At 60.9% G+C, this 51,912-nt stretch carries 49 protein-coding genes, 1 tRNA gene and 4 pseudogenes; 20 read left to right on the top strand and 34 right to left on the bottom strand.

Features of this window, described 5'->3' with window-relative positions; translation table 11 throughout:
* The 3 genes from GCT13_RS35360 to GCT13_RS35350 all read right to left on the bottom strand — a co-directional run.
* A partial coding sequence (locus GCT13_RS35360) for an acyl-CoA dehydrogenase N-terminal domain-containing protein (RefSeq protein ID WP_152766308.1) occupies positions 1-223 on the bottom strand: 223 nt, incomplete at its 3' end.
* 34 nt (positions 224-257) lie between these two features.
* Entirely contained in the window at positions 258-1,271 is a 1,014-nt protein-coding gene (locus tag GCT13_RS35355) for an AraC family transcriptional regulator (protein WP_152766306.1), read from the bottom strand.
* Between the two features lie 107 nt (positions 1,272-1,378).
* Positions 1,379-2,800, bottom strand: a complete 1,422-nt coding sequence (locus tag GCT13_RS35350; RefSeq protein ID WP_152766304.1) for an acyltransferase family protein — start codon at positions 2,798-2,800, stop codon at positions 1,379-1,381.
* Positions 2,801-3,127: 327 nt separating this feature from the next.
* Between GCT13_RS35350 and GCT13_RS35345 the strand changes: the two genes are divergently transcribed.
* Positions 3,128-3,622: a hypothetical protein gene (locus tag GCT13_RS35345; RefSeq protein WP_152766302.1), complete on the top strand. Its 495-nt coding sequence runs from the start codon at positions 3,128-3,130 to the stop codon at positions 3,620-3,622.
* Between the two features lie 283 nt (positions 3,623-3,905).
* Positions 3,906-5,060, top strand: coding sequence for a patatin-like phospholipase family protein (locus tag GCT13_RS35340; RefSeq protein WP_152766300.1), 1,155 nt, complete (start codon positions 3,906-3,908; stop codon positions 5,058-5,060).
* A gap of 225 nt (positions 5,061-5,285) precedes the next feature.
* Here GCT13_RS35340 and GCT13_RS35335 read toward each other — a convergent pair whose 3' ends face one another.
* On the bottom strand, positions 5,286-6,833 hold the full coding sequence (locus tag GCT13_RS35335; protein ID WP_152766298.1) for a hypothetical protein: 1,548 nt from the start codon (positions 6,831-6,833) through the stop codon (positions 5,286-5,288).
* A gap of 671 nt (positions 6,834-7,504) precedes the next feature.
* Here GCT13_RS35335 and GCT13_RS51000 point away from each other — a divergent pair.
* Positions 7,505-7,885: pseudogene (locus GCT13_RS51000) on the top strand (glycine betaine ABC transporter substrate-binding protein); the annotation flags it as partial.
* Positions 7,886-8,434: 549 nt separating this feature from the next.
* Here the strand turns inward: GCT13_RS51000 and GCT13_RS35325 are convergent.
* The 3 genes from GCT13_RS35325 to GCT13_RS35315 form a co-directional block, all read right to left on the bottom strand.
* Positions 8,435-9,061, bottom strand: a complete 627-nt coding sequence (locus GCT13_RS35325) for a class I SAM-dependent methyltransferase (RefSeq protein ID WP_321574831.1) — start codon at positions 9,059-9,061, stop codon at positions 8,435-8,437.
* A gap of 116 nt (positions 9,062-9,177) precedes the next feature.
* Positions 9,178-10,290 (bottom strand): hypothetical protein, encoded by a 1,113-nt coding sequence (locus GCT13_RS35320; protein ID WP_193727838.1) that lies wholly within the window; start codon positions 10,288-10,290, stop codon positions 9,178-9,180.
* Positions 10,291-10,812: 522 nt separating this feature from the next.
* Positions 10,813-11,526 (bottom strand): GntR family transcriptional regulator, encoded by a 714-nt coding sequence (locus tag GCT13_RS35315; RefSeq protein ID WP_152766311.1) that lies wholly within the window; start codon positions 11,524-11,526, stop codon positions 10,813-10,815.
* A gap of 208 nt (positions 11,527-11,734) precedes the next feature.
* On the opposite strand from GCT13_RS35315, the gene GCT13_RS35310 reads away from it, so the two are divergent.
* The 4 genes from GCT13_RS35310 (at position 11,735) to GCT13_RS35295 (ending at position 16,521) form a co-directional block, all read left to right on the top strand.
* Positions 11,735-13,033, top strand: a complete 1,299-nt coding sequence (locus GCT13_RS35310) for an MFS transporter (RefSeq protein ID WP_152766296.1) — start codon at positions 11,735-11,737, stop codon at positions 13,031-13,033.
* 90 nt (positions 13,034-13,123) lie between these two features.
* Entirely contained in the window at positions 13,124-13,852 is a 729-nt protein-coding gene (locus GCT13_RS35305) for a maleate cis-trans isomerase family protein (RefSeq protein WP_152766294.1), read from the top strand.
* A gap of 10 nt (positions 13,853-13,862) precedes the next feature.
* Positions 13,863-15,269, top strand: a complete 1,407-nt coding sequence (gene hydA, locus GCT13_RS35300; protein ID WP_152766292.1) for a dihydropyrimidinase — start codon at positions 13,863-13,865, stop codon at positions 15,267-15,269.
* Positions 15,270-15,324: 55 nt separating this feature from the next.
* Positions 15,325-16,521 carry a serine hydrolase domain-containing protein gene (locus GCT13_RS35295; protein WP_152766290.1) on the top strand — a complete coding sequence of 399 codons (1,197 nt, stop codon included), beginning with the start codon at positions 15,325-15,327 and terminating at the stop codon, positions 16,519-16,521.
* Between the two features lie 285 nt (positions 16,522-16,806).
* Here GCT13_RS35295 and GCT13_RS35290 read toward each other — a convergent pair whose 3' ends face one another.
* Positions 16,807-18,306, bottom strand: a complete 1,500-nt coding sequence (locus tag GCT13_RS35290) for an outer membrane protein assembly factor BamB family protein (RefSeq protein ID WP_152766288.1) — start codon at positions 18,304-18,306, stop codon at positions 16,807-16,809.
* A 416-nt stretch (positions 18,307-18,722) separates the two neighbouring features.
* On the opposite strand from GCT13_RS35290, the gene GCT13_RS35285 reads away from it, so the two are divergent.
* Complete coding sequence (locus GCT13_RS35285; RefSeq protein WP_152766286.1) at positions 18,723-20,648, top strand: potassium transporter Kup; 1,926 nt, start codon at positions 18,723-18,725, stop codon at positions 20,646-20,648.
* Positions 20,649-20,741: 93 nt separating this feature from the next.
* Here GCT13_RS35285 and GCT13_RS35280 read toward each other — a convergent pair whose 3' ends face one another.
* From GCT13_RS35280 to GCT13_RS35260, 5 genes and pseudogenes are all read right to left on the bottom strand, one after another.
* On the bottom strand, positions 20,742-21,284 hold the full coding sequence (locus GCT13_RS35280) for a DUF488 domain-containing protein (RefSeq protein ID WP_152766285.1): 543 nt from the start codon (positions 21,282-21,284) through the stop codon (positions 20,742-20,744).
* A gap of 167 nt (positions 21,285-21,451) precedes the next feature.
* Positions 21,452-22,033: a hemerythrin domain-containing protein gene (locus GCT13_RS35275; protein WP_152766283.1), complete on the bottom strand. Its 582-nt coding sequence runs from the start codon at positions 22,031-22,033 to the stop codon at positions 21,452-21,454.
* Positions 22,034-22,504: 471 nt separating this feature from the next.
* Positions 22,505-22,606, bottom strand: a pseudogene (locus GCT13_RS49815) (transporter substrate-binding domain-containing protein); the annotation flags it as partial.
* Positions 22,607-22,710: 104 nt separating this feature from the next.
* Positions 22,711-23,172 (bottom strand): FMN-dependent NADH-azoreductase, encoded by a 462-nt coding sequence (locus GCT13_RS35265; protein ID WP_407670909.1) that lies wholly within the window; start codon positions 23,170-23,172, stop codon positions 22,711-22,713.
* Between the two features lie 174 nt (positions 23,173-23,346).
* On the bottom strand, positions 23,347-23,784 hold the full coding sequence (locus tag GCT13_RS35260; RefSeq protein WP_152766281.1) for a GNAT family N-acetyltransferase: 438 nt from the start codon (positions 23,782-23,784) through the stop codon (positions 23,347-23,349).
* A 90-nt stretch (positions 23,785-23,874) separates the two neighbouring features.
* Here GCT13_RS35260 and pdxR (GCT13_RS35255) point away from each other — a divergent pair, with 90 nt between their 5' ends.
* Positions 23,875-25,308 carry a MocR-like pyridoxine biosynthesis transcription factor PdxR gene (pdxR, locus tag GCT13_RS35255; RefSeq protein ID WP_152766279.1) on the top strand — a complete coding sequence of 478 codons (1,434 nt, stop codon included), beginning with the start codon at positions 23,875-23,877 and terminating at the stop codon, positions 25,306-25,308.
* Positions 25,309-25,446: 138 nt separating this feature from the next.
* On the opposite strand, the gene GCT13_RS35250 is transcribed toward pdxR (GCT13_RS35255), so the two are convergent.
* The 8 genes and pseudogenes from GCT13_RS35250 to GCT13_RS35215 all read right to left on the bottom strand — a co-directional run bounded on the left by GCT13_RS35250 (position 25,447) and on the right by GCT13_RS35215 (position 30,749).
* Entirely contained in the window at positions 25,447-25,908 is a 462-nt protein-coding gene (locus GCT13_RS35250; RefSeq protein ID WP_152766277.1) for a DUF3331 domain-containing protein, read from the bottom strand.
* Between the two features lie 320 nt (positions 25,909-26,228).
* Positions 26,229-26,924: a glutathione S-transferase N-terminal domain-containing protein gene (locus GCT13_RS35245; RefSeq protein ID WP_321574828.1), complete on the bottom strand. Its 696-nt coding sequence runs from the start codon at positions 26,922-26,924 to the stop codon at positions 26,229-26,231.
* A 39-nt stretch (positions 26,925-26,963) separates the two neighbouring features.
* A complete protein-coding gene (locus GCT13_RS35240) occupies positions 26,964-27,674 on the bottom strand; it encodes an SDR family NAD(P)-dependent oxidoreductase (protein WP_152766274.1) in 711 nt (236 codons plus the stop codon).
* 111 nt (positions 27,675-27,785) lie between these two features.
* Positions 27,786-27,899, bottom strand: a pseudogene (locus GCT13_RS35235) (NmrA family transcriptional regulator); the annotation flags it as partial.
* Positions 27,900-28,077: 178 nt separating this feature from the next.
* Positions 28,078-28,623 (bottom strand): carboxymuconolactone decarboxylase family protein, encoded by a 546-nt coding sequence (locus GCT13_RS35230; protein ID WP_152766272.1) that lies wholly within the window; start codon positions 28,621-28,623, stop codon positions 28,078-28,080.
* Between the two features lie 188 nt (positions 28,624-28,811).
* Positions 28,812-29,447 (bottom strand): nitroreductase family protein, encoded by a 636-nt coding sequence (locus tag GCT13_RS35225; RefSeq protein ID WP_152766270.1) that lies wholly within the window; start codon positions 29,445-29,447, stop codon positions 28,812-28,814.
* A 371-nt stretch (positions 29,448-29,818) separates the two neighbouring features.
* Positions 29,819-30,205 (bottom strand): annotated as a pseudogene (locus GCT13_RS35220) (carboxymuconolactone decarboxylase family protein); the annotation flags it as partial.
* A gap of 238 nt (positions 30,206-30,443) precedes the next feature.
* The gene (locus tag GCT13_RS35215; RefSeq protein WP_152766268.1) at positions 30,444-30,749 is read right to left on the bottom strand and encodes a carboxymuconolactone decarboxylase family protein; all 306 of its coding nucleotides are present in this window, start codon (positions 30,747-30,749) and stop codon (positions 30,444-30,446) included.
* Between the two features lie 85 nt (positions 30,750-30,834).
* Here GCT13_RS35215 and GCT13_RS35210 point away from each other — a divergent pair, with 85 nt between their 5' ends.
* Positions 30,835-31,782 (top strand): helix-turn-helix domain-containing protein, encoded by a 948-nt coding sequence (locus GCT13_RS35210; protein WP_152766266.1) that lies wholly within the window; start codon positions 30,835-30,837, stop codon positions 31,780-31,782.
* Positions 31,783-31,852: 70 nt separating this feature from the next.
* On the opposite strand, the gene GCT13_RS35205 is transcribed toward GCT13_RS35210, so the two are convergent.
* Both GCT13_RS35205 and GCT13_RS35200 read right to left on the bottom strand, forming a co-directional pair.
* A complete protein-coding gene (locus GCT13_RS35205; protein WP_227747177.1) occupies positions 31,853-32,242 on the bottom strand; it encodes a carboxymuconolactone decarboxylase family protein in 390 nt (129 codons plus the stop codon).
* A gap of 175 nt (positions 32,243-32,417) precedes the next feature.
* Entirely contained in the window at positions 32,418-32,834 is a 417-nt protein-coding gene (locus GCT13_RS35200) for a cupin domain-containing protein (protein WP_152766264.1), read from the bottom strand.
* Positions 32,835-32,927: 93 nt separating this feature from the next.
* On the opposite strand from GCT13_RS35200, the gene pdxR (GCT13_RS35195) reads away from it, so the two are divergent.
* A complete protein-coding gene (gene pdxR, locus GCT13_RS35195; protein ID WP_152766262.1) occupies positions 32,928-34,334 on the top strand; it encodes a MocR-like pyridoxine biosynthesis transcription factor PdxR in 1,407 nt (468 codons plus the stop codon).
* A gap of 218 nt (positions 34,335-34,552) precedes the next feature.
* On the opposite strand, the gene GCT13_RS49810 is transcribed toward pdxR (GCT13_RS35195), so the two are convergent.
* Both GCT13_RS49810 and cax read right to left on the bottom strand, forming a co-directional pair.
* Positions 34,553-34,816: a hypothetical protein gene (locus GCT13_RS49810; protein WP_265335321.1), complete on the bottom strand. Its 264-nt coding sequence runs from the start codon at positions 34,814-34,816 to the stop codon at positions 34,553-34,555.
* An 8-nt stretch (positions 34,817-34,824) separates the two neighbouring features.
* Complete coding sequence (gene cax / locus GCT13_RS35190) at positions 34,825-35,625, bottom strand: calcium/proton exchanger (RefSeq protein WP_227747176.1); 801 nt, start codon at positions 35,623-35,625, stop codon at positions 34,825-34,827.
* A gap of 529 nt (positions 35,626-36,154) precedes the next feature.
* On the opposite strand from cax, the gene GCT13_RS35185 reads away from it, so the two are divergent.
* The gene (locus GCT13_RS35185) at positions 36,155-36,799 is read left to right on the top strand and encodes a VIT1/CCC1 transporter family protein (protein WP_152766260.1); all 645 of its coding nucleotides are present in this window, start codon (positions 36,155-36,157) and stop codon (positions 36,797-36,799) included.
* Positions 36,800-36,843: 44 nt separating this feature from the next.
* Here the strand turns inward: GCT13_RS35185 and GCT13_RS35180 are convergent, their stop codons facing one another.
* Entirely contained in the window at positions 36,844-37,086 is a 243-nt protein-coding gene (locus GCT13_RS35180) for a hypothetical protein (RefSeq protein WP_193727837.1), read from the bottom strand.
* A 127-nt stretch (positions 37,087-37,213) separates the two neighbouring features.
* Here GCT13_RS35180 and GCT13_RS48685 point away from each other — a divergent pair, with 127 nt between their 5' ends.
* Positions 37,214-37,420, top strand: coding sequence for a hypothetical protein (locus GCT13_RS48685; protein ID WP_321574826.1), 207 nt, complete (start codon positions 37,214-37,216; stop codon positions 37,418-37,420).
* A 423-nt stretch (positions 37,421-37,843) separates the two neighbouring features.
* On the opposite strand, the gene GCT13_RS35175 is transcribed toward GCT13_RS48685, so the two are convergent.
* Positions 37,844-38,362 (bottom strand): AraC-like ligand-binding domain-containing protein, encoded by a 519-nt coding sequence (locus GCT13_RS35175; protein WP_227747175.1) that lies wholly within the window; start codon positions 38,360-38,362, stop codon positions 37,844-37,846.
* Positions 38,363-38,708: 346 nt separating this feature from the next.
* Here GCT13_RS35175 and GCT13_RS35170 point away from each other — a divergent pair, with 346 nt between their 5' ends.
* Positions 38,709-39,629, top strand: a complete 921-nt coding sequence (locus GCT13_RS35170) for a lysozyme inhibitor LprI family protein (RefSeq protein ID WP_152766258.1) — start codon at positions 38,709-38,711, stop codon at positions 39,627-39,629.
* A gap of 230 nt (positions 39,630-39,859) precedes the next feature.
* Positions 39,860-40,501 (top strand): hypothetical protein, encoded by a 642-nt coding sequence (locus GCT13_RS35165; protein ID WP_152766255.1) that lies wholly within the window; start codon positions 39,860-39,862, stop codon positions 40,499-40,501.
* 320 nt (positions 40,502-40,821) lie between these two features.
* Here the strand turns inward: GCT13_RS35165 and GCT13_RS35160 are convergent, their stop codons facing one another.
* A complete protein-coding gene (locus tag GCT13_RS35160; protein ID WP_152766253.1) occupies positions 40,822-41,667 on the bottom strand; it encodes an urea carboxylase-associated family protein in 846 nt (281 codons plus the stop codon).
* Between the two features lie 328 nt (positions 41,668-41,995).
* Here GCT13_RS35160 and GCT13_RS35155 point away from each other — a divergent pair, with 328 nt between their 5' ends.
* The gene (locus tag GCT13_RS35155) at positions 41,996-42,448 is read left to right on the top strand and encodes a hypothetical protein (RefSeq protein ID WP_152766251.1); all 453 of its coding nucleotides are present in this window, start codon (positions 41,996-41,998) and stop codon (positions 42,446-42,448) included.
* A 69-nt stretch (positions 42,449-42,517) separates the two neighbouring features.
* Here GCT13_RS35155 and GCT13_RS35150 read toward each other — a convergent pair whose 3' ends face one another.
* The 4 genes from GCT13_RS35150 to GCT13_RS35135 are packed head-to-tail and all read right to left on the bottom strand — an operon-like array spanning position 42,518 to position 47,173.
* On the bottom strand, positions 42,518-43,249 hold the full coding sequence (locus tag GCT13_RS35150) for an ABC transporter ATP-binding protein (protein WP_321574825.1): 732 nt from the start codon (positions 43,247-43,249) through the stop codon (positions 42,518-42,520).
* Positions 43,237-45,051 (bottom strand): branched-chain amino acid ABC transporter ATP-binding protein/permease, encoded by a 1,815-nt coding sequence (locus GCT13_RS35145; protein WP_152766249.1) that lies wholly within the window; start codon positions 45,049-45,051, stop codon positions 43,237-43,239. Before GCT13_RS35145 ends, GCT13_RS35150 begins: the two co-directional genes overlap by 13 nt.
* 3 nt (positions 45,052-45,054) lie before the next feature.
* Entirely contained in the window at positions 45,055-45,954 is a 900-nt protein-coding gene (locus GCT13_RS35140) for a branched-chain amino acid ABC transporter permease (RefSeq protein WP_152766247.1), read from the bottom strand.
* A 25-nt stretch (positions 45,955-45,979) separates the two neighbouring features.
* Positions 45,980-47,173, bottom strand: a complete 1,194-nt coding sequence (locus GCT13_RS35135) for a branched-chain amino acid ABC transporter substrate-binding protein (RefSeq protein ID WP_152766245.1) — start codon at positions 47,171-47,173, stop codon at positions 45,980-45,982.
* A 259-nt stretch (positions 47,174-47,432) separates the two neighbouring features.
* Here GCT13_RS35135 and GCT13_RS35130 point away from each other — a divergent pair, with 259 nt between their 5' ends.
* From GCT13_RS35130 to GCT13_RS35110, 4 genes are all read left to right on the top strand, one after another.
* On the top strand, positions 47,433-48,677 hold the full coding sequence (locus GCT13_RS35130) for a D-amino acid dehydrogenase (RefSeq protein WP_152766243.1): 1,245 nt from the start codon (positions 47,433-47,435) through the stop codon (positions 48,675-48,677).
* The gene (locus tag GCT13_RS35125) at positions 48,674-49,450 is read left to right on the top strand and encodes a maleate cis-trans isomerase family protein (RefSeq protein WP_152766240.1); all 777 of its coding nucleotides are present in this window, start codon (positions 48,674-48,676) and stop codon (positions 49,448-49,450) included. Before GCT13_RS35130 ends, GCT13_RS35125 begins: the two co-directional genes overlap by 4 nt.
* Positions 49,451-50,330: 880 nt before the next feature.
* Positions 50,331-50,486: a hypothetical protein gene (locus GCT13_RS48680; protein WP_193727835.1), complete on the top strand. Its 156-nt coding sequence runs from the start codon at positions 50,331-50,333 to the stop codon at positions 50,484-50,486.
* The gene (locus GCT13_RS35110; protein ID WP_152766236.1) at positions 50,483-50,794 is read left to right on the top strand and encodes a DUF4148 domain-containing protein; all 312 of its coding nucleotides are present in this window, start codon (positions 50,483-50,485) and stop codon (positions 50,792-50,794) included. The genes GCT13_RS48680 and GCT13_RS35110 overlap by 4 nt, the downstream gene beginning before the upstream one ends.
* A 390-nt stretch (positions 50,795-51,184) precedes the next feature.
* Here GCT13_RS35110 and GCT13_RS35105 read toward each other — a convergent pair.
* Together GCT13_RS35105 and GCT13_RS35100 are read right to left on the bottom strand one after the other, a co-directional pair.
* A tRNA-Sec gene (locus GCT13_RS35105) sits at positions 51,185-51,280 on the bottom strand.
* A 121-nt stretch (positions 51,281-51,401) separates the two neighbouring features.
* The coding region (locus tag GCT13_RS35100) for a SelB domain-containing protein (RefSeq protein WP_193727834.1) at positions 51,402-51,912 on the bottom strand (511 nt) is incomplete at its 5' end.

Genomic DNA, 51,912 nt, shown 5'->3' with positions numbered 1-51,912 from the left:
ACTTTGCAATGTCTGCGATGCCGCTCAGCTCGCTGAGCACGAAAAGCATGTCTTTGACGGGGGCGGTGTAGCTCATGGTGATTCGTCCAATCAAGCGGTCGATGGATAACTGCCACGACGCCCGAAAAGGAAATGGCCAGGCGGTGACGATGCAGCCGATCGTACCGGCATCTGCCGTGCACAAGCTGTCCAAAGCTGCCCACGTACTGACAAATCCGGCCATCGCGAGCGGGCGCGCCCGTGCCGGCCCAGGGTTTTCACCCAGCCTCGATGGGCCTTCGGTAGGTGCCGGGCGTGCTGCCCGTCCAGTGACGAAACGCGCGATGAAAAGCGCTTGGATCGTCGAAGCCGATGTCGCCGGCAATCACGGCGATCGTATCGTGCGTCTCGGTCAGCCGCTGGATCGCGATGTCGCGCCGCAGCTCATCCTTGAGCATCTGGAAGGTCGTCTCTTCGGAGGAAAGACGCCTGCACAGCGTGCGGACCGAGCAATGGAGATTCTTCGCGGCCTGCTCGATCGTCGGCAGGTCAGGCAGGTCGCCCGCGAGATATTGGCGAACGCGATGACTGACAAGTTGCTCGCTGAACGACTCGAATATCCACTCGCCCGGCGAGCGAGCGAGAAACTTGCGCAGATTGCGTTTGCGCTGGCGGATCGGCATGTCGAGAAAGGCCGCGCTGAAGCGCATCAGCGTGGCATCACAGCCGAAGCGCACGGGGCCTGAAAAGAAGTAGCGGTGATCGACGGCATGCGGCGGTTGCGGACAGGCGAAATCGACGCGCAGCAGCGGTATTTTCTGGCCGACGAGCCACGACGAGACGCCGTGCGCGAGCTTGAGCGTCAACTCCTGGCCGAGCGGTCCAATGCTCCCGTACGCGGGATTTGGACGCAATTCGACTTGAGCCATCAGTTCGCTGCGGCGCGATTCCAGACGAAAGTCGTCGAGCACGATATGAAAGAACTGCCCGAAGCGGTGCAGCGCCGTTTCGAGGTTCGGTGCATCCAGCAGACTGAGGCAGAGAAACTTCAATGTGCCGCTGCGCAGCGGACGACTGAAGATGCCCGGCATTTCGTCGTCCATCTCGATCGCGAGCGTGCGATACAGCGTGGAGAACTGCTCCTCGGTCACGCGGGCGCCTCGCTTGCCGAGTAGTGCGGGCGTGATGCCCGCCTCGTGGAGATAGCGATGCGTGACGTCGGGCTGCGCGCCAGCGGCCTCGAGAAAACCGTTGACGAGCGAGATCGGGACAGTTGCACTTGGTGTTTGCATTCGTGATCCCGTCGAGATGGGGCTTCATGCTTCACGGCACTCGTCGCTGTTTTTCAGTGATCCGCGAGCCTTGGCGGATGCGCTTTCGTGCATGCGCGGCTCACGCACTATTGTGGATCAGCGACTTTGATGGCTTCGACTTTTTGTTTTGCCGGTCCTCGCCGGCGGTCGATGAACGGGTGCTCGATGAATCGGAATGTTATCAGCGAAAGCATGATTGTCACGACCAATACGAGCATGCCAAAGAGCCCATATTCGGCGGGGGTCAGGCGAGCAACTGACGTGAAATGGTCGACTGCTCTTGAAGCGAGGTAGAGCAGCCAGTTATGCAGCAAATAGATACTGTAGCTGACCAGCCCGAGCAGTCGAGCAGGACGGCACGTCAGAATCCCAAAGACGCTATTACCGCTCGCAAAAATCGAGAACGGCACGAAAAGAAGTGCCGCGCCGGACATCGTGTAAACCGAGGGTCGCCAGATCAGCGTGGCTGCCATGCATGAAATCGCAAGTGCTGTCGCCTGCCACCCTCGCGCCATTTGACGCACTCGCTCAATACGAACGACGACGGCGGTCATACAGCCGGCCAGAAAAAACCATTCCAGGTTGCTCTGCGAGAAGACATCGATCAGCACAGCAGACGCGGCCGCGAGCGCCCACTGGCTCTTTCCGGTTGCGAAGATCGCCAGCAAGGGAAGCATCAGGTAGAACTTCCATTCATAGGCGAGCGACCAGAAAACTGTATTGATGATTGACGTTTTCTCGAAGCCGTTGATGGAAGGTGCGCCCGGGATCGTAAACAGTGCCCACGACAAGACTTGCTGCAACAGATCGCGCGCGCCGACAACCAGTCTGAAGTGCGTCAACGAGAGGGAAGTGACAACCAGTAGACCGGATGCGAGCAGGTACATCGGCACCATGCGGGCAATTCGCGAAACGAAAAACTTGCGAGTATCCAGACTGCCGTTCGAAGCGATCACGCGGCCCCAGAACAGGAAAGCGGTGATCATGAAGAACATTGCTACGGCACCCCGTCCGAGGAAGGTGTTCACGCGAGACGGTGTGAGTTGCCAGACGCCAGTCTGGTAATAGAGATAATTGATGCCTATGTGGTGGATCACCACCGCAACGGCGAGAAAGCCTCGTAAGCCGTCTATCGCGTGGAACCTTCGGGAAGCGATTTCGCGGTCGATCGCTGAACGGAAGAACGAAAGTCTTGATGCGAGCAAGTTCGCCGTCGCGAGCGATACGACGAGCAGGGCTAGCACCGGAATGACGGGGTGACTTTCGAGCAGAGACATAAAAAAGGCGGCGGCGGTCGAGCGAGGATTATATGACAGCAGAGGCGCGCGCCTTCGGCTCATCGAATGCCGTTCCCTGGCGATTGACTTGTCGCGTCGAGGTCGAGGTCGAGGTCGGTCACACCCACTCGACGGCCAATCAGAAATGCCGCACAGCCTAAAGCCGCCGACGCCGAAGGTCCACCGATCCTCGACGATGTCTTCGAGCGCAGCAACAAAATCGAACTCCAACCTTTCCTATGAAAGTCTTCCACGAATTCCACGCCCCCGCGTGACGCGCGGAACGGAATAGGTTGGCCAGTGGGTCGAATACGCTTTGCATTTTCACGCTTCCTGTTCGTCTTCCTGGTGACGCGATCGGAGAACCGGTGTCGCGCAGTTCCTTTCCTGCCGTATTACAGCCAGCAAATGTGCGGCTCCATTGACGCTGCACGGACAAAGGCTTTTCCACGACAAGAGCTGTATCGTCAGGACAAAAGGGATGTCACCGTGAGCAGAGAACGCAGAGAGAACACTGGCCGCGCCGCGGCCGGCGCGTTTTGATCAACGGAGGACGATATGAATCTCAAGGCGCTTGTCTCGGTCGCGGAAGACGGCCCGTGGTGCGGCACAAAGCCACCATGGCATCGGCCAGTTCCCCAACCGCATCCCACCACCTTCGCCTCGTTGAAGGTCTTTGAGAAAAGACCGCACCCTGAACCGGTGTCGCCAGAACTTGTCGCCAGCATGTGGCAGTCGATCCAGCTATTCCAGGCCGGCCAACGACTCGAAAGCCTGGACGGCAACATCATGGAGCTGGGCTCGACCGTGGCACGCGCGGCGTCCGTTTTCTTCGACGACCAGTGCGGCTCTGTGCCATGGTCAGTGATCCTGTACTGGTTGTTGCACAATCCTCCGCCTCCACCGCCGCCATGGCTGCAGCTCGTGACAGACGCGGTCAGCATGGCGTCGATTGCCACGAGAATCGGTGGCGATATCGGCGGCCAGATGCTCGATGGCGCGCAGACGATCATCAAGGAAAATCTGCCAGGCGCGTCTGCTGCTGAAGGTTGAGTCCTTCCAGCCCCTTGCGGCAGCCACACAGCTGAGTACGCGAGTTGCTCGATCCCATCGGACGTGCCGCGAATCGGGAGCGTCCGACGGATTCCGCCGCATCAAAAATCTGCGTGTGGAATAGCAGCAAGTACGACGTTCGGGCCGCGCGACGGCGGCACCATGGCGCACGTATCGCGGAACGAACTTCAACGCCGTTCTTCCTCATCGCGCGCCAACTCGATACGTGTCTTATGAGCGCGCAACGCAAAGGCGTTGAACATCTTATGGGCCGAGGCACCATATGGACGCACATGATCGGAAGCGTATCGCAGTTGCCGTACAGGGCGGGGGTGCACATGGCGCGTTCAGCTGGGGCGCGCTCGACCGCCTGCTGGAAGATGTGGAACGCGACCGGCTTGAGATCGTCGCGTTGAGCGGCACCAGCGCCGGTGGCTTTAACGCCACCCTGTGCGCCTACGCGCTCGGCACGGACGATGAACAGGTATTGCGTGCGCGAACTGCACGGAAGCTGCTGAAGGACTACTGGCTATCGGATGCGGCCGATGCGCCATTCAGCCCGTACACGGTAACGGCAAAGGCCTGGCATGAGACGACGGGATCATGGAATATCGACTCCTCCCCTGTCGCATTGACAGCCGCGCTAAGTAACCAGCTCTGGTCTCCGCTCTTCTTTCCGCAATACGACTGGCTCGCACAGGTACTCGGCAACAAGATCGACTTTCCGACACTGCAACTTCAACGCGAGCCTCCCCATCTATATATCGCGACGACGAATATCACACTGGGACGTCGCGACGTCTTCGCGAAGAGTGCTGTCACGCTCGAAGTTCTCAAGGCTTCAGCCAGCATCCCGCAGATCTTCATGCCGGCACACTACGGCAATTACGACTACTGGGATGGTGGCTATATGGGCAATCCGCCCTTGAGCCCGTTGATCTCCCACGCGACGGACGTGGTCATCATTCAGCTCAACCCGTTCGCGCGCAACGAGAGGCCTTTGACGGCGATGGCGATCAGCAATCGGGTCAACGAGGTGACGTTCAACTCGTCGCTAATACATGAGATCAACGCGATAGAGGCCATGAATAAAGTCCTCGATTATCTCGATGAAAAATCAAAGGACAATGCATCGGTCAGGCAGGCGCTGGAGACGCTCGGCCCGCTCCCGTTCAACCGCGTGAACCTTTACCGGATTACCGATGAAGCGTACATGAGGACACTCGGCTACGCATCGAAGGCGGTAGTCGCGAGGGAGTTTCTCCAGGAGCTTTATGAAAAAGGATGGAAAGCAGCGGATGACTGGCTGAACAAATCCTATCCTTCGCTCTCCAGCACCGCGCCGCGAGTGGCGGCGCTACCGAGTTCGCCTCCGGCGAAAGACTTTCCCGATCAGGTTCTGGACGACCTGTTGAGTAGAAAGAATACTTTCAAGTGAGCTGAAAAGGCTTCGCACGTGAGCACGCGTCGTTCCACACTGTTCGATCGTGTTGCTTCGGCCACGCGCCGGCATGTTCGCGATAGCGCTTCGGGTTTCTTCTCCAGACTTGGGAACAGCGGTCGCGTTTGCCGTCAGTCAACGCGTCTCACTAGCCGATAGTGTTGAAGGACCGGCCCAGAAGCATCTCTTGATGCGCCGGGCCTGCACGAAGCGACTAGTCCATCAGACGTCAGGGTTGCCGGCGACGAAAGCGGTAAATGCGTTATAGGGCTGAGTCACCGGGGCTCCGTCGATCATCAGGCCGTAAGTCATATCTCCGCTGTCGAGCACGTAATACATCACCGACTGGATGTTCTTCGTCTTCCGCGCGCGATAGTAGTTCGCGAACTGCGTGCTGATGTAGTTCGCGCGATAGGCCTGCGTGCTTTCCGGTCCGGTGTTCCATTCCGTGATCAGGAACGGTACGCCGTAGCGAGCCTTGCAGTAGCTCGGCAGGTCGAACCCGGGGCCTGCTCCATCGGTGCCGACGTTGAAGATGTCGCCATAGACTTCGTAGTTGTGCCACGTCGTCATATCCCAGCGCACCTTCGGATAGCCGCCCGTGCCGTCCGGCTGCATGCCGTCCCACAGAGCGTCGGATGCGCCGACGTCGGCCACGCAAAAGTTGACGCCGCATTTCGCCGTGGGCTGCACCGACTTCACGCCGTCGATCATGCCGCGCATCGCGCCGCGCATGATCGGCCAGTTCGCATTGTTGAAGTCGACTGCTTTCGATCCCGCATTGGTCGGATCGAGGATGATCTCGCTTTCCCGGGTCAGTTCGTTGCCGCATTCGTACATCGTGACGCCCCATGGCGCGAGAGCGGCCGCGACAGTGGCCGCACCTGCGCGTGTGCGGTTATAGGCGGCCGATTCGCTCGAGAACATGACGCCGCTGGATTCGTGGATGCCGAAATTGACGAGCACGAACAACGTCAGTCCCGCGGCCTGAAAGGCCTTGGCCAGCGCGACGACTGCGCCTAGCGATACCGGGTCGTCAATGCAACCGACGCGGTAAGTCGAGCATCCCATGCTCTTCATGATCGACACGATCTGGTCGGGCGTGTAGCGATAGTCGTAGTGTCCGTTGATACCGTAGAACGTGCCCGCCGTCGCCGCCGACACGATGCGAGGATCGTTGCACGGCAACCAGGTGCCCGCGTCCGTGAAGACATAGAACTGCCCACCCGTTCCGCGATGCCAGATCTTGCCGCCGTACCACAGCAGCAGCGAAACGTTGTAGGTATTGCCGACGGTGTTCTTATTCCGATAGATGACGCCGTTCACGACCGTCCACACATTACCGAGCTTATCGATGATGTACGTGGCGGACGGAATCGTCGTGCCGTCGGCAGAAGTACCGCCGAGCCGCGGATCGTTGCATGCGATCCATGTGGTGCCGTTCCATCCGTAGAACTGCCCGCCCGTTCCCTGGTGATAGACGCCGCCGCCGTACCACAGCACCATCGACACGTTGTAGTTGTTGTTGGCCTTGACCCCATCCTTGTAGACGGAACCGCCAACCAGCGTCCAGACGGCGCCCTGATTGTCGATGATCGAGTTGGCGGGCGGAATCGTTGTCCCGTTGGCGGATGCCGCTGCCGCTTTGGCTGCTGCTTTGGCCGTAGCGGTGTCGCCTGTGCCGAAATCGGATGAGCCGCCACATGCGCTGAGCGCGTAGCTGCCACCAAGTGCCGCGACACGGCCTAGAAATTGACGTCGATTAATCATGAAAATGGTCCGCTGCCGAAAATGGCTAAAAAAGGGAACGCTGGTTACAGCGGCACATACGGACGACAGACGCCCGATGCACTTACTTCGCATTCCGAAATATTGGCAATTGACCTCCACGAAAATGCAAAGCGGAAATCAATTGCCTTACCGGTAATTACCGCCTTGGTGCTCGCGAATACGCGTAATTAATTCCTGGTTTTCGGCAGCGGAAAGGCAGCACATTAGGGCGAAAACTCAAATAAGTCGTTTCTTCTGATTAAATCGCAACAAAGAGATTTTTTTCGCCTATTGGCCGTCTTGGAGTCTTGTTGCCGCGCGATGTAACACAATGTTACGGAGAAACGTTTATGCACGACGTAGAAAGGATTCGCCCCCCGTTTATCAGAATTTTATTCTTTATTGATCCCCAATTTATTGGGGCTTAATTAGGGAGCGATATTGCATTTAATTAGCGAACGATTCTGCAGAAATGCCGGCTTCCGCATCGAGATCGCCAACGCAGCCGGGCACGCAGCTTGCTGCGTCCCTCCCGGCGCTCATCGCGAAGCACTCGAGTTCACAGCAACACAAGGGAAGCCAGCAACCACACCTTTGAAATCCGCGGAACGTCGCCACGCGTGCGTTCCTTGTTCAATCAGCGGCAGGCCATCGGCCTGACCGTATGCAGCGACCTGACATGGGAATACACCGGCACGGCGGCGCTCGTCTACGACAAGCTCACGGAAAAGATGACGCCCGATGAGATGTACCGGCGCGTGAAAGAACTCGATGCGAAACGCGGCCTCGTGTGGATGAACAAGTCGCCGATGAACGACACGTATGCGCTCGCACTGCCCGCCGAAGCGGCCCAAAAAACCGGCATACGCACGATCTCGCAGCTCGCCGCGAAGATGAAGAGCGACCCGAAAGGCACGCGTCACGTGTTCGGCATGGACGCGGAATTCGCGAATCGTCCAGACGGCCTGAAGCCGCTCGAAGCCGCTGACGACATGCACTTCACACGCAAGGAAACGCGCCAGATGGACCCCGGCCTCGTCTACACCGCCCTCCGGTGTGCGCGCACTGTTTCAACCTCGGCTAACCAGCGACGCAACAGCTGTCGACGCGTGCGCGCCAGCCTGCGAGCGAGGCCGCTGAGGCTGGAGGCGCCTTGCGAATCCAGCAAAAGGTCCCGCTTCATACCCGCCCCCTCAGGCGAAAGCACCTGAGCCGCCATGCCGTGCCGGCAGCGGGACGCCCCGTCGTGTCAATCAGCCTCTTTCTCATGGACTGTTTGTTCAAGGTTACGTTTGCGTGTGACTGAAGGTATCAACCAGCCGGCGCATGACGTCCGGTCCATGTCGATTCACCGTACCTCGCGTGACACTGTACCTGCCGCCCGGCAGCTGTTTAGCCGAGACAAACCCGGACCCTTCCCTATGGAAGCGATTTCAGCGGCGTAACGCTAGCTACGTGACTGTCGGCGCAACAGTGGCATCGAAGCGGACGACAGAGTGATGTCGGGCCGAAGCGGTCATCCGATTCCACCAAAAGCGGACGCTCACTGGCCCATCGAAGTCGCGAGTTCGAAAAGTTCTCGCTCCCGTATCCAGTGGAAGTCATCCCGATCCACAGCCTTTGGCAAATACCAGTCGAGTCCAGGTCACGTTCATGCGCCGGTTCGATCGCTGGACGGATTCCGATCGAACGACGCGTATCGGTTGCAAACCATAGACATTCGCGAGCTGGATGGTCTCTTCGGCTGAGACGTCAAACATTCGTCGGCCGCCTGGAATCGGACCATGTCGCAATGACATGATCAGCAAAGCGCCGTCAGACAGCAGACGAACGACATTCGGCATCGCGCGACGACGTTCTTCTTCGTCGAGATGCATCCAGACGGCCGTCAGCATTGCGAGATCGAAACGTCTTGTCATTGCGCGCACGACGCTGAGGTCAGGAAGGCTATCGTCGAGCCACTCGATCCGCGATGCCGGATGCAGCTTGACGCCAGCGGCTCTGAACTCGTCGACCGGCTCGACGGCGACTACTTGATGCCCCATTGCAGCAAGCGCAGCCGCGTCGGTTCCTATACCTGCTCCAACATCGAGCACATTGGACGGTCGGGTTGGTATCAAATGCAAAACAGCCGCGTGGTGCTCGGCAAACGAGATGCCCTGCCATTGGCTGATCAGCGATTGAGCGGCCTCCGCGTAGCCCTCCGTACCGCTTACGTCGATAGACACTGACGCGTCTCCCGTCTGGTGATCCGCGAAGTTTGCCAGATGATCTCGGGGCACTCAGTCCAAAGGCCGCATAGACGAGTTTTATGCGGCCTTCAGCACCCGCTCACGCATGCGATCTACGGCTGCGGGACGGCAGTTCGATTCGCCGGCACGATCTGCGGCTGGAAGGAAAAGACTTCGCGAGTGCGGTCGTCGACGAACACTTTCAACCATTGCACGTCGTTATTGCCGTTCGCCTGGTTGTCACCAAAGGTTTCGACGCGAAGGAAGTTCTCGAGCCGCCTGCCTTGAGCATCCAGAAAAGGCCGATCGATGCGGAAGTAGTGCGAATCGCCATGCACATACGCAACCGGCTTTCTGAAGGCGATAACTTCATCGCGCAGTGCAAGCAGGAAGTCCTTGAAGCCGTCGGGCGTCGGTCCGGGAAACGCAGGGTCGGAGCCGGGCAACATGTCGTTTTCGACCAGCGTCTTCGGATCGCGCGTCGGCGCACGTGTAGCGTCTGAATTGTCCCAACCCGGATCGGCTTGTGAAATGAACATGATGGCCGAAGCGCCGCGCGCTTTCGCTTCATCGAATGTCTGCTGCATCCAGACGATATCGGCATGGTTGCGCGCCGCATGCTCCGCCGGGTCCGGATTCGTATCGCAAAGGTTGTTGCACGACCCCTGGATGTTGAGCGTCGCATAAACCACGCCGTTCACCATCCAGCGTCGATTCTCGACACAACTTACGAGGTGACTGTTGCTGTCCAGGCAAAGCTTGTCCGTCTGTACCTCCTGAAGAATCGGACGTTGTCCGAGCGACCAGGGAGAGCTGAAGAAGAGCTGACGTTCGTGATCGAGCCTTTCCCTCGACGAAAATCCGCCATTCGACGCACGGTCGCAGTCGGTCCAGTCGTTGTCGCCCGGCGTAAACATCGCTGCCGATTTCAATGCATTGAAGTAGCCCTGAGCCTGCACGTACAGAGCATCGCTGCAAGTCGAGGGCGCTGCTGATCCGGGCGTGCCGCTACCGGCCTTGAGGTCGCCGTCGTGGACCGTAAAAGCGAGTTTCTGGGCGTTCATGTCGGCGATCAGGTTCGGCACACCGACCAGTGCTTGCGTGTCGGAGTATGGCAAGTCGCCCCACAGCCCGATCGCATAGGCGCGCCCTTCGCTATGTCCGTCATCGTGACCGTTTGCGAGCACATCAGCGGCTGGCCACGCCGCCCAAGAGACGGTCGCCATTGCACAGGCGATGTTCCGTAGCCAGCGCCACCCTCTCCCTTTAGATTCCGTCCGCAGACCAGACAAGGTACACCGATCTTTTGCCATCGTTAGCTCCTTTGTTCACGGCGCAAATTGCGCGTACTAAAGTGAAGGCGCTCCGTATGACAGGTGCATGTCGTCAACCGCGATTTGCCTTTATCCGGTTGATTCGACGCCGCGACTCAATGATCGTCGCGACAGAGAATGTGATGTATTCGCACAAACGAAGAGTACTTTTTGTATCGATGGTTGCCGGCATCCACACGCATCATCTCGACGATGATCATCGTGGTCCGGATCGACATAAAGCCGGCGTATGAATGGCCGTTGAGCCTGGTGAGAAGCAATCGATCAGCGTATTGCCGCTATAGAGATTTCGCTTTGGCTTTAGCGGCAGATATCGCTTCAGGCAACAAAACGATTTGCGGCATCCATCGCATCGATACGTATGCTGGCGTTTCTAAATCCGTTTGCTTCGGACGCAATCGTCAAGCGTCCGCCTCAAGACTGATCGGACTGAGCAACTTCTTCGTGCTTGCCCGATGCCTCCAGGTCGCTCGCTTCCCGGGCCGAAGGCGCATTGCCGCGCGTGCGATTCAAAACGGCCAGTACTTCGCGAGCGGTATTCTCGGAATGCTCGCGCAAGATTTGCGGCAGGTTCGCATGATCGGGATCTTCAAGCGCGGCAAGAATCGCCTCGTGTTCACCGAGCGACTCTGCCCAGCGCAACGTATCGGCGTTGGCGGCGCCGCGCGCGCGATGCACCTTCGACATCAGCGACGCGTACACATTCGTCAGCACGGGATTGCGCGCAGCATCGACGATCATCTGGTGGATCTGCTGATTGAGCCGGAAATACTCGAGCCGCTTGCCGGCGTTGTGACAGTCGACCATGCGCCGATGCTTCGCCGCGATAGCCGCCACCTGTGCCGGACTCACGCGCTGGCGCAGAAGTTCGCCCGCCATCGCTTCCAGTCCGTGAAGCATCTCGAACGTGCTGGCGAGGTCGTCGAGATCGATCGGCGCGACGCGATAGCCGATGTATTGCCGATGCGTCACGCGCCCTTCCGACACCAGCACCTTGAGCGCCTCGCGCAACGGCGTCTTCGACACGTCGAATGCCGTGCTGAGTTCCTTCTCGTCGATGCGCGCGCCGGGCGGCAATTCGCCCTCGTCGATCATCACGCGCAGACGCGCGGCGATCTCCGCAGCCATGCCGCGGGTGCGCAACAAAAGAGGGGTTCCGTTCGCCTGATTCATCGTAGCGTAGAGCTTAACACGATCCTGGGACATACCCTGAATTTTTACATGAATCGTTTTATATCAATCACTTATCACATTTGTAATTATAAATTTCTAATCCTATACTCTGCCAAACGTTGCGCGACGTCACGAAAACACCCGCCTATCTCAGGAGCCGCTCATGTCTTCAACATCCGGTGTAGCCGCAATGGCGGTGGGTAAGTCCACCGTCCGCTGGAAGATTTTCGTCGTCATGCTCAGCCTCATCGCGATCAACTACATCGACCGCGCGTCGCTGTCGGTTGCCATGCCCCTCATTTCGAAGGAGTTCGAGATCGGTCCCGCGATGGAGGGACTCATCCTCAGTTCGTTCTTCTGGACCTATGCGGTCATGCAGATTCCGGGCGGCATGCTCGCCGACCGCTTCAAGCCGCGCATCGTCATCGCTTCGGCCACCGTGTTCTGGGGCTTCTTCCAGGCGATCGCTGCGATGTGCGCGAACGCGCCGAGCCTGCTGCTGACCCGTCTCGGCCTCGGCGCATCGGAAGCGCCGATCTACCCCGCGGGCGGCAAGCTCAACGCCATCTGGATGACGCAGACGGAACGCGGCCGCGGCGCCACGCTGCTCGACGGCGGCGCGCCCCTCGGCGCAGCGCTGGGCGCGATCCTGATCACCGGACTCATCGCGGTGCTCGGCTCGTGGCGCCTCGCGTTCGCGGTGGCGGGCGTCGGCACCGTGCTCGCCGGCATTCTCGCGTGGTTTTATGTGCGCAATACGCCGCGCGAACATCCCGGCGTCAACGAACAGGAAGCCGCGTACATCGAGGAATCGCATGCACGCGACGCCGCGCTCGAACCGCCGTCGCTGTCCGGACGCACGCGCGACTTCCTGAAGTACCGCTCCGTGTGGGGCATGTTCTTCGGCTGGATGTGCTTCAACAGCGTGTTCTACGGCCTGCTCACGTGGATGCCGAACTACCTGCACATGGTCCACGGCTTCGACATCAAGCAGATGGGCGGTTCGAGCTTCATCATCTTTTTCAGCGGCTTCATCGGCGAGCTGATCGGCGGCTGGATCGCCGATAAGTGGAAGGCCGCGGGCGGCCGTCCGAACGTCGTGATGCGCACGCTGTTCGGCATCGCGGCGATCGTTGCTACCGCGTCGATCTTCTCGGTCGCTTATGTGACCAACCCGGTCGTCGTGGTCGCGCTGCTCTCGACGACGCTCTTCTTCCTGCGCTGGTGCGGACTCTACTGGTGCATTCCGTCGTCGCTCGGCACGCGCAACAAGATCGGCTTTCTCGGCGGCTTCATGAATCTCGGCGGCAATATCGGCGGCATCACGGTGCCGATCATCGTCGGCGCGATCGTGCAGCTCACTCACTCGTACTTCCTCGCGCTGATGTTCTTCGCGGCGGCCGGCGTCGGTCTGCTGCTGTGCTCCAGCGCAATCGATTACGAAAAGAAGATTCCTGTCTGACGGGCCCTTGCGCTCCCCGTATTGCTTCCGCCTTATTGCTTCTTCCGCCGTATTGCTTTGATTCACGCTCATCACATCAGAGATATCACGATGAAAAAACGTACCCTGCTCGGCATGCTCACGCCTTCTTCCAACACGTCGCTCGAACCATTGACGAGCGCGATGGTGTCCGGCCTGCCCGACGTCTCCGCGCACTTCGCCCGCTTTCCCGTCACGGAGATTTCGCTCGCCGATCACGCGCTCGGCCAGTTCGACGATTCGAAGATCCTGCAAGCCGCGCAACTGCTCGCCGACGCGAAAGTCGACGTGATCGCATGGAACGGCACCTCGTCCGGATGGCTCGGCTTCGAAGCCGACGAGCGGTTGTGCCGGCGCATCACGGAGGCGACGGGCATTCCCGCGACCACATCGGTGCTCGCGCTGAATGAGATCCTCAAGAAGACCCGCGCGAACGAATTCGGTCTCGTCACACCGTATCTGGATGACGTCCAGGAGAAGATCGTCGCCAATTATCGTGGCGAGAACTTGCACTGCATCGCCGAGCGGCATCTGAACCTGAAGGTGAACTTCTCGTTCTCCGAAGTGACGCCCGACGAAATCCGCCGCATGGTGCGCGAAGTGGCCGAGTCGAAGCCGCGTGCGATCTCGATCTTCTGCACGAACCTGAACGCCGCGCATCTCGTCCCCGAGCTCGAAGAAGAAACGGGCATTCCGATCTACGACACGATCTCGACGGTCGTCTGGAAGTCGCTGCAACTCGCCGATTACGACACCCGCCGCGTGACCGGCTGGGGGCGTCTGTTCAGCGAAGTGATCTGAGGAAGCGGCCATGTCGAACGATCTCGATTTCGTGATCCGTCACGCCGACGTCGTCACCGCGTCGGACCGATTTTCGTGCGACATCGGCATTCGCGACGGTCGCGTGGCGATGCTCGGGCAAGGTCTGCCGCGCGCGCCGCGCGAACTCGACGCGAGCGGAATGCTGGTGCTGCCGGGCGGCGTGGACGGGCACTGCCATCTCGATCAGCCGATGCCCGACGGCTTGCGCATGGCCGACGACTTTTTCACGGGCACGCGCTCGGCGATCTGCGGCGGCACGACCACCGTGATTCCGTTCGCTGCCCAGCACAAGGGACAGTCGTTGCAGGCCGCAGTCGACGACTATCACCGGCGCGCAGAAGGTCGCGCGCTGATCGATTACGGCTTTCATCTGATCGTCGCCGATCCGACGCCGCAGGTGCTTGCCGAAGAACTGCCGCGCCTCATCGCCAGCGGGTATACGTCGTTCAAGGTCTACATGACTTACGACGATCTCAAGCTCAACGATCGCGAGATGCTCGACGTGCTCTCGGTCGCGAGGCAACACGGCGCGCTCGTGATGGTGCATGCAGAGAACTCGGACTGCATCGGCTGGCTGACCGAGCGGCTGCTCGGCAATGGGCATCACGCACCGCATTTTCACGCACATGCGCGGCCTGCCGTCGTCGAACGCGAGGCCACGCATCGTGCGATCGCGTTCGCGGAACTCGTCGACGTGCCGATTCTCATCGTGCATGTGTCGGGCGCCGATGCCATCGAGCAGATCCGCTGGGGGCAATCGCGCGGGCTGCCGATTCTCGCCGAGACCTGCCCGCAGTACATGTATCTGACGGCTGCCGATCTGGGTTGCGGCGAGTACGAGGGCGCGAAGTGCGTGTGCAGTCCGCCGCCGCGCGATCCGGCTAACCAGCAGGCGGTGTGGAAAGCGCTGCGCCAGGGCGTGTTCTCGATCGTGTCGTCGGATCATGCGCCGTTCTCCTACGACGATCCGCAAGGCAAGAAGCCCGGCGGCAAGCAGGTCTCGTTCGATCACATACCGAATGGCATTCCCGGTCTTGAAACGCGTCTGCCGCTGCTGTTCGACGGCGTGCGGAAAGGGCGGCTGTCGCTTCATCAGTTCGTCGAGCTGACCTCGTTGCGTCCCGCGAAGCTCTATGGGCTCTATCCGCGCAAAGGAACCATCGCGGTCGGCGCGGATGCCGACATCGTCGTATGGGACCCGAACAAGCGCGTGAAAATCGGCAACGCGTCGCTGCATCACGCCGTCGATTACACGCCCTATGAGGGCATCGAGGTGACGGGCTGGCCGCGCCATTGCCTGTCTCGCGGCGAGGTGCTCGTCGAGGACGGCAAGCTCGTAGCGGCGGCAGCCGGACGCGGACGCTTCTTGCCCGCCGGCAAGCCCTGCCTGGATTGACTCCGCACTGAACTGACGCGGTGCGTTCGCGCGCCGCACAACGAAGGAGCAAGCGATGAAAATTCCTCACGCGTTGTGCACGATGGCGACGGCAACCGCGTTCGTCGTCGGTTCGACGGGACATGCGCACGCGGCAGGCGCGGCGTCGCAGGACATGCCCACAGTTGCGCCCGAATCGGTTGGCGTCGATTCGGTGCCACTCGTGCACATGTCGGAATGGCTGCGCGGCGACAGGATGGATGTCAGAAGCCTCGTGGTCGTGAAGGACGGCAAGATCGTATTCGAGCGATACAGCGGCGGACTCACGCGCGACAACAATTACGAGCTGTACTCCGTCACGAAGACGATCACGTCGCTGCTCGTAGGCATCCTCGAGGGCGAAGGCAAGCTCAGCCCATCGACGAAAGTCGCGCCGCTGATCGCGAACGCGCGGCCCGATCTCGCGAGCGATCTCGCGGACAAGCAGGGCATCGAGCTGCGCCATCTGATGTCGATGTCGAGCGGCCTCAGCTATCAGACGCGCGAAGGCACGGACCCGCTCTACTACAGCGCGCCGGACCGGCTGCGCGTCGCGGTGACGAGCCGCGCGGCAACGACGCCCGGCACGCGCTTCGACTATATCGACGTGAACCCCGTGCTCGCGGGCACAGCCGTCGCGGTTGCGGCGCACGAGCGCGAAGACGAGTTCGCGCGCGACAAGCTGTTCGAGCCGCTCGGCATGTCGCATTACCGCTGGACGGGCGTCGATCAGACGGGCGCCGTATCCGGCGGCTGGGGACTGCGGCTGCGCGCCGTCGACATGGCGAAGATCGGCATGCTGCTGCTCGACAACGGACGCTGGCAAGGCAGGCAGGTCGTGCCGCAAGCATGGATCAAACAGATGACGACGCCCTCGCCCGCCGCCGACGATTACGGCTACTACTGCTGGATCCAGCACGTGGTCGAGAAGGGACAGCCCGAGTTCGGCGCGATGGGGTTCAAAGGACAGTTCATCACTGTGCTGCCCGCGCAGCATGCCATCGTCGTGATGACGAGCCTGCTGCCGACGGATGGCGGACTGCGCGATGCGACCTATCTGAACCAGTATCGCCGGATGGTCAACGACTACATCCTCCCCGCCTTGACGCCCACGCGCAAACCCGTCGCGACGGCCGCGAAGACGCAGGCGCTGCGCGATGAACTGGCGCGCAGCCGGCAGACGCAAGGTATTCCAGGCACGGCTGCGGCGTTCAACGATGCGCCCGATATCTGATGAGAAACTCGGCGATCGAAAGCGCAACCTGCGCGCGGACTCGACAGCGTTGTCCAATCGCCCGGATCAGAAACGATGACGGAAGGCGACGCAGGTCGCTTCAGGCCCATGCCGACATCGATGAAGGGCACGCCGACGGCTTCTAGCTTCCGCACCATCACACGGCTGTCTTCCCCGGCGTCCATGCGGAGGAAGGCTAAGGTGGTGCCCTGACAAGCAGCACGCCGTTGGCGCGATCTCCCGCAACGGCGTGCTATCGGCACGGCACGGCGCCATGCGTGCCACTCACGGTCCGAAGCTGAACGCGTAGATCCTGTTGTCGCCAGCGATATAGAGCCGTCTGTCGGCCGCGAGAATGGTCGCAAAGTGCCGCAGGCCTGGAATACGGTCTTCGTTCCCGCCGCCGGCAAACACGGGCTGGCCATTGTCTCCCCGGAAGCCGTGCAGCTTGTTGTCACCCTCCGCGCCCGCGATCCACACGATCCGATCCGTGGTGCCGTCGCTGGTCGTGGTGATGGGACTCCCCGCACCGTCCACCCGGGCACACCAGGCGGTGCTGATGCCGCCGCGTGACGCAGCGACGATCCGCAAGACGATCAGGCCCGCTCCGCCCTGCCCGGCGGGGCAAGCGACGCCGTCGCCATGAAATGCGATGTACACGCCGTTCGGCGCCGGATATGACGCCGGTCCCGTTCGGGTCGCCGCGCGCGATACCTGCTGCACGTCAAGCGCGCCACCGATGCCGCCCAGGTTGTCCCGATCCAGCACGTAGGCCTTGCCATCCTTTCCCAGCGCGACGATCAGCCGCCGCCCGTTGACGTCGATCGGCATCGGATTGGCGCCGCCCAAGTCGAGGTCGCTGTCATCCAGTTGATGCCAGTCGGCAGGCGCAAACGTGTCGCGTCCGCTCGCGGGCCTCTTCAGATCGGTGGCAAGCCGGAGGATAGCTTCGCCGTCGGCCCAGGTCTCAACGCCGCTGGTATTGCCCGTCGCGACGAACAGCGCCCTGTCGGCCACGGCGATGCCTCCCGGCGCCCAGATGCCACCCTTGGGCCCGCGAGTCATCCAGGCGCCAAACACGCCGGGGCTGTCGAGACGCAAGCCGACCACCCCGCCGTGATAGTTGCCGCAATCACCAAAATTGCCGCCGTACGGTACGAAGAGCCGGCCTTCCAGAATGACCAGCGCGCCTCGCTCGCTCTGCACGCGCGAATCAAACGACATTCCTCGTGCGCGCAGGCCGGCCGCGATGTCCACGGGCCAACCGGGCAGCACGGAACCATCGCGCAAGGACAAGCCATACACGAGATGTGCCGGCTCGCCCTGGCGGCCCACCAGCGCGTCGACGTAGAGCTTGCCCGCAGCGGGATCGATCACCGGCGTGCCCGTCACGCCAACGGGATCGACATTGCCGCACGGCAATGCCGAGCGCGGCACGGAAGGCCCAAGCACAGTACGCCAGACGACATGGCCCGTTGCGGCATCGAGTGCATAGACGGTGTTTGCCTGCGTTGCGGCGATCAGCAGTCCGGCCGCCGAACCCGGCGGGCGCCAGTACAGAGGCTGGGCGTAGATATGGCCATCGACCCTGCCGTCGAAGCGAGAGTCGCGATGGAGCTGCGACGCGCTTTGCCACGTCAGGCCGGGCACGACGTATTGTCCGCTTCGGTCGGCCGTGCGGTGGTAGCCGGGAACGCCGTCGACGTCCTGTGCGCGAACCGCGCTCAGACAGGCGCACGCAATGCAGAGGACGAAAATCCCCGAGGCTGGATTAGCGACAGACACATGCGTCTCCCTTGCTCATCCCTTCGCAACAGCCGCCGACCTGCGGCCACCTGGCTCGGCCGGCTTCGCCCGAAAAATGGAAACCACTGTCTTGCACGACGACGTTGCAGCCGATGTAAGCCCGATGGGTTCCACTCGGCGACACCACTGCGCACCAGCGCAGACCCTGCGCCTTCGGCGCGATCGAGCGATCCACCCGTATCGTCCGGAGACAGCAAGCGCATCGCCGCAGCCACCCCACGCTTTTTGCGCGCAGTTCCTATACTTTTGAAACCATAGCGCGTAAAGGCACCATGGACCAGCAAGCCCTGGCGAATTTCGCATCGTCCCACGGTCGTGAATCGTACGACCGTGCGCAGCGGCATCGTGCCCTGTGAGGCCGTGTCACTGCCACGCGACAGAATCAGGAGAAAGGCATGGGACACTCCACCCCCACGGCAACCGAAGCTCACCAGACCGGCGCGCCCGGTGAGCAACGCAAAGCCCTTCCGGCGCTCTCGCTTGCCGCGCTCGGTGTCGTCTATGGCGACATCGGCACGAGTCCGCTGTACACGCTATCGACAATCTTTGATTCAGCCAACGGGCTATCGCTCAACGCATTCAACATCGTCGGCATCGTCTCGCTGATCTTCTGGTCGTTGATGGTGGTCGTCTCGCTCAAGTACGTGGTACTGGTCCTTCGCGCGGACAATCACAGCGAAGGCGGCATCATGGCGCTGCTCGCACTTGCGGCTTCTTCGGTTTCGACGCGACCACGGCTGCGCCGCGCGTTACTCGTCGTCGGCGTCATGGGGGCCGCGCTCTTCTTCGGAGACAGCGTGATTACACCTGCAATCTCCGTACTGAGTGCCGTGGAAGGCCTCGAGGTCGCGGCGCCGATGCTGAAGACGTTCGTGATTCCCGTGACGCTGGCGGCGCTCATTGCGCTCTTCATCATGCAAAAGCATGGCACGAGCGGCATCGGCGCCGTGTTCGGTCCCGTGATGGTGTTGTGGTTTGTCGTGATCGGCATCGTGGGGCTCGTCAATACTTTCGCGACACCCGTCATTCTGGTCGCGCTCAATCCGCTGCAAGGGCTTGGCTTTTGCCTGCGTCACGGCTGGCTCGCGTTCATCGCGCTCGGCGCCGTCGTGCTGTCCGTGACAGGCGCTGAAGCACTCTACGCGGACATGGGCCATTTCGGCAAACGCCCGATTCGCGTCACATGGTTCGGTATCGTGTTTCCGGCCCTCGCGCTCAACTATCTTGGCCAGGGAGCACTCTTGCTTGCCCATCCCGGCGCGCTGGAGAGCCCCTTCTATCGCCTGTTCCCGCAATGGGCGATTTTCCCGATGATCGTTCTTGCAACGATAGCGACAGTCATCGCTTCGCAGGCCGTGATATCCGGCACCTACTCGATGACAAAGCAGGCGATGCAGTTGTCCTTTCTGCCCCGCATGAACGTGGTCCACACATCCGAGCAGGAAATCGGCCAGATCTACGTGCCTGGCATCAACTGGGCACTGCTTGCCGCAGTGGTGGCGGCCGTGATCGGCTTCGGCTCGTCGACCGCTCTCGGCGCCGCTTACGGCATCGCGGTCACGGGCACCATGCTGATCACGACGTTACTGACGTTCTTTGTCGTCCGCTACGCGTGGCATTACAACTGGCTGCTATGCGTGTTCGCGACTGTTTTCTTCGTGGTGATCGATGCGGCGTTCTTCTCCGCAAACCTGTTGAAGATCGTCGCGGGTGGCTGGTTTCCGCTCGTGATCGGCGCGGTGATGTTCACGATCATGGCGACCTGGGGGCGCGGCTGGGAAATGATGCTGGCTGAAGCGCGCGTGCGCGCCGGTACGACTCCACTCAAACCGTATCTGACGTCGCTGCTTGCGCGGGCCCCGTTGCGTGTCGGTGGCACGGCGATTTTCCTGACGCCCAATCCGGATGCCGTGCCGCATGCGCTCGTCAATAACCTGAAGCACAATCAGGTGCTGCATGAATGCATGGTCTTCCTGACGGTGACCACGAAAGAGATACCATGGGTGCCCGAGAACGAGCGCATGAAATTGCAGCCGCTAGGCCCAGGCTTTTATCAGGCGACAGTCACTTACGGATTCAAGGACGAAGTCGATCTGCCGAAAGCGCTCGCAGAATGCACAGCAGAGGGGCCTGCGTTCGAGCTGTCCGCAACGTCGTGGTTCCTGAGTCGCGCGACAGTCGTGCCGAAGCCGGGCAGTGGAATGGCGCTATGGCGCGAACGCCTTTTTGCCGTGATGTTGCATAACGTCGGCAACGTCGCCGCTTTCTTCAGGCTGCCTGCCAACCGTGTATTCGAAGTGGGCGCACGGGTAGAAATCTAGCTTACGGGCCATCCTTCCATTCCCTTTCCAGCATGGCCCGCTTCGCTGTGCACGCGCATTCAATTCTCTTCGAATTGCGCCGGGATATCGCGTTCAGTGTCCCGGCTGCGCTGGATAGATCAGCGTTCCGTCAAGCTGCGGTTGCGCTCCGGGTGTCATCGTTGCTGGCTCCACTCGACCCGCGTTCATGATATGCAGCACGGTCTCGCCGCGCTGCAGCAGGTAATCCGCGATGATGCGGCGATGGCATCGCCACCACACGGCTTCCGAACACATGATCACGCACCTTTGCTGATGACCGAGTTCGAGCAACTGCTCGAGGGAATCGCGAAATGCGGCGCTCATCGCGTAGTCCGCATAGTTGCGAAAGGCGGGGTGCGTCCAGTAGCCATTAGGTGACGGAGCGTCGCCCTTCGATCGGCTGCGCCGCCCGCCCAGTCCGGCAAGGTGGATGTACCCCATGTGCTTGCGACCCAGCGCGTCCGGCAACGTGTCACGATTGAATTGCGGATTCGTGCGAGAACGGGGAATGCTGCGCACATCGACTACTGTCTCGATCTCTGCGCCCGTCAACAGCTCGATGAATTCGCCCAGCGGGTGAGTCGAGTGGCCTACCGTGAAAAACGCATTTGACATCGATGTCTCGCGCAAGTGATCGCGACGATGCGTTCAGTGTACAGAATTCCCTCACCACGACTTGTCACACAATGAGTTGACGGAAATACCGTCCGCGCCCGAGTCCCGCCTGCGCGCGTCCGGCCGGCGACGTTGATCATCCGTCGCACGGCACGCTCCATTCGCACTCATGCCTGCGCATCCGGAATTGTCTGAACGATCAGAGAAAACAACCGCTGGAAATCCTCGTCGAGCTTTGCGCCTTCAAACGGGTCGCGGTTTGCGCCAAATGCATCATCCAGTTCAATCCAGTCTTCTGTCGTAAGCAATCGTTGTGCGGCGGGAAGGATTATTTCTTCTTCAAGCCGCATGTGGTTTCTGTAAAACGCGGCGTACTCGTCGACCATCGCGCGCAATTTCGGAAAAGCGGACTCGCCGGCCAGTTCGTAACGGGTCAGCGCATGTTCGATGCTTTGAATTCGCGTTTCGCCCTCTACGTGCTGCGCTTCCAGTTCGGCGATCACCTTGTCGAGTTCTCGCGTGCGATGCCGCAGGCGCGCAAACAGATATTGATCCTCCTTGGGATGATGTATCCGTTCAGGATACTCACGGATGTAGTAAAGCATGGCTCGGAAGATCATCAGCCCGGGCGTCTTCACGCCAACGCCAAGCAATTCGACGAAACGCTGCATGCCCGCGATGACGACGGAAAGCTGCTGATGCTCTCGCATGATGACCTGAACAGCGCTTATTGCAGATGGTGTTTGCATGTCACTCCTCCATCGACTCACCGCTGCCGCGCCGTTACGGCCCGGAGCGCTCGCATCGCTGGAGCAGATGCACGTCCGGTCGGCAGACGATAATCGGAGAAAGCCTCCGTGCAGCGACTCAAGACAGCGTCGTGGACAAGACGCCGCGCATTCAGGACATCATCTGACGTCTCAGGTTCGATAGATTGATACTGATCAACTGAGCGATGAACAAGCAGTACCGGCGAGACTTGTATTGCCTGCATTGCATTTGCAGGAGGGCAAGAGAGATCTGGAATCAAGCGGCCGCAGGTTGCTGCCTCCGACACCGTAGATGCGCTGCGGGTCCGTACCCGCGCCGGTGAGACTCGTCAAACGCGATTTTTCTAACGCTTTCCGGGTCACGCCCAATAAGGGCATGTGCGTCGGCGGGTCCGCGCGACTCCTGAACGCAGCACACGATGTGCCGTGCGTACACGACGGTCTTGCGTACACGAACGTCGGAAGGAGATCGATGTCGGCGCCCGTAGCGGTGCCATCCGCGTCCATCCAAGCGAACGGAGGTTCTTCGATGTACGCGATCGTTATCTTCATCGTCGTATCTCGCTGCTCACACAGGTGCTCACACAGGTGTATAGATCGCGAGCTTCAATGCGGGGTCATCGATTAGTTCGTGAAGCGATGGGTTAAACGATGAGTTAAACGATGGACGGGATGGTTTGTCTGAAAGACGCCTCGCGTAGCCACTGCCCCGCCGTCGTCTCCATGACGGAAAGCGGTTCGTCCGCAAACGCGAGGCCCGTGGCGTGCATGAACGTGACGTCCTTGAGTCCGATCACGCCGAGCGCCGCTTTCAGATAAGGACGAAAGAAGTCGGGCTGTAGCGCAGGCTCGCGAAACATGGCGCCGCCGGAAGTCACCGCGACGAATGTCGGCCGGTCTTGCAACAGGCCGACCTTGCCGTTCTCCGTCGTTTTGAACGTCACGTCACGACGAACTACGAGATCGATCCAGTTCTTCAGCACGGCGGGCACCGTGAAGTTGTGTACGGGCGCCGAGATCCAGAGCATGTCTGCCTCATCGAGCTCCTGAATCAAATGGTCTGAAAGAGCGAGTGCCGCACCGAACCGCGCCTTTGCTTCGTCAATGGGCAACACCAGCGACTCCGCGTACTCGGCCGTGATCGGCGGCAGCGGCTCCGCGCCAAGGTCGCGCCGGCTGGATGTCTCGCCCGAGACGCGCAGCCATCGCGGGCAGCAAATGATGGGTGAAATGCCGGCTCGTCGAGTTCTCGCGCCGTGGGCTGCAATCGAGCAGCAGCACCTTGAGACTGTTCATTGCAGATCCATGCTGAAGTGAAGACCGCGCGCCAACAAGCCAAACCGGAAATAGAAACGTTGCGCCAGTGCATTAGCGAGCGCCGTGTCGAGCACGATCCGGTTGCAGTTGTCCGCGCGGCCAAGCGTGCGCAATTCGTCCAGCAAGCGCTCGCCATGCCCTCGCCCGCGCCCCGCTGCATCCGTAATCAGATCGTCGACGTAGATGAAACGGCCGTGAATCAGGTTGTCGATGCGTCGGTAGCCGGCGAGCGCCACGGGCTTGCTGCCGTCCCATACCGCAAGCAGCCGATAACCTTGTGCGCGTTGCAACGCGACACGGGCGAGCAAATCTTCGGATGATTGCAAATGCGGACGCAATTGCTGCATGACGCCGAAACACGCCATCACATCGGCGTCTGTTTCGGCATGTCGGAGTATCGGGGCGTCTGTCATGATGCCGATGAACGAGGGTTGGTGTAGGCTTCAGTGTCGTCGTTCGGTGACATAGCTGACAGTGACATTTTCTTTGCTTTGGACCAGGCCATGACCCAGCCAATGGCCCGCGCGGCGGCGCCCATTCACGAGCAGATCTACGCGCGCTTTCGCTCGATGATCGAACAGGGACAGTTGAGTCCCGGCCAGAAGGTGTCGTCGTTGCGAGCGCTGGCGACCGAGCTTGGTGTCGCGCGCGGCACGGTGCAGGTCGCCTACGACCGCCTGCTCGGAGAGGGCTACCTCGTTGCCCGAGGTCCTGCGGGGACATTCGTTTCGGAGCACACGGCTCCCGCCAAACCCGCTCACGCGAAGAAAGCGCCCGTCGCCGCACGCCCATTCGCACGCCCGTCAGCGCCCGAAACGATCATCGATATGGAAGGCGGCGATCCAGCGCCGTTGCAGATGGGCCTGCCTGCGCTCGACGAATTTCCGAGGAAGCTCTGGGCGAGGCTGATGACGCGGCAGGCGCGCAAGGTGGGATCGCTGAACAAGCCACCGCCAGCGGGATACATGCCGTTGCGCGAGGCGCTGGCGGCCTATCTGCACCGCTCGCGCGGCATCGACGCGCACGCCGCGCAGGTCTTTATCGTTCCCGCCTACACCGCGAGCCTTGCCTTGATCATCGATGCACTCGGACTGGCACGCGAGAGCGCGTGGATCGAACATCCGTGTTATCCGCCGACCGCGCAAACGCTAAAACGCATGGGTCTACGAGTCTGCAACGTGCCCGTCGACGAACATGGCCTTGACGTCGGTTTTGGGCGGAAGCAGTTCACGAATGCAAGGCTTGCTGTGGTGACGCCATCGCATCAGAGTCCTACGGGTGTTGCCTTGCCGCTGCAACGGCGCGTCGAACTTCTCGATTGGGCGGACGCGCACGATGCATGGATCGTCGAGGACGACTATGACGGTGAATATCGTTATCGCGGCCATCCCTTGCCCGCGTTGAAAAGCATGGACGCGTGCGGCCGGGTGATCTACTGCGGGACGCTCAGCAAGTCGTTGTTCCCTGGACTACGTCTGTCATATGTGGTCGTCGCGCCGAACCTCGTGCCGCAATTCGAACTGGCGTGCAGGCGGACCGTGCATGGCGGTTGTCCCGAACTCATGCAGGCGGTGGTGGCCGATTTTATCGCCGAAGGCCACTTTTCCCGGCATATCAAGCGAATGCGGACGCTTTACGCACGGCGGCGCGCGATGCTCGCCGAATCGCTCGCGCCTTATGCGGCAGATGGCTTTGTCGTTCATCTGCAGGACGGCGGCATGCATCTGCTGGTCGACGTGCGCGAAGATCTCGACGACGTCGCTCTCGCCAGCCGGGCGCGCGACGCAGGCTTCGCCGTGCATGCGCTGACGACATGGCGCAACGGCTCGCCCGGGCGTCGCGGCCTGTTGATGGGATTCACGAACATCAGCAGTCAGGCCCAGGCGCAGCGTCTGGTGACGGATCTGTTTCGTGCATTCGGCTTGTGCGCCAGATAGCCAGTCTCATCGGTAAAGGAGGCGCTTCGCCGCGCGCCAATGGTTTCCGGTGGCAGCGGTTCCCGGCCGTCAGCCGAAGGCCATCGTGGCGCGGGAACACAACGCATTCACTGCATCCTTTCGTCTGGTTGAGCAGCGCTAGGCCGCGCCTAATGCCTGTCGAGCCGACACGCCGGCGCAGCAAAGATCATTCACGACACAAGCAAGGATCATCCGGTTGTATTCGGGAGAGAGATTGCCTTGCTGCGTCAGAGGTCGAAAGACCTTGTCGCCAGATCGAATCCGTCTGCCCGTCAACAGGCAATACGAATCCATACGCGCACGTCCCAGTCGCCACGTCTGTCCAGAGTAACGGCCCAATGTCGCGTCGCTCCAGCTTACGCTCACCGTTTCCGACGACAGCCGCTCGACAATCGAAAAGCGAGCGGGGACCGGCTCGACAACGACAGGCTCACATGTCGTGGTTGCAGCGCGACCGCTTCGGCGATACTTCTTTTTGCGGATGTACGTGTTCGCAGTGGCCTCCGACACAAACGGCTTCGGTGCCAAAAGAGCAATCAGTGCACGTCGAACGATATTGTCCTCATTTCGACAGGCCATAGATTCACCTTTTCAGAAGTACTCTGCCGGTCGGCGGCAGTCGCCATGGGAAGTGACGATGAAGCCGACGTCGATAAACGTATGTTCGTCCGCGCGAATCTCAGCCCATGAGCTGGAATTTCATCGCGCTGCGTGGATCACTCGCTGGTGGTTCGATCGACGTTCGGCACACTTGCCGGCGCGCACCGCGCATTCCCTCTCGCGCGCGCAATCCGGACCGTGCGCGTACAGTGAACGCGCTCCATTGGATCGACCCATGCGGTGAACAAGAAAGGGCTCACGTCCGAAAGGCCGAACGTGTCTGCTGGCGGCATCCCTTTTTAAGCCGCTGTCACCTGCAGCCCGCGCTGCACCGCCGGCCGCGCGAGACCGCGGTCGAACCAGCGCTGGACATGCGTGAACCGGTCGAAACCGACGATCTCGCGCGCCTCATAGAAGCCGATCAGATTGCGCACCCAGCCGAGCAGCGAGATGTCGGCGATGCTGTAGCCGTCGTCCATGATCCAGTCGCGGATCGACAGCCGCGAGTCGAGCACACCGAGCAGCCGCGCCGACTCACTCACGTATCGATCGCGCGGCCGCTTGTCCTCATAGTCCTTGCCGGCGAATTTGTTGAAGAAGCCGACCTGGCCGAACATCGGCCCGACACCGCCCATCTGCCACATCAGCCACTGGATCGTTTCATAGCGCGTGTTGGGATCGGTCGAGAGGAACTGCCCCGTCTTGTCGGCGAGATAGATCAGGATCGCTCCCGATTCGAACAACGCCAGCGGCCCGCCGCTCGGACCATTGGGATCGTAGATCGCCGGAATCTTGCCATTGGGGTTGAGCGCGACGAAGGCCGGATCGCTGTTCTCGTTCGCCAGGATGTCGATGCGGTGCGGCTCATAGGCGAGGCCCGTCTCCTCCAGCATGATGCCGACCTTCACTCCGTTAGGCGTCGGCAGGGAAAAGAGCTGGAGCCGATCGGGGTACTGCGCCGGCCAGCGCGTGAAAATTGGATGATCGAGTGTCACTTTCTTCCTCCTCGGTGATTCCATCCGTAATGGCGCATCTCAGCGGCCAGCACTTTGCCCGCCGTCGACGTGCAGGATCTCTCCAGTGATGAACGGTGCTGAGTCGAGAAAGAGAATGGCGTTGGCAATATCGCTTGCTTCACCCATGCGTCCGATAGGATGGAAAGCTCCCAGCGCTTCGTAAGTTTCAGGCGCGTGCATCGGCGTCTTTATGATCCCCGGAGCGACGGCGTTCACGCGAATGCCCTTCCTTGCGTACTCGATCGCTAGTGACTTCGTGGCAGCGTTGAGGCCGCCCTTCGTCAGAGCCGCCAGGACCGAGTAGATTCCGCTGATTGCAGCGTGGTCTATGCTAGCCGTGACGCTCACCACATGGCCACTCGAATGCTTTTCCATCTCGGCGATCGCGAGTTGCGTGATGTGATAGAAGCCCGCCATGTTCACATTCATCACGGCGGCGTAGTCTTCGGCGGTGTGTTCGGTGAAAGGCTTTCCGATGTAGATGCCGGCGTTGTTCACCAGCGTATCGATCCGGCCAAATCGCGCGACACCTTCGGAAATGACACGTTCGGCGGTTGTGGGATCGCCGATGTCACCGGCGATGCTCAGGATGTTCTCGTCGTCCGACAGCTTGATCGAACATGAGGTTGCGACAATGCGGTAATCGAGCTTTCGGAATGCCTTTACGACTTCAGCGCCGATGCCTTGTGACGCGCCGGTGACGACAACAACCTTCTGTGACTTGTTCATGCTTTACCCAGGAAAATATTGCTCCGCTTCAATGCCGATCGAGCTGAGGTCTCCGGACCCAAGCAAATGTAGACGCATTGATTCAGGTTTCGCACAAACCCGAATCAACCGTTTTTTGGCCTGCGCCAGCCACTCGTCGAGACTGATGCGGCCGATCCGCACGTCGCCGGGCGGCACGAGCGACTGTTCCTCGACACGACCGCCGTAGTACCGCATCTGGCGATCCCGTCACAGTGGAATCCTGATTTGGTGTGAAAGTGTCCTAACCTTGTCGGCGCATATGAAATGGGCCCGGACACGTTCCCAAAAATCTCTCCTGGGTGCATCCGGGCTTTGGCCTTAGGCCCGCATCACATCGAACCTCCCACGACCCTCGGAGAGAGTCGATGCGACCGGATCGAGTTCAGATCGAGCCAGCCGGCGTAACGGCGGGAAAGTCCTTCTCCGGATCGAACACGTTATTGAAAAAGTTCGTCAGGGAGTACATGGCCACCAGCGCGACAATCTCCATGACGTTCGCATCCGTGTAGCCAGCATCGCGGACCGCTTTCAGGTCGGCGTCACTGACCTTTCCACGGGTCTCGATGACTTTGCGCGCAAACTGGAGGGCGGCGTCCCGCTTCGGGTCGCTGGCATGGCCCTTCCGGGCGAGAATGATTTCATCGGCCGGCAGCTGCGCCATATGCTTGGCCGTAAAGCTGTGAACCGTCAGGCAGTAGTTGCAGCCATTCACTTCAGAGACAGCGAGCCCGATGCCGTCACGCGTCTTCACGTCGAGTGCCTTGCTTAAGGAGCCGAGCAGGGTGGCCCATGAGTTGAACGCGATCGGGCTCTGCGCAAAGGTCGCCATCATATTTGGGGTGAACCCGATGTTCTTGGTGAACGTATCGAGAGTCGGTTTCGAATCGGCCGGCACCTGGTCCGGCTTTAGAGCGGTACTTCTTGGCATCGTAGTCTTCCTTGAGTTACTGGTTTCACTAATTGAGGAAAGTCCGTGTGAGAACCATCCCCCGGCTTACTTCCTGCCAGGCTCCTGGGTCGAAGCTGATCAGGCCTTCAAGTGGGAGGTAAGTTGCGGTTGCCTCTCACGTGGCATGCGCCTGGTCGTTCGGTACGACCACTGCCGCGGCGACGCACCTATACCAGATCCAACACATCGGCCAGCGGACGGCGCGGCTTCTGCGACCAGTTTCCCGGACGCTCCGTCCCTACGGACAACAGCATGACGGGTACTTCGTCCTCGGCCAGTCCGAATTCGCGGTGCACCGCTTGGGCATCGAAACCGATCATCGGCGTCGAACCCAGGCCCAGCGAGCGGGCCGCATAGATCATCGCCGCCGCGCCGAAGGTGCCGGTGCGTACTGCCTCGTCGCGCTGGCGCTGCGGGTACTCCATGTACAGATCGCGTGCGGGGATTTCCCATTCCGGCACCATCGTTGCCGGCATGACGCCCGCTTCCACCAGCGGTGACAGGCGCTCCGGTATTACGCTGGAATCGGCCAACTGGCCGCAGACGATGAAGGTAACGGCTGCTTCGGTGATCGCGGGCTGATTCCAGGCGATCGGACTCAGTCGAGCTTTGGCTTCCGGCGTGCGTACGGCGATGAAGCGCCAGTTCTGCAAGTGGAAGGATGTCGGCGCGGTGGTGCCGATTCGCACCAGTTCGCGGATCTGGTCGTCGCTCAAGGTGGCGGCAGGGTCGTAGTACTTCGCGGCGCTTCGGCTCAAGATACATTCGATGACGGCGTTGGTCATGGTGGTTCCATTGCTCATAGCGATTCCTATGCGTTAAGGGATAAGTGGAGGCACAAGCGTGCTTTCGCTCTATGCGGACCTGCTCTCGTCCAAGGTGTTGGGCGACGTTTTCTCCTCTGCTTCTGGTGGTTGCTGAACGGATGAGTCTCTTGCAGTCGGCCCGCGGTACTTCAGCAAGCGCGGATCGACGCATACGCGGCTGGTACAGAGCGGCACGCGTACGCGCAACCGGCACAGCCGCGAAGAAGCAATAGAAACTCCGAACGGCCGCCAGTAGCAGCAGCCACATCTGCGCCGGCATGGCCGGCTGCCGCGCGAGCGAGAAACTGGCGAGCAGCTACAGGCGCCTGCAAGGAAAATCTTCACAAGTCTCTCCTTGCTGCGGCGCTTCAACTGAAATGCCGTGGCATCCAACTTTTCAGGTCCCACTTCTCCAGCGCAGCCTGACGCATATTCCGGAAGCTGATTGCGAGACGGTTATAAGTGTTCATCAGGCTGATCGCGATCGTGAGATCCACGAGTTCCCGCTCATCGAACACTGTAATAGCTGCTATGCATTCCTAACCGGTTATGCCAGTCTGCGCGACACGAGTGACCGACTCGGGCTCACGCAAGGGCTGCACGCTCATGTTCGTCAAACAGACCGCCGGCTTCCGCCCACGCTTGTACCAGCGCCAGCTTTCGACCTTCAAGCCTTTCTTCAGCAGGTCGCGCGTATCGATGTAGAAGCAGTAGGCACAGTTGTTGATGTGTGAGACACGAAGGTAAGCCAGTTCAGCTGGATGTGACGGTTTCACCGATCCCGCGCGCAGTAGCAGGCATTGAGATGGTGAAGGCAACGGCTGCGGAGGCAGCAGCGAGGACAGATCGAATGTTCATGAGGATGCTTCTCCTTATGGCTCTTGTATTGTGGCTGCGCATTGGGTCACAAGTAAGAACCAGAAATGAACATTTTTTATGTACCATGACCGGATGACCAAGCCGCTGCAACCAAGCCGCTGCACATTACCGGGCTTAACCCCGGAACAGATGTGAAGCGTGCGTGATGGCGCCGCCTGCACGAATGGCCGCCGCCACGAGCGCGGCTTCCGATAGTTGCGCTTCGCTGGCGCCTGCGTCGCGCGCAGCTTTTGTGTGCAGTTCGATGCAGTAGGGACACTGCGTCGTCAATGCGACGGCGACGGCAATAAGCTGCTTCTGTTGCGCACTCAACGCGCCTTCTTCAAAGACCGCCTTGTCAAATGCCCAGAAAGTTTTCATCGCTTCCGGTGCGTTTTCGTCCAGCTTCTTGAGTCGGCTAAGATGCTTCATATCGAACATGGGGTTCTCCTGTAATCAATGGCCTGCATGTTTATAGTAGAGAGGTGCCCGTTCCATTTGGTCTCGATTTGGTTCGAATTCGTCCATGACTAGTCGCGCTATCTTTGAGCTTCCCGTCCTCGAACGCTTCCTTGCCGCGCTGGACATCGGCGTGGCGAATTTCACCCTGTGCGACATTCGCGACGGCTGGAGCGCCCGCTTCGACGCCTGCGCAACGGCAAGCCTTCACTACTGCCTGGAAGGCAGAGGCGCACTCGTGACGCAAACGGGCGAGCGCGTCACGCTGAGTTCGCACAGTTTTGTGCTGTTACCGCCTGGCATCGCTTACGCGATCGAAAGCGGCCGTCCGTCGCCCAGCAACGAAACGAACCACGGACGTCTCACAGACTGGCCTTCGCGAGAAACAGTGCCGACAATCCAGGCGGGTGAAGGCGCGGCCGGCATCGCCACGGCATGCGGTGAATTGAAGCTCGACACGAATCACGGCACGGATCCATTCAGCGCGCTGCGTCGGCCGCTGATCGCACAGTTCGACGGGCAGTCGGGTTTGAAGAACCAGTTCGTCATGCTGCTGGCAGAATGCGCGCAGCCGGGGCTCGGCTCGCGTGCACTGGTGGAAGCCCTGCTCAAGCAGTGCCTGATCATGGTGATGCGGCGGCAGATCGACGCTGGGGGAACAGAGCTGCCTTGGGCGACAGGCTTTGCCGACAAGCGGCTCGCAGGGACGCTCGAAGCAATCTTTGAGCGCCCGTCGTCGCCGTGGACCGTGGAGCGGTTAGCCGATATCGCCGGCATGAGCCGCTCCGCGTTTGCTGCCCAGTTCATGAAGGCATTCGGGCAGCCGCCGATGAGCATGTTGAAGCTCGTGCGGCTCCGAAAAGCGGCCGAATTGCTGGCGACGACCACGCGCCCGGTCGCTGAGGTAGCGAGGATGGTCGGATTCACGAGTCGAAGCAACTTCTCGCAGGCGTTCCACGCAATGCACGGCATGGACCCGACCGCTTTCAGGCGTCGTGCGGGCGCGGGGAACTAATCGGGCTACGCCCTGCGCCAGTCCGTCTCGTCTGTGCCGCGCTGATATCCGCTTTGCGTCGCGGGATGAGTCATGGCGAACGGCATGTACGATGCCCGCCATCACATTGCTGTTCACAAGCGTATTCGCGGCGGCTGCCAGTGCAATCGCGACCATCGCGCGGTGATCGAAGCCAGCCCCCCTTCAGCGCGTCGACGTCGCTGTCCGACACCTGCGTCCGGTTGGTCGCGATGGCGGCAGCGAATCGGCGCACGGCTTCAAGCTTCTGATCGTGAATCGCGCCTCCGTTCCGCAGTGGCTCGACGACATCAGCCGATGCCCCGAGTTTGGCCGCAAACGTTGCATGCATGGCAATGCTGTAATCAGCGGAATTTGCGCGGCTTGCCGAGAACATTGGGATCTGCTGTGAAATGCGATCGAGCGAACTCGCGCCCAATTGAAGCAGCGGTGCGTCGATCATCCTGACGAGCACGATCGCGTCGCTGCGCGTTTTCCCCGGCCGAAGTGCCTATGCAGCTTGCGGTCGTACGCGCGTAAGTGGACGATGGAGTTGATAGACCGGGGGTCCGGGTCGGGCGCGATCGGGTTGTAGCCGAGACGCCTGGTCATGTGTTTACTCCTTGGATGTGCCTGATTTACTTGAGTGGTGTGGTCAGGGCCTTGTCGTTGGAATCAACCACGAACACCGCCAGCAGTTTCGCGGGCCTGGTCTTGCTCGCATTACGGCTCACACGATGAAGCGAACCCGGCTCCTCAAAGAAACTTTCGCCGGCATGATAGGTTCGCTTCGTGCCATCGTTTACTTGTGACTCAATGGCACCCGAGACAACATAGGCGTAGATGAGAGCCGACTTCGCGTGCTCGTGTGCCGGCGACGCTCCACCAGGGGCATAGTCGACAACCACGGCGGACAATGACTTGCCAGGAATGTTGGGGATGGCATGCTCGAAGTTGGGTGTGACGGTTTCACCCATCCCGTGCGCGGTAGCTGGCATGGAGATGGTGAACGCAACGGCTGCGCAGGCAACAGCGAGGACAGATCGAACGTTCATGAGGATGCTTCTCCTTATGGCACTTGTATTGTGGCCACGCTCTGGGCCACAAGTAAGAACCAGGAATGAACATTTTTTATGCACCATGACCGGATGACCAAGCCGCTGCAAATACAACTCGATCGGTCTGCGAAGACTCCATTGGCCGAGCAGATCCGCAAGGCAATCAGCACTGCAATCGAGAGCGGCGTGCTTGGGGCGGGAGCACGTCTGCCATCGTGGCTGGACCTTGCAGCCCAACTTGGCGTTGCCCGGGGCACGGTGCGCCTGGCATACGACCGACTTGCCGACGCTCAACTTATCATTGCTTCCCGGGCGACGGGAACGCGGGTGGCGGATCGGCCGCCCGCTCCCGTTCAACTGGAAGAACGGCCTGATCCGGGGTCGTTCATGGAGATGTACGGGGAACTCACTGCAGGCCCGGCGATTTTCCAGATGGGCGTGCCTGCACAGGAAACGCTACCCGCCAGACTTTTCACCAGAGTCCGGTCATTCGCTCTACGCGCGGAATCCAGCGCATCAGTCGTTTATCCCGATCCCCGGGGCGAACTCGAACTGCGGCGCGAGATAGCTGCCTACCTCGCTATTTCGCGCGGCGTCACGTGCTCACCCGCCCAGATCGTCATCACAAGCGGGTTTAGCGGCGGGCTCGGACTGACACTACGCGTACTGGGCCTCGAGGGCAAAAGGGCGTGGGTGGAGAACCCGGGTTTTCCGTTCACCCGACACGGGTTGGAACTCGCGGGTATGTCACTTTCGCCGATACCGGTCGATGCGGAAGGGCTCAATATCGATTACGGCCTCCAACATGAGCCGAACACCGATCTTGTTGTCGTAACGCCCGGGCAACAGGCACCGCTCGGTCCCACGCTCTCGCTCGCCAGGCGTCTGCGCCTTCTCGACTGGGCTGCGAAAGAAGGAGTCTGGGTCCTTGAAGACGACTATCTGAGCGAGCTGCAACTGACGGCGCGCGCCGCGCCGGCGCTCGCGTCGCTTGATCGTGGCCAGCGCGTCATTCATATTGGCTCCTTCAGCAAAACGATCAGTCCTGCACTGCGATTGGGATTCGTTGTCGCTCCCTTGCCGCTTGTATCCCGGTTCGCAGAGGTGGCAGCATGCCTGGCTCCGGCGCCTTGGCTGTCTGTGCAACTCGCGACGGCGCAGTTCATGCGCGACGGACACTACATGCGCCATCTGAGACGGATGAAGCGCCTTTATGCCGCTCAACGCGACGCATTGCTCAAATGCCTCGAGCAGCGCGCTTTCGAGACAACGACTGCCGGTTTGGCCGTACTCGTGCGGTTGCCCGACGGCGTCTCGGACATCTCCATTGCGAGAGCATTGTTGGCATTCGGATTAGGTCCCCCACCGCTGTCACCCTGGTATGCATCGCCGGCCTCTGCGAGATCAGGACTTTTGTTGGGTGTCGCGACTTCACCGGAGAGGAACCTCGCCAGATCCTGCGACCGGCTGCATGAGGTGATAAGACGCTATACATGAAGCAGCAATGCTACGTCAGGGCCCAATCCGCCAGCCGAACGGTTTCACCAAACTATTGCATCCACCGGTTGAATCCGCATTTTGTCATCCGTCATCTTGGATCTCGAACTGTCTGAACAGCCATCAGGCATTAGTGTTTGATGTCTGTGCCCCCTCTCGCCTTTGGGCGCAACGCGGATGAGATCCCGGCCCCTTTGCGCTGGCGTTTTCAGCCCGCGTTAGCCCGGCAAGAAAAAAAACATGAGAGCAAGGGCGAAATAAACGACCAGGAGTTGCGTGCCCTTCAGCCAGTCGGAGCGCCCGTCGCTCGCCATTTGAGCCGTGACCAGCACGGACAGAACAACGATCAGGACAAGGTCTGGACGAAAGGCCAGATCCATCGGGGACGGTCCGAGAAAGAGGCTCGTGAGCACCAGGACAGGCGCGACAAATAGCGCCACTTGCACGCTCGATCCAATCGCGATAGAGAACGACAGATCCATACGATTACCTAATGCTGCTGTAATGGCCGTTGAATGCTCAGCTGCATTTCCCAGTATGGAGCGACCACAAAGGCACCGACGAAGACGTCGCTGAGGCCGAATTCGTGCACCATGGGTTCGATTGAACCGACCATGATCTCACTCATCCACGCAGTCCCCACAGTGGCTGCCGCCAATCCCGCCAAGGCACGTCCTACGGAGACGTGCGCCTTCTTCTCCTCCTGTTCGGGAGCGCCGCTCGCGGGGGCGTTCGAACTTCGGAATAGCTCCGGATGAGTGATCAGTGAGAACATCAGATAGAGCCCGTAGACGAGAAGGAGCACGACGGAAATCGAGATGCTGAGCCGGTGCAGCATCGCTGTCGTGCCCTCTACAGATTCGAAGGCGGCAGGAAGAATAAGCGCGATGGCCGCGAGCACGAGCATCGTCGCCTGGGAGCGCGCGCCGAGCGGATTGAATTGTTGCTCAGGATAGCGTATTCCTCCGGCCAGCATCGCCCCGCCGAACACGAGCAGCATATTCCCTACAACCGAACCGACAATGGATGCTTCGACTACCTGATGGAGCCCGGCATGCAATGCGACGAGTGCGATGATAAGTTCGGCCGCGTTGCCAAAAGTCGCATTGAGAAGTCCCCCGACCCCCTCGCCCATATGTTCGGCCAGTAGCTCGGTGGCATGTCCCATCCACCCGGCAAGAGGCAGGATGGCCAGAGAGGAGGCAATGAAAATGAGCAGATGATGATTGGAAGCGAGTACTTCTAGGGCAATCGCTATCGGAACAAAGATAAGAAGCAAACTCATTAGCATGGATTGTCTCCTTCGTCCTGGGGCCTCCACGCGCTGGTGTGCCGGGTAGAGGTCATGGCGCGACGATGGGAATCGAGCGCCATGCGTGCCAGTGCGGTCGCAAACCATAGATACCCAGACACCCGGCTAGTCGCGACTTTCTCACTCTAGTGCGGCAATCCATGCTTTGCCACTAATGGACCAAAGTCCAACTCTACAAAGAAGCATGGAATACGTCGGCTTTGGGCTGGGTCACGTACATCTGTTTTGGAGAATGCGGCAGGCAACTTCGGGTCGTTTTGAGTCGGTCGGCAACCGCCGGTACGGCAGCGACCGGGATCGGCCATGAAGCAAGGGGCGCCGTGCCGTTCCCCGGGGCCGACGTGCTCTCTAGAGCGGACCATCGTAGATCAGACCCGGACAGCATTGGCCTGCGTAATGTATATACTCAGGATGCGCAGACACATTCGTTGATTCGTCCGATTGCGATTATCCGCGAGCCCGCCGGCTCGATGTAATCAGGCAAGGACAACAAGGAGCGCCGCCTAAAATGTCAAACGAACGCGAACCCTTGCTTGACCCGATCGACAGAGTGAGTGAGATCGTTTTTGGTGTGTTGATGGCACTCTCGTTCACAGGCGCCCTCAGCGTTGCGACCGCCGGTCACCAGGAAGTCCGGACAATGATGTTCACCGCGCTCGGCTGCAACCTCGCCTGGGGGCTCGTGGATGCCGTCATGTACCTCGTACGCACGGCAACCGAGCGACGCAGGAAGAATACATTGCTTGCGCAGCTTCGATCGACACACGATAAGCCTGAAACGCACCGCCTGATTACAGATGCGCTCCCGCAACTCTTCGCAGCCATCGTCCAGCCCGTAGTGCTTGATTCACTGCATCAGGGGCTGCTTACAGTAAGCGCGCCACCTGTCCGACTGGGCGGGAGGGATTATGCTGCTGCGTTCGGCATATTCTCTCTCGTCGTGCTGGCAACCTTCCCGGTTGTGATTCCATTCATCTTCATCACGGAAATAGAGCTGGCATTGCGTGTCTCGAACATGCTGGCAATTGTCACGCTGTTCATCGGCGGTTTTGCGCTCGGTCGCTACACGCGCGGAAGATCATGGGCGACCGGTCTCGCAATGTCCGGAATTGGCGTCGCGCTGCTTGCGATCATCATCGCTTTAGGAGGCTGATTTTCTGGACCTTACGGATTGATCCGGCCCGTGCTCAAGCCTGTTCACGTCTCCACCTGCCCGCGGGTCGTCAGTGCCGTTTCCGAAAGATCCACTTCCCGCATCAGCTTGCTCAACGTCTCGTCATTGATCTCCTGCGCGTTGTGCAATGCCAGTAGCGCAGCGCGCTCCGCGTGCATCGCCGCGAGGTTAATCTGAAATTCCAGTGCTTCTGCCCGACGCGCTCCGTCAGCGAGATTCCCTTCGCTGGTGAGCGTGTCGAGTCGCCGGCGGTAGACATCCATCACGCGTGCAGTCGCATCCCCAGCGCAGACTGCGGGCGCTATCGACGCGATTGCGCGTCACCGGTGACGATCGGCGTGCAACGTTTCCATCTCTGACTACCCAGTAATCTCTTTGCGTCAGGAGCAGTGCGTGCTCAGCGCTCACGAATTCGCGACATTGATGCTGGTGAAAGACTCGGCCGATCAGATTGCCGACCGGAAAGAGCTAAAGACGTTGCTTGAACGGCAGCTTGTCGCAATTGAGCGGCTCGCGGGCGGCGCGGTGCGCCCTCGTGTCACGCACGACGGAGACTCGCTGCTCCGCAGCTTTGCGCGCATTCATCGACCAGCCCGATGATATGGAGCGCCGAGTGTCCTTGTCGTCGGGTCAGGTGTCAGGGTTGCTTACGTAGCGTACCCTGTGACATGTACAGCCAGGCGCTCGACCAGTCCGTTGGGGCAGTCGTTCGCGACCGTCGGGATCTTGACGTCGCGCCTATCCCCCATCGCACGCGCAAGCATGAGAGAGCCCGGCGTAAGCCGGGCTAAACACACGCCGGTTAGCGGCCCGCGCGACAGATCGCCATCCGGCGCGAACCAGCGCCGATGCCGCGGCACGGGAACCGCGCCGCATTATTGCGTGCGGATGTTTGCACGGCAGCGCGTGCGGTTCAAGCGCCGCCGCCGAAATGACCAGAAACTTTTCCGGATGTCGCGAAGGCTTGTCACGCTGTCTCAAAGCCGGCCCTTCGCGCTCACCGTACCGGGGGGCGGGAGATTCTCAACGCATCATCGCGATCCACTCGTGCCAGTCCTTTCCATGCGCCATTTGCGTGATCATCGTGTGTCCCTCCGGGCAAGCGCAGAAGCGGGGCCAGCAAGCGCCTTGCACGACAAGATTCAGGAAATCGCTTTCGGTGACCGTCGTGGCGAGCGGTTGTGCCGCGTCGACGATGAAGAGTTCGCCGGGCCGCGTGCTCACGCCCGCACGTGTATTCCGGCTGCCGCAAGTTCCGTCGAGGTAAAACTGGAGCACGTAGTGATCCTGACTGTCGCGGCCGATTTTCGACTTCGATCGATCGTAGTGCTGGGCGCCAGTATGGACCATGCCGATGGCCATATCGCCGAACAGATAGGCGCTGACACTGCAGCGGAATCCGGCGTCGGTCGGCGCGCTGGTGCGGGTGTCGAAGATGACGCTGATGGCTTCGCGCCACGCGTCGAATTGCCGGCTGGGCGGTGTGAGGGCGGTGTCGAAACGGGAGTACGGGAGCTTGCTTGTTGCAAACGGGTTTCTCATCTCGCTACTCGGCTCGCTACGGGATCAGTTGGCTCGAAGGGCACCTGCACGTCCGGTTATCTGTCTATCGGCAGGGCGCAGGCAAACCTTGGGGCTCAGTTGCGCCAACAAGATGTCCAGTGGCCGGACCGGACGCGGTGTGCGCCGCTAAAGGACGGCGCTTTCCGGCGGGTGCCGAGACAGGCCTCGAGCAAGCCCCGCTGCGCGAGCGTCGCCAACGGGCCGAAGCCGTCCACACGGCCAGGCAGCCGAAAACAAATACGCTGGTGTGCACATATGGCAGTCGTTGCGCACGCCGCTGGCGGCTCAAAAACGCGAAAATCAGAACCATTCCGAGGAGAAATTCATGGGCAGCACTCAGCACCCAACAGCCAGAGGCGCATCGGCTCAAGGCTTGATCCAACGGTTGCTTTCCTGGCTTGGTTTCACTGTGCTTATGTTTCCGGGTCTGGCGCTCGGGATGGACTTCAGGATCTACTACCAACCACAACTTGAGCTAAGGATGGTTATCGGGGAAGGGAGGATTCAGGACGGTGATGCAGAGAAGTTTCTCGCAGTCGCCAAAATGGCTGACCGAGATGACGAAGGACTCGTTGCCCTTGTTTTAAGTAGCCCAGGAGGAAATGTTGAAGCCGCGTTTCGGGTTGTCGATGCAATGGACAGAGTCCGCGTCTATACAACGGTTCCAGATAATGCCAAATGTGCGTCCGCTTGCGCTTCAATCCTGTTCGCTTCAGGGGAACGCCGAAGCGTTGTTGGTACCGGGCTGCTCGGTTTTCACAGTTGCTACCGACGCGATGGGCGAACCTACGCTGAGGACTCGCTTTGCAACGAAATAATCGCGGCAAACGCAATGCAAAGGGGCGTAAGCCACGAAGGCATCAATCGTTTCGTTAAACAATATGGCGCACAAGAGATGGCATGGGTCGGACGTGACGTTGCTTGCAAGTCGCTGCAAGGGCTATGCAAGCCGGGGCTGCTGGAAACTCAAGACAAGACGAAGGCTGCGTTGATGCATAGTTTTGATTGCAGCAAGCTCATATCTGTTCAAGCGCAGCTGATTTGCGGCGACGCGGAACTTGCCCGTGTCGACCAGACATTGGCAGAAATCTATCATCAAAAGCTGAAGGTAGCGGCTAACAAGACGCGATTGCGAGCGGATCAACGAGCATGGCTTCGCAATTCGCGCAACGTGTGTGGCGATAAGGTTTGTCTGCTACGAAGCTATCGTCTCCGCATCGATGAACTAAAGCGGAGGCGGTCGTAATGATGTGCCGATCGGATCGCTGACGCGGCCCCCTTGTCTTCGATTAGCTCCCCGGATCGAGCGTGCTTGTACGTACGCCGCCGTGGCGAAAATCGGTATCGCACGCCGGGACGGGGTTGAAAGACACAACTGCGTAACCGGCAAGGTCAGGTGGACCGACACCGATTTCTCGCCGCGTGCCGACCGCATTGCGCCGTCCTAGAATTAAATAACTTGGGCGCGGGGGCGACATGAAACACGGATTGGTACTCGGGCTGCTGAGCAGTGCGCTGCTGGTCGGTTGCATGTCCGCCGGGGTCGAAGTGAGGCCTGAACAGATGGCGACCTTCAGGCGTGGCGTGACGACGATTCAGGAAGTGACGGCCACGCTCGGCCCGGCATCAGTGCAGACCGCGCTCGACGATGGTTCGATGCTGCTCGTTTACACGTATGTGACGTCGAGGCCGCACCCTGAAAACTACATCCCGATTATCGGGTCGCTGGTCGGTGGTGCCGACACGCACACGTCGGCGGCGGTGTTCCTGTTCGATGCGCGCGGCGTCCTCAAGAGCGCGAACACCACCACCTCGAACGTCGGAACGGGCCTGAGCACCGAACTGCAGCACAGAGCCCCGGCGCCAATTGTAGAAGCGCCCGTCGCGGGCAACAGCAATCCTCCGGCCGCCGCGCAGAGCGTCGAGCCACCCGCCGTGGCCAAGGGCATTTCGCCGCCCACCGCCGAGAGCGTCGAGCCACCCGTCGTGGCCAAGGGCATTTCGCCGGCCACCGCCGAGAGCGTCGAGCCACTTCCGAAAGAAGAGGGCCAGCCAGCACCGGAAAACAGCGTCGAACCGCCACCTGAACATGGCATCCAGCCGGCTGAGAGCATGTAGCGTCGAACCTCAGCGGTCCAACGGACGCGCGCTGAGCGTTCCGTCGTCATGCCGAGCGTCTGGTGGCAGTGGTGGCTTTCTATGCCCCTTACTCCCTCCTCAACTGAAAAAGCAAGTCTCATGAGGCAGCGCGAAGCCGTCGTACACGCTCATATCGAAGCGAGGCCGTTAATCGTTCCCGCGTAGAAAGGTCATTCATGGTCGCGGCAAGCCCAGGGACCGTGCTTCCCACACGACTCCCTGGTTGACGGATGTTCCAGACGCTACAGTTCATCCCGTTGATAGCAGGGGCGCCCACACTCGCGACTGTCGCGTATCGATTATTTCCAGTCGGGCACCTGTAACGTCAAACCATGCTGCCCCTTGTAAGCCGCCACAGGTGGCTGCGACCATCCGGCGAGCAATTGCGGCGCGACGCGATAAACGTCGACGCCAAGCGGCCGACACACTTCGAGCGGATCACGCGCATCGGGGCCCCACATCGGCAACGAAAGATCGCCCCCCGGACATGTTGACAAGGCGCACAGCAAATCGATCTCCGCGAACAACTCCAGATAATCACCCTTTTTTGCGGGACATGCTTTCATGAAGTATTTGTCCTCGAGATTCAAACCGGTGCACTGGAATACGTTCAGCACATCGTGGACGTCGTACTCTGTCAGGCCATACGGCGCGATGGCGCGCGTCAGGTTCGAATGGCAATGGAAATGGAAATCTTCCCCTGTCAGCATGCGATTCACGTATGGATCGCAACGCGTGCCAAGCAGATCGTGCACGCGTCCCCCGTGCTCGTCGGTACCATAATTCGCGAGGCTGTCGTCGGTGATCGTCACCATCGGGCGCAGGAACGGCAGCGTCGACCACAACCGGTCGAACGTGCTCACATGAGCCGCCTGAAGCTGACGCGTGCGCGACGCCCACATCCGTTCGCGCGGATTGTGCTGGTTCCAGATATTGAGGTCCGCAACCTGCGGTCCTTCGATCGTCACAATGCGGAACACGTGGCCAGCGGGCACGGTCCACGCCCGGCCCGAGCGGATCGGAACGACGATCGACTCGACCAGCTCGCGACTATCCTGTTCGGTCGCGATGCGTCGATAGAAATCCTTGTCGACATCGAGCGCGGAACCTGTTGTCGATTGATACGCGGCAGGGTAATTCAACATGAGGTCGCTCCTTGAAAAAGCGGTGTATGTGCGCAGACTGGCACGGCATGGCTTATGGCAACTGGTCGATGTGATGACTCATCCTACTACCCGTCCATGCGCATGTCCGTCGGAGTGGCTTGCGATGCGCGGCACGCCGCCACGGCGCACGGTCGCAATCCCGGACATGGCACGTTTTCCATGCCCACGCCGTGTCTGATCACGGGGTGCGGCTGCCGTCTGGACCACTTGCATGCGAAGTTGTATGTTTTGAATCGGGAGCCGTCGAATCCGCCTGCGTTCCCCGCAGGCACGGCACGCTCTCTCATCGCAATGCGGGGCCCGGAAAATGATGGCACGCACGCGGATTTTCTCGTTGCTCGCGCTCTGCATCGCCGCGACTTGTCTGGTAGCTGGCGCAGCGCTGCTGGTCGAATTGCTGATCGTCAGCCGGGCGGTGAGCGACTTCAGTCTGGACGAGATGCGTGAACAGGCGCGCATCGCACATGACGGACGAATTACGCTCGACGAGCGCCTCAATCCCGCCTATCTGAAACGCTACGATCTGGACCCGGGCCAATACACGGACAGTCAGGGCCGCGTTTCGCCGACAGGCGCCGACTGGCAGCGATGGCGGCTTCGGACCAAAGCGGCCGCGACGGTAATGTGGCTCGGCCACGACCCGCCCGGCACGTGGTGGATGCTGCTGCAGATCAAATGCATCGATCGCTTCCCCGAAGCACACGCCGCCAGCGAGCCGATCGTCGACGTCGCTGACGCGTGCCTGGGTGAGCCGCACTGACCGGCGCGATGCTCAGCGGCAGACCTCGGGTCCGTCATCGTCGCGCGAAACCGGCGCGCGCCTCGCCTGTCACGCCGCCGCTGACGCACTGCCGCCGAGATACGCGGTGCGTACCCGGCTGTCCTGCGCCAGTTCCCGCGACGCACCCGACAGCGCCACGCTGCCGCTTTCGAGCACATAGGCGCGGTGCGCGATGCGAAGAGCCTGCCTCACGTTCTGCTCGACCAGGAGCACCGAAGTGCCTTCGGTGCAAATGTCGGCGATCATGCCGAAGATCGCGCGCACCAGTTTTGGCGCGAGTCCCATCGAGGGTTCGTCGAGCAACACCAGTTTCGGCTTGAGCATCAACGCGCGCGCGATAGCGACCATCTGCTGTTCGCCGCCGCTGAGCGTGCCCGCCAACTGGCTGCGACGCTCGCGAAGCCTCGGGAATGTCTCGTAGAGTCCGGCGATCCGGCGTTCGAGCGCAACCGCGTCGCGTCGCAACAGGTAGCCGCCAAGCCGCAGATTCTCTTCGACTGTCAATGCCCCGAACATCCGCCGTCCTTCCGGCACGTGCCCAATGCCGAGCGCGACGATCTGATGAGCCTGCAGCCCCGTCAGCGGCCGTCCGGCGAGCGCGATCCGTCCGGCGCGCGAGCGGACCAGACCTGAGATGGTTCTGAGCGTCGTGGTCTTGCCGGCGCCATTGGCGCCGAGCAACGCAACGATTTCGCCTGGCTGGACATCGAGCGAGATGCCATGCAGCGCCTCGATGTTGCCGTAGCTCACGCGCAGATCGCGAACCTCTAGGAGTTCCACAACGACTTCTCCCCGTTGACGGCATCGTCGGCCACGTCGTCTTCTTCGGCCGTGCCCAGATAGGCGTCGATCACCCGTTGATCGCTCTGGACCTGCGCCGGCGGCCCTTCAGCGATGATCACGCCGTGATCCATCACGATGATCCGGTCCGACACCCCCATCACCAGCGTCATGTCGTGTTCGATCAGCAATACCGTGATGCCGAGCCCGCGGATGCGCCGGATCAGGTCCATCAACGCGTGCTTTTCGGTCGGATTCATTCCGGCCGCGGGCTCGTCGAGCAACAGAAGGCGCGGATTGCTGGCGAGCGCGCGTGCAATTTCGAGCCGCCGCTGATCGCCGTAGGGCAAATCGGCCGCGTACTCGCTCGCCCGCCCGGCAAGCCCGACCATCGCGAGCCAGCGCATGCCCTGCGCCTCGTGTTCGGCCGCTTCGGCATGTGCGGACGGCGTGCCCACCAGTTCGGCGACAAGCGGCGTGTGCAGCCGGTGGTCCATGCCCGTCAGCACGTTCTCGAATGCGCTCATGTGTCCAAAGAGGCGAATGCCCTGGAACGTGCGCGCGATACCGCGATGCACATTGCGGTGCGGCGCGCCCCCGCCGAGCAGAGACCCGCACCAGAAGATGCGTCCCGCGCTCGCGCGGATCACGCCCGTCAGGCAGTTGAAAACCGTCGTCTTGCCTGCACCGTTCGGTCCGATCAGCGCGAGAATCTCGCCGCTCCGAACGACGAAGCCGATTCCGCCGATGGCCAGCACGCCGCCGAAACGGCACACCAGATCCCGAACCTCCAGCAGTGTTTCGCCCTCCCCGGCCCCGGCCACGGGTGCGGGCGGAGGCGGCACGCCGGCCAGGTCCGGGCGCGGCATCGCGCGTTTCGTGCGGACGGGCCACAAGCCCTGCGGCCGCAGCAACATCAGGATCACGAGCGCGACGGCGAATCCGAAGATGCGCCAGAGGTTCAGAAAGCGCAGCAATTCCGGCACGCCCGCGACGATGACCGCGCCAAGAATCACCCCGGGAATGCTGCCGCGCCCGCCGAGCACGACGATGATGAGAATCGTCACGGACTGCAGATAGGTGAAGCCGGTAGGATCGATGGTGCCGAAGCGCGCGGCGAACAGGCTCCCCCCTATCCCGCCGATCAGCGCGCCCATCACGTACGCGAGCAGCTTGACACGCAATGTCGGCACGCCGACCGCCTCGGCTGCCGCTTCGTCCTCGCGAATGCTGGTCCATGCGCGTCCGAGCCGCGACTGGCCTAGCCGGATCGCAAACACCAGCACGACGATGAAGAACGCCATGCCCAGCTCGTAGACGGCGTGCGGCGAGCTGATTTCATAGCCGAACAGATTCGGGCTCTCGATGCCGTAGATGCCGTTCGGCCCGCCCGTGATCTCCAGATTGGTCGCGACGATGCGGGTGATCTCACCGAAGCCGAGCGTGACGATCGCCAGATAGTCGCTGCGCAGGCGCAGTGTCGGGTAGCCGATCACGATCCCTGACACGCCGGCAATCGCGAGACTGAACGGCAGTGTCTCCCAGAACGAGAAATGCAGCAGCGTTTCGAGCAGTGCCGTCGTATAGGCGCCGATCGCGAAGAATGCCGCATAGCCGAGATCCAGCAGCCCCGCATAGCCGACGACAATGTTCAGCCCGAGGCCGAGGATCGAGTACGTGATGATCGTAAGCGCGACGTTCACGACATAGCCGCTCGCGAACGCGGGCAGCGCGACAGCGGCCGCCAGCAGGCCGATGACGGCAAGCACAGGCCAACGCGGCGGGAAAGCCAGTGCGCGCATGGGCTACATCCTTTCGACGACGCGTTCGCCGAAGAGACCCGTCGGCTTGATCACGAGCACGGCGATCAGCACGCCGAACACGAAGACATCCGTCCACTGTGAGGACACGTAGCCGGCACCGAATGCCTCGAGCAGCCCGATCAGGAAGCCGCCCGCCATCGCGCCCGGAATGTTGCCGATTCCGCCCAGAACCGCCGCGGTAAACGCGCGCAGGCCGAGCACGAAGCCCATGAAAAAGTTGATCTGCGTGTAAAAGAGACCCTCCATCACGCCCGCGACGGCAGCTAGCACCGATCCGATGAAGAAGGTGAGCTGGATCAGCCGTTCGACATCGATGCCCATCAGGCGCGCCGCATCCTGATCGATGGCGAGCGCGCGCATCGCGGTGCCGAGGAAAGTGTGGTGAACAAAAGAATAGAGGCCCAGCATCAGCGCGAAGCTGGTGACGATGATACCGATCTGCGCAAACGTGATCTGCACTTCATGCAGATTCAGCCCCGCCTGGGTGAGCAGGTGCGGATAAGTCCTGAAGCCCGCGCCATATGTCAGCAGGACGGCGTTTTCGAGCACTAGCGAGATGCCCAGTGCGGTAATCAGGATCGACAGACGCGGTGCGCGCAGCAACGGCTGATAGGCGACGCGCGCGATGACGACGCCGAGCACCCCCGTCACCACCATCGACGCCACGAAAGCAGCGGCCAGCGCGAGCGCGAGCGGCAGGTGCGCGCTCGCGAGCGTCGCGAGGCTCGTCCATCCGACGAACGCGCCGACCATGAACAGGTCGCCATGCGCAAAATTGATCAGCCGGATGATGCCGTAGACCATCGTGTATCCGAGGGCCACGAGCGCATAGAACGAGCCGATTGTCAGCCCTTCGACGACGAACTGGAAAAAGGTGCTCATGGCCGCAACGGATACGCCGCCGTGCCTACTTCATTGCCACCCATTTGCCCGCCGCGTCCTGTCGCTGATAAGCCGCGAACTGGTCGTTGCGCACGATGATCGTGATATAGACCGCGAGGCTGCGGTCGCCTTTCGGATTGAACCCGATCGTCCCCGTCATGCCCGGATAGTCCTTGACCTTGTGGAGCGCCGCGATGATCGCCGCCGGACTCGTCGATTTCGCATCGGCAATCGCCTTTGCCGTGACGCCGACCGCATCGTATTCGTAGACGGAATACGGTCCCGGGCCCTGGCCGTAAGCCTTGGTGTAGTCGTCGACGTAGCCGTGGGCGCCCGACAGGAATTGCGCCAGCGGAGAGGTGGTGATGATCATGCCGTCGGCCGCCGGGCCAGCCGTTTTCATCAGCGTCGGGTCGTTGGTGGCATCGCCGCCCATGAGGGTCATCTTCAGGCCCAGTTGCCGCGCCTCCTTGACGATCAGTCCTGCTTCGGAGAAGTAGCCGGTGTAGTAGATGACGTCAGGCTTTAGCGACGCGACCTTGGTGAGCGTCGGCGAGTAGTCCATCTGGCCCGGCGTAATAGAGTCTGCGTATACGACGTCGACGCCACCTTTCTTGAGCGCGTCGACCGTGTTCTGAGCGAGGCCCTTCGAATAGGTTGTGTTGTCATCGATGACGGCGGCGCGCTTCGCGTGGAGCGAATTCTTGATGAAGCTGGCCGCGAACGGGCCCTGTTGATCGTCGCGACCAATGGTGCGGAACACGTTGTCGTAGCCCATTTCGGTGAGCTTCGGATTGGTCGACGCATCCAGTACATAGGGAATGCCGGCCCGATGGAACGTCGTCAGCTCGGGAAGCGCAGCGCTGGAGCAGTACCCGCCAGCCACCGCGACCACGCCCGCGTCGACCAGTTTCTGCGCAGCCTGCACAGCCGTTTGCGCGTCACAGGCGTCGTCCTCCGGCACCAGTTCGATCTGCTTGCCGAGCACGCCGCCTGCCGCGTTGATTTTTGCGGCAGCCAGCTTGGCGCCGTTGACGATGTCGGTGCCGGCATTGGCGCTGCTGCCCGAAAGCGGCACGGGCACGCCGATCTTGATGGTCTGGCTCTGCGCCGCCTGTGGGACGAGCGCCGAGAATGTCGCGAGTCCGACAACCGCAGCGCTGAGGGATTGCCGCAGAATGCGAGCGGCGTCGGGCAGGCCATTGTTATGAATATTCATGTTCGTGGCTCCTGACTGTGAGTCCGACCGGACCATCCCGCGAGGCGGGTAAGCCAGCGGTCAATTAGCGGAACGTAATGGATCGTTACGTGCAGTGTGGCGCGAGCCTGTTGTGCAGATTTCGCGCAGTGCGGGCACAAGAATGCCTCCTCCATGATAGAACTCGAAGAACGCCTGACCGTTATAGGGTATGCGCGTATAAATCCCCCGCAAAAGCGGCGACCGACTAATATTTTGTCAATGACAGCAGGGGGCGCGCATGACGAGCATCGTGCTTGGCGCCGGCATCGCAGGTGTCACCACGGCGTATTACCTTGCGATGGACGGTCGCGCCGTCACCGTGCTCGATCGCCGCCCAGGTGTTGCGCTCGAAACCAGTTTTGCGAATGCCGGGCTCGTCGCGCCGGGGCATTCGTACACCTGGGCTTCGCCGCGCGCACCGAAGATCCTGCTGAAATCGCTGTTCGTCGAAGGACAGGCGCTTCGCCTGCGCCTGAACGCCGATCCCCACATGTGGGCCTGGTGCGCGCTGTTCCTGCGCAACTGCACCGCGACGCGGTCGCGCGAAAACACCACGCGAAAGGTAAGGCTGTGCCGATATGCACAAGATCAGCTGCAGCAGGTGACCGCAAGGGAGCAACTGCAGTACGACGGGATCCGCCGTGGCCTGCTGTATCTCTATCGTGACGCCGCGTCGTTCGAACGCGGCCGCGCCAACATGTCGATCCTCGTCGACAATGGCCTGCCGCTCGAAACGCTGGACGCCGCGCAAGCCGTCGCGCGCGAGCCGGCGCTCGAGCACGCGCGCGACACGATTGCCGGCGCGATTTACTGCCCGAGTGACGAGAGCGGCGATGCGTATCAGTTCACCCGCGAACTGCAGAAAGTCTGCGAGCGGCTTGGCGTGCGTTTCATGTTCGACACCACGATCAGCCGCATCGAAACGGCGGGCGATGCAATAACGGGGGTCCGCACGCCAGCGGGACTGGTCGCCGGGGACGACTACGTGCTTGCGCTCGGCTCGTATTCGCCGATTCTCGCGCGCCCGCTCGGTTACAGGCTGGCCATCTATCCCGTCAAGGGCTACTCGGCAACCTTTCCGGCCGGACGGGAACACCGCCCCCCGCAGATCGGTGGCGTGGATGAAAACCATCTCGTGGCGTGGGCGCGTTTCGGCGCTCGGCTGCGCTTTACCGCAACGGCCGAATTTGCAGGCTATGACACACGCCACACGCCCTCTGACTTCGCGCCGATACTGCACGCGGCGCGCGAGCTGTTTCCCGACGGCGCGGACTACACGAAGCCGAGCTATTGGGCCGGGCTGCGTCCGATGACGCCTGAAGGCACCCCGCTGATCGGCCGGACGCGCCACCGCAATCTGTTTCTGAACACGGGCCACGGTCACATGGGATGGACAATGTCTTGCGGCACCGCAAAACTGCTCGCCGACATCATGGCGGGACGCACACCCGAGCTGAGCCTGACAGGGATGATGATCAAATGAGCACGACCTCACTGCAGCACGACGCCTACACGAAGCTTGATTTCGCGCTCGACGACGGAATCGCGAGTCGCGCGGCGATCGGCCTCATCGTGCTGGCAACCGACCACACGATCGAACACGAATGGCGCCGACTGCTCCGGCAGGATGGCGTCGCCTTCTATGAAAGCCGCTTGCAGAACTCGCCGGATATCACACCGGCCCGGCTAGCGGAAATCGAGTCACGCATCGCGCCCGCGGTCGAATTGCTCCTGCCAGGCGAGCGGCTCGACGTCGTGGCGTTCGGCTGCACGTCAGCATCCATGGTGATCGGCGAGGAGCCCGTGTTTGCCCGCATACGCGAGGCGCGTCCCGGCATCGCCTGCACGACGCCGATCACGGCTGCCGTTGCAGCGCTTGCCGCGCTAAGGGTGCAACGTGTCGCATTGCTGACGCCGTATATCCGGTCCATCAACGACTTCATGCGCGACTACATCGAAGCACGCGGGATCGCCGTGACCCGCATCGCGTCGTTCGAGCACGCAGACGATAACGAGGTTGCCCGCATCGATGCCCCTTCGCTTCGCGCGGCGATTGAACAGCTGGCGCGCCATGCCGATGCGGACGCGGTGTTCGTCTCCTGCACGAGCCTGCGTGTCGCTGCGTTGATTCCAGAACTGGAGGCGCCGACAGGCAAGCCCGTGATATCGAGCAACTTCGCGATGGCCTGGCACGCGTTACGGCTTGCTGGCGTATGCGATAGCGAGCCGCAACTCGGGCAGTTATTTTCGCTGTAGCAATGGGCCGATAAATTTAGCGGGCTCGTAGCGGACGAACAGCCGCGATGACGGACAAGTGAGTAGTCACCGTTTCGACATTGATTCGGACGACACGATTTTGTCGGCGGAGACGAACGCCCGCGCATGCGGCTCGCGCTCTTCGGGATGCCGCGACCTGTCAGTGAGCTGTCCGATGCGACCAACGGCACTGTCGACGGCGCGCTTGTCCGAACCGTCACCCCGCCCCCAAATCATCTGTTCATCGCAGGTCGGCGTAGTCTTGCGCGGAGGTTACCACTCACGCTCGATGCGTTCCCTCTCTGCAAACCGTACTCAGGTTTCCTGACGATATTGAGTTGGCGCGCTCCTTCCGGAAGCTCTCTGCATCCGAACGTCCCTGGGCGCTGCCCCCGGGGGAAGCCGCGCCCGAGTATCGCCGAGGCACCGCGCGCGATCGAAGCGCTCGACTCGTTCACGTATCCCATCCGCCTTCTCTTGCCGCGAGCGGAGACGACGCATAATGTTTAGATGCTGGCCGTTGGCAACGGAATTATGCACTGCACAAACTGCGGATTCGGATCTCGGCAGGGTCTCGCGGTACACGTGTCCCGACTGTCACGGTGTCCTGGTGCAGATCGAGGAAGGGTCGATCATCAGGTTCAGATGTCACACCGGGCACGCTTTCTCGTCGATGACGCATATCGCCATCCTTGAAGTCCGTTTTTGCTTCAAGCGAGTGATCGGGATGCGGGACGAAAGGAGACTTTCGAGGACCGAGACACGCTGGTGCGGACCTCGCGTGATCCATTCGCGGCGCGCTTCGCTGACCTACCGATGCGATAGCCGGTCCGCAACAATGCTTGCTGTTCATAATGCAGATGAACCAAAGGAGCGTCACATGGCTGAACAGCACAAACCCCGCGAGAAGGTTCAGACGTCCGGCATCTACAAGGTGGTGAAAGAAGGTGCCGGCGGCTCCGTTTTCAAAATGACGTGCGTCGAAGGCGAGCATTTTCCGCCCACGCGCGGCGGTAAGAGTGGACAAGTACTATGAGAAAGCCGCCTGGAACACGGTCAGTACTTCCCGCTCTGGTGCTTTTGCTCGCCGGCTGTGCCGTCGGCGGCGTGCCGTATACCGGGCCGCACCTCACGCCAACAGAGTGCCGCGACCTGGCAGCGCTCAGGACCAACGCGCCCCCTACGATGGCGCAACACCACAGCGAACTCGCTGCCCTGAGGAAAGCGGGCTACGACCCATCACCGTGGTATGACGATCCGTACTACCCGGAAGATCTACAAGCGGCACAACGCCTGGTCGACTATTGGTTCCAGACGGAGTGCCAGCACCCTCAACCCGGCTGAGAAGCCAAGGTGAATACGAACAGCTCCCGGCTCACCACGTACCAGCCGTGTGTCGCGTCGCGGCAGTGCTCCCTTGAAGGACGGTCTCATCAATTCCGTTTTTCCGGTCTCGCAAAAGTGCTTCCGGTCTCAAGAATTCGGTTTTCTGCATCACCTGCAGGGACACTGACTTGTTGAGATAGGCCATCCAGACGAAAGGGGACGCATTGCCTTTGATAATGAGTCGTCTTTGAGCGCTATAAATCACCATGACTACGCCGACCGGTTTGCCGTGATCTGCGGCGAAAAGGTCAAGCCGATCCGTTGATTTTTGCGGAAAAGATTGCCTTTTGCGGAAATCGGCAAGGCGAAAAAGAAGGAAGACGCTTCGAAAAATCGCTGAAACCCTTGTGGCGGAAGGCAGCCGGAGTCGAACCGACCGAGGAGTGGCTGACACCCCTCACTGGGTTTGAAGCCCAGCCGCACCACCAGATACGAATGCCTTCCGTGTCCAACTTTTGACCAGCCGTGCAACGAAAACAAATCAACACAACGCGCCCGGCTTTGTGCAACCGATTATAGCGGTCACTCACCGTCAGCCCGTTGCGCCTGCAACCGACCATCGGCGTCACACAGCCGCTTCGCACGCCAACGCTTCATGCAATTGTGAATCCCCCCTCAGCCAGTGAACGTCACGCTGAAAGCGTGTGTACCCGACGCGGTCGAAGAACTCGAGAATCTGAATCGCGCGCTTGCGTCCCAAACCCGTCGCGTCGCGAAACACCGACGCGCCCAGCGCGCCGCCGCCATCCCCGGCGATAGCGGCAACGAGCCGCGCCAGTTCATGCACGACCTCGCGGTGATAGAACAGATCGCGCACGATCTGATACACGTCGCCCTGCCGCGCGAGCTTGCGCAGCACCTGGCGCACCGCGTCTTCGTCGCGCGCTGTCGTCTTCGCGAGATCGCGCACCCACGGCGGATCGTATCGGCCCTGCGCAATCAGCGGCAGCAGCGCACTCGCGAGAACCTGCTCGCGCGCATCGAGCGAAACCGTATGCGCCGGCAGATGCAACCACGGCCCGCTTCTCGCGACTGCGCCCTCGTCGACGAGCGAATCGATCAACGCGCGCCACACA

Source organism: Paraburkholderia franconis (assembly GCF_009362735.1).
GTDB classification, from domain to species: Bacteria; Pseudomonadota; Gammaproteobacteria; order Burkholderiales; family Burkholderiaceae; genus Paraburkholderia; species Paraburkholderia franconis.
Note: the sequence above shows the minus strand (reverse complement) of the source record. Positions and strands in the feature narration are given on the sequence as shown.

What these genes read in the sequence shown, in the direction of transcription:
- GCT13_RS35250 (WP_152766277.1), bottom strand. Translation starts at nt 25,908, where the DNA reads ATGGCCTGTCGAAATGAGGACAATATCGTTCGACGTGCACTGATTGCT.
- GCT13_RS35135 (WP_152766245.1), bottom strand. Translation starts at nt 47,173, where the DNA reads ATGAATATTCATAACAATGGCCTGCCCGACGCCGCTCGCATTCTGCGG.
- GCT13_RS35110 (WP_152766236.1), top strand. Translation starts at nt 50,483, where the DNA reads ATGAGAAAGCCGCCTGGAACACGGTCAGTACTTCCCGCTCTGGTGCTT.
- GCT13_RS35200 (WP_152766264.1), bottom strand. Translation starts at nt 32,834, where the DNA reads ATGAACGTTCGATCTGTCCTCGCTGTTGCCTGCGCAGCCGTTGCGTTC.
- GCT13_RS35165 (WP_152766255.1), top strand. Translation starts at nt 39,860, where the DNA reads ATGAAACACGGATTGGTACTCGGGCTGCTGAGCAGTGCGCTGCTGGTC.
- GCT13_RS35140 (WP_152766247.1), bottom strand. Translation starts at nt 45,954, where the DNA reads ATGAGCACCTTTTTCCAGTTCGTCGTCGAAGGGCTGACAATCGGCTCG.
- GCT13_RS35125 (WP_152766240.1), top strand. Translation starts at nt 48,674, where the DNA reads ATGAGCACGACCTCACTGCAGCACGACGCCTACACGAAGCTTGATTTC.
- hydA (WP_152766292.1), top strand. Translation starts at nt 13,863, where the DNA reads ATGTCGAACGATCTCGATTTCGTGATCCGTCACGCCGACGTCGTCACC.
- GCT13_RS35280 (WP_152766285.1), bottom strand. Translation starts at nt 21,284, where the DNA reads ATGTCAAATGCGTTTTTCACGGTAGGCCACTCGACTCACCCGCTGGGC.
- GCT13_RS35340 (WP_152766300.1), top strand. Translation starts at nt 3,906, where the DNA reads ATGGACGCACATGATCGGAAGCGTATCGCAGTTGCCGTACAGGGCGGG.
- cax (WP_227747176.1), bottom strand. Translation starts at nt 35,625, where the DNA reads ATGCTAATGAGTTTGCTTCTTATCTTTGTTCCGATAGCGATTGCCCTA.
- pdxR (WP_152766262.1), top strand. Translation starts at nt 32,928, where the DNA reads ATGACCAAGCCGCTGCAAATACAACTCGATCGGTCTGCGAAGACTCCA.
- GCT13_RS35175 (WP_227747175.1), bottom strand. Translation starts at nt 38,362, where the DNA reads ATGAGAAACCCGTTTGCAACAAGCAAGCTCCCGTACTCCCGTTTCGAC.
- GCT13_RS35170 (WP_152766258.1), top strand. Translation starts at nt 38,709, where the DNA reads ATGGGCAGCACTCAGCACCCAACAGCCAGAGGCGCATCGGCTCAAGGC.
- GCT13_RS35305 (WP_152766294.1), top strand. Translation starts at nt 13,124, where the DNA reads ATGAAAAAACGTACCCTGCTCGGCATGCTCACGCCTTCTTCCAACACG.
- GCT13_RS35240 (WP_152766274.1), bottom strand. Translation starts at nt 27,674, where the DNA reads ATGAACAAGTCACAGAAGGTTGTTGTCGTCACCGGCGCGTCACAAGGC.
- GCT13_RS35355 (WP_152766306.1), bottom strand. Translation starts at nt 1,271, where the DNA reads ATGCAAACACCAAGTGCAACTGTCCCGATCTCGCTCGTCAACGGTTTT.
- GCT13_RS35225 (WP_152766270.1), bottom strand. Translation starts at nt 29,447, where the DNA reads ATGAGCAATGGAACCACCATGACCAACGCCGTCATCGAATGTATCTTG.
- GCT13_RS35205 (WP_227747177.1), bottom strand. Translation starts at nt 32,242, where the DNA reads ATGATCGACGCACCGCTGCTTCAATTGGGCGCGAGTTCGCTCGATCGC.
- GCT13_RS35285 (WP_152766286.1), top strand. Translation starts at nt 18,723, where the DNA reads ATGGGACACTCCACCCCCACGGCAACCGAAGCTCACCAGACCGGCGCG.
- GCT13_RS35320 (WP_193727838.1), bottom strand. Translation starts at nt 10,290, where the DNA reads ATGGCGACCGTCTCTTGGGCGGCGTGGCCAGCCGCTGATGTGCTCGCA.
- GCT13_RS35315 (WP_152766311.1), bottom strand. Translation starts at nt 11,526, where the DNA reads ATGGCTGCGGAGATCGCCGCGCGTCTGCGCGTGATGATCGACGAGGGC.
- pdxR (WP_152766279.1), top strand. Translation starts at nt 23,875, where the DNA reads ATGACCCAGCCAATGGCCCGCGCGGCGGCGCCCATTCACGAGCAGATC.
- GCT13_RS35155 (WP_152766251.1), top strand. Translation starts at nt 41,996, where the DNA reads ATGATGGCACGCACGCGGATTTTCTCGTTGCTCGCGCTCTGCATCGCC.
- GCT13_RS35145 (WP_152766249.1), bottom strand. Translation starts at nt 45,051, where the DNA reads ATGCGCGCACTGGCTTTCCCGCCGCGTTGGCCTGTGCTTGCCGTCATC.
- GCT13_RS48680 (WP_193727835.1), top strand. Translation starts at nt 50,331, where the DNA reads ATGGCTGAACAGCACAAACCCCGCGAGAAGGTTCAGACGTCCGGCATC.
- GCT13_RS35260 (WP_152766281.1), bottom strand. Translation starts at nt 23,784, where the DNA reads ATGACAGACGCCCCGATACTCCGACATGCCGAAACAGACGCCGATGTG.
- GCT13_RS35335 (WP_152766298.1), bottom strand. Translation starts at nt 6,833, where the DNA reads ATGATTAATCGACGTCAATTTCTAGGCCGTGTCGCGGCACTTGGTGGC.
- GCT13_RS35210 (WP_152766266.1), top strand. Translation starts at nt 30,835, where the DNA reads ATGACTAGTCGCGCTATCTTTGAGCTTCCCGTCCTCGAACGCTTCCTT.
- GCT13_RS35185 (WP_152766260.1), top strand. Translation starts at nt 36,155, where the DNA reads ATGTCAAACGAACGCGAACCCTTGCTTGACCCGATCGACAGAGTGAGT.
- GCT13_RS35275 (WP_152766283.1), bottom strand. Translation starts at nt 22,033, where the DNA reads ATGCAAACACCATCTGCAATAAGCGCTGTTCAGGTCATCATGCGAGAG.
- GCT13_RS35345 (WP_152766302.1), top strand. Translation starts at nt 3,128, where the DNA reads ATGAATCTCAAGGCGCTTGTCTCGGTCGCGGAAGACGGCCCGTGGTGC.
- GCT13_RS35130 (WP_152766243.1), top strand. Translation starts at nt 47,433, where the DNA reads ATGACGAGCATCGTGCTTGGCGCCGGCATCGCAGGTGTCACCACGGCG.
- GCT13_RS35160 (WP_152766253.1), bottom strand. Translation starts at nt 41,667, where the DNA reads ATGTTGAATTACCCTGCCGCGTATCAATCGACAACAGGTTCCGCGCTC.
- GCT13_RS35310 (WP_152766296.1), top strand. Translation starts at nt 11,735, where the DNA reads ATGTCTTCAACATCCGGTGTAGCCGCAATGGCGGTGGGTAAGTCCACC.
- GCT13_RS35230 (WP_152766272.1), bottom strand. Translation starts at nt 28,623, where the DNA reads ATGCCAAGAAGTACCGCTCTAAAGCCGGACCAGGTGCCGGCCGATTCG.
- GCT13_RS35295 (WP_152766290.1), top strand. Translation starts at nt 15,325, where the DNA reads ATGAAAATTCCTCACGCGTTGTGCACGATGGCGACGGCAACCGCGTTC.
- GCT13_RS35215 (WP_152766268.1), bottom strand. Translation starts at nt 30,749, where the DNA reads ATGTTCGATATGAAGCATCTTAGCCGACTCAAGAAGCTGGACGAAAAC.
- GCT13_RS49810 (WP_265335321.1), bottom strand. Translation starts at nt 34,816, where the DNA reads ATGGATCTGTCGTTCTCTATCGCGATTGGATCGAGCGTGCAAGTGGCG.